Annotated in this window: 58 protein-coding genes and 1 tRNA gene (2 of these 59 cut by a window edge); 23 read left to right on the top strand and 36 right to left on the bottom strand. The window is 65.1% G+C overall.

Translation table 11 applies throughout. The features are described from left to right. On the bottom strand, positions 1-938 hold the 5' portion of the coding sequence (gene gltX, locus SSO01S_RS04885) for a glutamate--tRNA ligase (protein ID WP_066796013.1). Its footprint begins 481 nt before the window's first position; 938 of the gene's 1,419 nt are visible here — the first part of the coding sequence; the start codon lies at positions 936-938; its stop codon lies beyond the left edge, outside the window. A 78-nt stretch (positions 939-1,016) separates the two neighbouring features. On the opposite strand from gltX, the gene SSO01S_RS04880 reads away from it, so the two are divergent. Next, on the top strand, positions 1,017-3,125 hold the full coding sequence (locus SSO01S_RS04880; RefSeq protein ID WP_066796011.1) for a ComEC/Rec2 family competence protein: 2,109 nt from the start codon (positions 1,017-1,019) through the stop codon (positions 3,123-3,125). Beyond that, positions 3,076-3,978 carry a subclass B3 metallo-beta-lactamase gene (gene bla, locus SSO01S_RS04875; RefSeq protein ID WP_245646586.1) on the top strand — a complete coding sequence of 301 codons (903 nt, stop codon included), beginning with the start codon at positions 3,076-3,078 and terminating at the stop codon, positions 3,976-3,978. The genes SSO01S_RS04880 and bla overlap by 50 nt, the downstream gene beginning before the upstream one ends. Before the next feature lie 55 nt (positions 3,979-4,033). On the opposite strand, the gene lexA is transcribed toward bla, so the two are convergent. From lexA to SSO01S_RS04860, 3 genes are all read right to left on the bottom strand, one after another. Beyond that, the gene (lexA, locus tag SSO01S_RS04870; protein ID WP_066796005.1) at positions 4,034-4,714 is read right to left on the bottom strand and encodes a transcriptional repressor LexA; all 681 of its coding nucleotides are present in this window, start codon (positions 4,712-4,714) and stop codon (positions 4,034-4,036) included. Between the two features lie 57 nt (positions 4,715-4,771). Next, positions 4,772-5,956 (bottom strand): molybdopterin molybdotransferase MoeA, encoded by a 1,185-nt coding sequence (locus SSO01S_RS04865; protein WP_083942845.1) that lies wholly within the window; start codon positions 5,954-5,956, stop codon positions 4,772-4,774. 170 nt (positions 5,957-6,126) lie between these two features. Continuing rightward, complete coding sequence (locus SSO01S_RS04860; RefSeq protein WP_066796001.1) at positions 6,127-6,444, bottom strand: hypothetical protein; 318 nt, start codon at positions 6,442-6,444, stop codon at positions 6,127-6,129. Between the two features lie 108 nt (positions 6,445-6,552). On the opposite strand from SSO01S_RS04860, the gene SSO01S_RS04855 reads away from it, so the two are divergent. Further along, the gene (locus SSO01S_RS04855; protein WP_245646585.1) at positions 6,553-8,883 is read left to right on the top strand and encodes a glycoside hydrolase family 31 protein; all 2,331 of its coding nucleotides are present in this window, start codon (positions 6,553-6,555) and stop codon (positions 8,881-8,883) included. A gap of 12 nt (positions 8,884-8,895) precedes the next feature. Here the strand turns inward: SSO01S_RS04855 and SSO01S_RS04850 are convergent, their stop codons facing one another. After that, positions 8,896-9,840, bottom strand: a complete 945-nt coding sequence (locus tag SSO01S_RS04850; RefSeq protein WP_066795987.1) for a PilZ domain-containing protein — start codon at positions 9,838-9,840, stop codon at positions 8,896-8,898. A gap of 73 nt (positions 9,841-9,913) precedes the next feature. Then, positions 9,914-10,564: a glutathione S-transferase family protein gene (locus SSO01S_RS04845; protein WP_066795985.1), complete on the bottom strand. Its 651-nt coding sequence runs from the start codon at positions 10,562-10,564 to the stop codon at positions 9,914-9,916. A gap of 41 nt (positions 10,565-10,605) precedes the next feature. Between SSO01S_RS04845 and SSO01S_RS04840 the strand changes: the two genes are divergently transcribed. After that, on the top strand, positions 10,606-11,157 hold the full coding sequence (locus SSO01S_RS04840; RefSeq protein WP_066795982.1) for a DNA-3-methyladenine glycosylase I: 552 nt from the start codon (positions 10,606-10,608) through the stop codon (positions 11,155-11,157). On the opposite strand, the gene moaC is transcribed toward SSO01S_RS04840, so the two are convergent. The 4 genes from moaC to SSO01S_RS04820 form a co-directional block, all read right to left on the bottom strand. After that, positions 11,154-11,621, bottom strand: coding sequence for a cyclic pyranopterin monophosphate synthase MoaC (gene moaC, locus SSO01S_RS04835; protein ID WP_066795979.1), 468 nt, complete (start codon positions 11,619-11,621; stop codon positions 11,154-11,156). The genes SSO01S_RS04840 and moaC overlap by 4 nt on opposite strands. Positions 11,622-11,762: 141 nt before the next feature. Continuing rightward, positions 11,763-12,548: an indole-3-glycerol phosphate synthase TrpC gene (gene trpC / locus SSO01S_RS04830; RefSeq protein ID WP_066795976.1), complete on the bottom strand. Its 786-nt coding sequence runs from the start codon at positions 12,546-12,548 to the stop codon at positions 11,763-11,765. Further along, complete coding sequence (trpD, locus tag SSO01S_RS04825) at positions 12,548-13,540, bottom strand: anthranilate phosphoribosyltransferase (RefSeq protein ID WP_066795973.1); 993 nt, start codon at positions 13,538-13,540, stop codon at positions 12,548-12,550. Before trpD ends, trpC begins: the two co-directional genes overlap by 1 nt. Positions 13,541-13,585: 45 nt before the next feature. Beyond that, positions 13,586-13,987 (bottom strand): hypothetical protein, encoded by a 402-nt coding sequence (locus SSO01S_RS04820; protein WP_157073640.1) that lies wholly within the window; start codon positions 13,985-13,987, stop codon positions 13,586-13,588. A 165-nt stretch (positions 13,988-14,152) separates the two neighbouring features. Here SSO01S_RS04820 and SSO01S_RS04815 point away from each other — a divergent pair, with 165 nt between their 5' ends. From SSO01S_RS04815 to SSO01S_RS04785, 7 genes are all read left to right on the top strand, one after another. Beyond that, positions 14,153-14,725 carry a hypothetical protein gene (locus tag SSO01S_RS04815; RefSeq protein WP_066795968.1) on the top strand — a complete coding sequence of 191 codons (573 nt, stop codon included), beginning with the start codon at positions 14,153-14,155 and terminating at the stop codon, positions 14,723-14,725. Positions 14,726-14,752: 27 nt separating this feature from the next. After that, the gene (locus SSO01S_RS04810) at positions 14,753-15,484 is read left to right on the top strand and encodes a hypothetical protein (RefSeq protein ID WP_157073639.1); all 732 of its coding nucleotides are present in this window, start codon (positions 14,753-14,755) and stop codon (positions 15,482-15,484) included. Then, positions 15,481-15,936: a hypothetical protein gene (locus tag SSO01S_RS04805; protein WP_066795962.1), complete on the top strand. Its 456-nt coding sequence runs from the start codon at positions 15,481-15,483 to the stop codon at positions 15,934-15,936. The genes SSO01S_RS04810 and SSO01S_RS04805 overlap by 4 nt, the downstream gene beginning before the upstream one ends. Then, positions 15,914-17,302, top strand: a complete 1,389-nt coding sequence (locus tag SSO01S_RS04800) for a serine hydrolase domain-containing protein (protein WP_066795955.1) — start codon at positions 15,914-15,916, stop codon at positions 17,300-17,302. The genes SSO01S_RS04805 and SSO01S_RS04800 overlap by 23 nt, the downstream gene beginning before the upstream one ends. A gap of 93 nt (positions 17,303-17,395) precedes the next feature. After that, positions 17,396-17,947: a GbsR/MarR family transcriptional regulator gene (locus SSO01S_RS04795; RefSeq protein ID WP_066795952.1), complete on the top strand. Its 552-nt coding sequence runs from the start codon at positions 17,396-17,398 to the stop codon at positions 17,945-17,947. Positions 17,948-18,029: 82 nt separating this feature from the next. Next, positions 18,030-18,410: a hypothetical protein gene (locus SSO01S_RS04790; RefSeq protein WP_066795949.1), complete on the top strand. Its 381-nt coding sequence runs from the start codon at positions 18,030-18,032 to the stop codon at positions 18,408-18,410. Positions 18,411-18,566: 156 nt separating this feature from the next. Beyond that, complete coding sequence (locus SSO01S_RS04785; RefSeq protein WP_066795946.1) at positions 18,567-18,905, top strand: hypothetical protein; 339 nt, start codon at positions 18,567-18,569, stop codon at positions 18,903-18,905. A gap of 2 nt (positions 18,906-18,907) precedes the next feature. Here the strand turns inward: SSO01S_RS04785 and SSO01S_RS04780 are convergent, their stop codons facing one another. After that, entirely contained in the window at positions 18,908-19,492 is a 585-nt protein-coding gene (locus SSO01S_RS04780; RefSeq protein WP_066795943.1) for an anthranilate synthase component II, read from the bottom strand. Between the two features lie 9 nt (positions 19,493-19,501). After that, on the bottom strand, positions 19,502-20,257 hold the full coding sequence (locus SSO01S_RS04775; RefSeq protein ID WP_066795941.1) for a phosphodiester glycosidase family protein: 756 nt from the start codon (positions 20,255-20,257) through the stop codon (positions 19,502-19,504). A 122-nt stretch (positions 20,258-20,379) separates the two neighbouring features. On the opposite strand from SSO01S_RS04775, the gene SSO01S_RS04770 reads away from it, so the two are divergent. Beyond that, on the top strand, positions 20,380-20,790 hold the full coding sequence (locus tag SSO01S_RS04770) for a hypothetical protein (protein ID WP_066795938.1): 411 nt from the start codon (positions 20,380-20,382) through the stop codon (positions 20,788-20,790). 51 nt (positions 20,791-20,841) lie between these two features. On the opposite strand, the gene trpE is transcribed toward SSO01S_RS04770, so the two are convergent. Together trpE and SSO01S_RS04760 are read right to left on the bottom strand one after the other, a co-directional pair. Beyond that, complete coding sequence (trpE, locus tag SSO01S_RS04765) at positions 20,842-22,338, bottom strand: anthranilate synthase component I (protein WP_066795935.1); 1,497 nt, start codon at positions 22,336-22,338, stop codon at positions 20,842-20,844. A gap of 63 nt (positions 22,339-22,401) precedes the next feature. Next, positions 22,402-24,336, bottom strand: coding sequence for a peptidylprolyl isomerase (locus SSO01S_RS04760; RefSeq protein WP_066795932.1), 1,935 nt, complete (start codon positions 24,334-24,336; stop codon positions 22,402-22,404). Positions 24,337-24,453: 117 nt separating this feature from the next. Here SSO01S_RS04760 and tpiA point away from each other — a divergent pair, with 117 nt between their 5' ends. Next, positions 24,454-25,200 (top strand): triose-phosphate isomerase, encoded by a 747-nt coding sequence (tpiA, locus tag SSO01S_RS04755; RefSeq protein ID WP_157073638.1) that lies wholly within the window; start codon positions 24,454-24,456, stop codon positions 25,198-25,200. Here tpiA and SSO01S_RS04750 read toward each other — a convergent pair. Then, positions 25,169-26,536 (bottom strand): MFS transporter, encoded by a 1,368-nt coding sequence (locus tag SSO01S_RS04750; RefSeq protein WP_245646584.1) that lies wholly within the window; start codon positions 26,534-26,536, stop codon positions 25,169-25,171. The two genes, tpiA and SSO01S_RS04750, sit on opposite strands and share 32 nt — an antisense overlap. Between SSO01S_RS04750 and SSO01S_RS04745 the strand changes: the two genes are divergently transcribed. Next, positions 26,535-26,981, top strand: a complete 447-nt coding sequence (locus SSO01S_RS04745) for a GFA family protein (RefSeq protein WP_245646583.1) — start codon at positions 26,535-26,537, stop codon at positions 26,979-26,981. The genes SSO01S_RS04750 and SSO01S_RS04745 overlap by 2 nt on opposite strands. 15 nt (positions 26,982-26,996) lie before the next feature. Here SSO01S_RS04745 and SSO01S_RS04740 read toward each other — a convergent pair whose 3' ends face one another. Then, the gene (locus SSO01S_RS04740) at positions 26,997-27,353 is read right to left on the bottom strand and encodes a hypothetical protein (protein WP_066795919.1); all 357 of its coding nucleotides are present in this window, start codon (positions 27,351-27,353) and stop codon (positions 26,997-26,999) included. 76 nt (positions 27,354-27,429) lie between these two features. After that, the gene (locus tag SSO01S_RS04735; RefSeq protein WP_066795916.1) at positions 27,430-28,824 is read right to left on the bottom strand and encodes a leucyl aminopeptidase family protein; all 1,395 of its coding nucleotides are present in this window, start codon (positions 28,822-28,824) and stop codon (positions 27,430-27,432) included. Positions 28,825-28,954: 130 nt separating this feature from the next. Here SSO01S_RS04735 and SSO01S_RS04730 point away from each other — a divergent pair, with 130 nt between their 5' ends. Further along, the gene (locus SSO01S_RS04730; protein ID WP_439646552.1) at positions 28,955-31,399 is read left to right on the top strand and encodes a membrane-bound PQQ-dependent dehydrogenase, glucose/quinate/shikimate family; all 2,445 of its coding nucleotides are present in this window, start codon (positions 28,955-28,957) and stop codon (positions 31,397-31,399) included. On the opposite strand, the gene SSO01S_RS04725 is transcribed toward SSO01S_RS04730, so the two are convergent. Further along, positions 31,377-32,285 (bottom strand): hypothetical protein, encoded by a 909-nt coding sequence (locus SSO01S_RS04725; RefSeq protein WP_066795913.1) that lies wholly within the window; start codon positions 32,283-32,285, stop codon positions 31,377-31,379. The two genes, SSO01S_RS04730 and SSO01S_RS04725, sit on opposite strands and share 23 nt — an antisense overlap. A gap of 127 nt (positions 32,286-32,412) precedes the next feature. On the opposite strand from SSO01S_RS04725, the gene SSO01S_RS04720 reads away from it, so the two are divergent. Further along, a complete protein-coding gene (locus SSO01S_RS04720) occupies positions 32,413-33,495 on the top strand; it encodes a hypothetical protein (protein WP_066795910.1) in 1,083 nt (360 codons plus the stop codon). Between the two features lie 40 nt (positions 33,496-33,535). Here SSO01S_RS04720 and rimO read toward each other — a convergent pair whose 3' ends face one another. The 5 genes from rimO to serS are packed head-to-tail and all read right to left on the bottom strand — an operon-like array spanning position 33,536 to position 38,663. After that, on the bottom strand, positions 33,536-34,864 hold the full coding sequence (rimO, locus tag SSO01S_RS04715; protein WP_066795908.1) for a 30S ribosomal protein S12 methylthiotransferase RimO: 1,329 nt from the start codon (positions 34,862-34,864) through the stop codon (positions 33,536-33,538). Between the two features lie 41 nt (positions 34,865-34,905). After that, complete coding sequence (locus SSO01S_RS04710) at positions 34,906-35,256, bottom strand: DMT family protein (protein WP_066795905.1); 351 nt, start codon at positions 35,254-35,256, stop codon at positions 34,906-34,908. After that, positions 35,253-36,263 carry a potassium channel family protein gene (locus SSO01S_RS04705; RefSeq protein ID WP_066795902.1) on the bottom strand — a complete coding sequence of 337 codons (1,011 nt, stop codon included), beginning with the start codon at positions 36,261-36,263 and terminating at the stop codon, positions 35,253-35,255. Before SSO01S_RS04705 ends, SSO01S_RS04710 begins: the two co-directional genes overlap by 4 nt. Then, the gene (locus tag SSO01S_RS04700) at positions 36,263-37,354 is read right to left on the bottom strand and encodes a peptidoglycan DD-metalloendopeptidase family protein (protein WP_083942844.1); all 1,092 of its coding nucleotides are present in this window, start codon (positions 37,352-37,354) and stop codon (positions 36,263-36,265) included. Before SSO01S_RS04700 ends, SSO01S_RS04705 begins: the two co-directional genes overlap by 1 nt. Positions 37,355-37,385: 31 nt before the next feature. After that, a complete protein-coding gene (gene serS / locus SSO01S_RS04695) occupies positions 37,386-38,663 on the bottom strand; it encodes a serine--tRNA ligase (RefSeq protein ID WP_066795899.1) in 1,278 nt (425 codons plus the stop codon). A gap of 402 nt (positions 38,664-39,065) precedes the next feature. Between serS and SSO01S_RS04690 the strand changes: the two genes are divergently transcribed. From SSO01S_RS04690 to SSO01S_RS04680, 3 genes are all read left to right on the top strand, one after another. Beyond that, positions 39,066-39,716: a hypothetical protein gene (locus SSO01S_RS04690; RefSeq protein WP_066795896.1), complete on the top strand. Its 651-nt coding sequence runs from the start codon at positions 39,066-39,068 to the stop codon at positions 39,714-39,716. Positions 39,717-40,417: 701 nt separating this feature from the next. Then, positions 40,418-40,885: an RNA polymerase-binding protein DksA gene (gene dksA, locus SSO01S_RS04685; protein ID WP_066795893.1), complete on the top strand. Its 468-nt coding sequence runs from the start codon at positions 40,418-40,420 to the stop codon at positions 40,883-40,885. 126 nt (positions 40,886-41,011) lie between these two features. Further along, positions 41,012-41,386 (top strand): PilZ domain-containing protein, encoded by a 375-nt coding sequence (locus tag SSO01S_RS04680; protein ID WP_066795890.1) that lies wholly within the window; start codon positions 41,012-41,014, stop codon positions 41,384-41,386. Between the two features lie 71 nt (positions 41,387-41,457). On the opposite strand, the gene SSO01S_RS17160 is transcribed toward SSO01S_RS04680, so the two are convergent. Next, positions 41,458-41,610: a YdcH family protein gene (locus SSO01S_RS17160; protein WP_083942860.1), complete on the bottom strand. Its 153-nt coding sequence runs from the start codon at positions 41,608-41,610 to the stop codon at positions 41,458-41,460. A 143-nt stretch (positions 41,611-41,753) separates the two neighbouring features. On the opposite strand from SSO01S_RS17160, the gene SSO01S_RS04675 reads away from it, so the two are divergent. Next, positions 41,754-41,951, top strand: coding sequence for a YdcH family protein (locus SSO01S_RS04675; protein ID WP_066795887.1), 198 nt, complete (start codon positions 41,754-41,756; stop codon positions 41,949-41,951). Between the two features lie 83 nt (positions 41,952-42,034). Beyond that, positions 42,035-42,493, top strand: coding sequence for a DUF1465 family protein (locus SSO01S_RS04670; RefSeq protein ID WP_066795885.1), 459 nt, complete (start codon positions 42,035-42,037; stop codon positions 42,491-42,493). A gap of 89 nt (positions 42,494-42,582) precedes the next feature. Here SSO01S_RS04670 and SSO01S_RS04665 read toward each other — a convergent pair whose 3' ends face one another. The 5 genes from SSO01S_RS04665 to SSO01S_RS04645 all read right to left on the bottom strand — a co-directional run bounded on the left by SSO01S_RS04665 (position 42,583) and on the right by SSO01S_RS04645 (position 46,291). Then, positions 42,583-43,524, bottom strand: coding sequence for an NAD(P)H-dependent flavin oxidoreductase (locus SSO01S_RS04665; protein ID WP_066795882.1), 942 nt, complete (start codon positions 43,522-43,524; stop codon positions 42,583-42,585). A gap of 86 nt (positions 43,525-43,610) precedes the next feature. Beyond that, on the bottom strand, positions 43,611-43,850 hold the full coding sequence (locus SSO01S_RS04660) for a DUF6894 family protein (protein ID WP_066795879.1): 240 nt from the start codon (positions 43,848-43,850) through the stop codon (positions 43,611-43,613). Positions 43,851-43,975: 125 nt separating this feature from the next. Further along, a complete protein-coding gene (locus SSO01S_RS04655) occupies positions 43,976-44,500 on the bottom strand; it encodes a gamma carbonic anhydrase family protein (protein ID WP_066795876.1) in 525 nt (174 codons plus the stop codon). A 1-nt stretch (position 44,501) separates the two neighbouring features. Beyond that, positions 44,502-44,732 (bottom strand): hypothetical protein, encoded by a 231-nt coding sequence (locus tag SSO01S_RS04650; protein ID WP_066795872.1) that lies wholly within the window; start codon positions 44,730-44,732, stop codon positions 44,502-44,504. A gap of 101 nt (positions 44,733-44,833) precedes the next feature. Continuing rightward, positions 44,834-46,291: a UxaA family hydrolase gene (locus SSO01S_RS04645; protein WP_245646603.1), complete on the bottom strand. Its 1,458-nt coding sequence runs from the start codon at positions 46,289-46,291 to the stop codon at positions 44,834-44,836. Between the two features lie 134 nt (positions 46,292-46,425). Between SSO01S_RS04645 and SSO01S_RS04640 the strand changes: the two genes are divergently transcribed. Both SSO01S_RS04640 and arsC read left to right on the top strand, forming a co-directional pair. After that, positions 46,426-46,501 (top strand) — tRNA-Lys (locus SSO01S_RS04640). 170 nt (positions 46,502-46,671) lie between these two features. Beyond that, positions 46,672-47,091: an arsenate reductase (glutaredoxin) gene (gene arsC / locus SSO01S_RS04635; RefSeq protein WP_066795859.1), complete on the top strand. Its 420-nt coding sequence runs from the start codon at positions 46,672-46,674 to the stop codon at positions 47,089-47,091. Between the two features lie 65 nt (positions 47,092-47,156). On the opposite strand, the gene SSO01S_RS04630 is transcribed toward arsC, so the two are convergent. The 7 genes in view from SSO01S_RS04630 to mreC are tightly spaced (at most 11 nt apart) and all read right to left on the bottom strand, a layout consistent with a single transcriptional unit that may run on beyond the window. Beyond that, positions 47,157-48,701, bottom strand: a complete 1,545-nt coding sequence (locus SSO01S_RS04630) for a sodium:solute symporter family transporter (RefSeq protein ID WP_066795857.1) — start codon at positions 48,699-48,701, stop codon at positions 47,157-47,159. A gap of 9 nt (positions 48,702-48,710) precedes the next feature. Further along, positions 48,711-49,940, bottom strand: a complete 1,230-nt coding sequence (locus tag SSO01S_RS04625) for an exo-beta-N-acetylmuramidase NamZ family protein (protein WP_169798313.1) — start codon at positions 49,938-49,940, stop codon at positions 48,711-48,713. Continuing rightward, complete coding sequence (locus tag SSO01S_RS04620) at positions 49,940-51,136, bottom strand: serine hydrolase domain-containing protein (protein WP_245646581.1); 1,197 nt, start codon at positions 51,134-51,136, stop codon at positions 49,940-49,942. The genes SSO01S_RS04625 and SSO01S_RS04620 overlap by 1 nt, the downstream gene beginning before the upstream one ends. Then, entirely contained in the window at positions 51,133-52,245 is a 1,113-nt protein-coding gene (gene rodA / locus SSO01S_RS04615) for a rod shape-determining protein RodA (protein WP_066796316.1), read from the bottom strand. The genes SSO01S_RS04620 and rodA overlap by 4 nt, the downstream gene beginning before the upstream one ends. A gap of 11 nt (positions 52,246-52,256) precedes the next feature. After that, positions 52,257-54,266, bottom strand: a complete 2,010-nt coding sequence (mrdA, locus tag SSO01S_RS04610) for a penicillin-binding protein 2 (RefSeq protein ID WP_066795849.1) — start codon at positions 54,264-54,266, stop codon at positions 52,257-52,259. Continuing rightward, complete coding sequence (mreD, locus tag SSO01S_RS04605; RefSeq protein ID WP_245646579.1) at positions 54,266-54,781, bottom strand: rod shape-determining protein MreD; 516 nt, start codon at positions 54,779-54,781, stop codon at positions 54,266-54,268. Before mreD ends, mrdA begins: the two co-directional genes overlap by 1 nt. Beyond that, a protein-coding gene (mreC, locus tag SSO01S_RS04600; protein WP_369404239.1) for a rod shape-determining protein MreC crosses the window boundary here: on the bottom strand, positions 54,778-55,265 show its 3' portion. It continues 334 nt past the right edge of the window; 488 of the gene's 822 nt are visible here — the last part of the coding sequence; its start codon lies off the right edge, out of view; its stop codon occupies positions 54,778-54,780. The genes mreD and mreC overlap by 4 nt, the downstream gene beginning before the upstream one ends.

Here is a 55,265-nt window from a genome sequence, read left to right as displayed (position 1 = left end):
TTCTCCAGCTTCTTCTGATCGAACCGGCTTGGTGATTTGCCCACGCCCTCGATGTCGAACCATTCGATCGCCTGTTCGCGGCTGATGATCTCGTCATCGCCATGTCCCCAGCCCAGGCGGAGCAGATAGTTGGAAACAGCTTCGGGAAGCAGGCCCATCTCGTCGCGATATGCATCCACCCCCAGCGCGCCATGCCGCTTGGAAAGCTTGGCGCCGTCCGATCCGTGGATCAGCGGGATATGGGCATATTTTGGCTCGGGCCAGCCCATCGCGCGATAGATCGGCAATTGGCGGAACGCGTTGTTCAGATGATCGTCGCCGCGAATGACATGGGTCACGCCCATGTCATGATCGTCGACCACTACCGCCAGCATATAGGTGGGCGTCCCGTCGGAGCGGAGCAGCACCAGATCGTCGATCTCGCTGTTCTGCACGGTAACCTCACACTGCACGAGATCGTGGATCGTCGTAGCACCCTCGGTGGGGGCCTTCAGGCGGACCACATAGGGTGCGGTTGCATCTTCGTTGGTCTTGTCGCGCCAGGGCGATCGGATGCGCAGCGGCTTCTTGGCGGCCTGCGCTTCCTCGCGCATCGCGGCCAGCTCGTCCTGCGTCAGATAGCAGCGATAGGCCGCGCCGCTCTCGACCATCGCGTTCGCGACCTCGGCGTGGCGATCGGCGCGGGCGAACTGATAGGTGACGTCGCCGTCCCAATCCAGTTCGAGCCAGCGCATCCCGTCCAGGATCGCGTCGATCGCGGGCTGGGTCGATCGCGCGCGATCGGTATCCTCGATGCGCAGCAGGAACTTGCCGCCGTGATGGCGGGCGAACAGCAGGTTGAACAGCGCGGTGCGCGCGCCGCCGATGTGCAGGAAGCCCGTCGGCGACGGGGCAAAGCGGGTTACGACCGGCGTGGCGGTATCTTCGTTTGCGCTCACGCGCGCGTGCTCCCAGTCTTGAAATCGATGGCCGTCTCAGCCGCCGAGGCCCCTAGCACGGGGTTTTCCTCCCTACAAATGGGGGCGCGACGGCGATTCCGGAAGGGGCGGGAAGGGCTTGAGCGCTGGCTGGAGGCCGAGCGCGAGCAATTATTCCTGTGGCTGCCGGTCATGCTGGGGGTTGGAGTCGCCGCATGGTTCATCCTTCCCGATGTGACGCGGTGGACCGGCTTTATCGCGGCGGCCGGGGCGGTCGCGCTCGGGGCGATCGCGATGTCGGGAAACGGCAGAACAGCGCGGGTTGTGGCGGTCGCAGCTGTGGCGGTGGGCGCCGGGTGCGCATTGATCTGGTGGCGCGCGGACAGCGTTGCGGCACCGGTACTCGCCCGCCCGGTGATGGTGATGCTTCAGGGACAGGTGGAGCGTGTCGAACGCTTGCCCGCGCGCGATATGGTGCGGATCACGCTCGATCTGGACCGCGCGGACCTGCCACCACGGGTACGCGTCAATCTTGCCCAGGGCGATGTGCCTGCGGGGCTCGCGCGGGGAGCGCTGATTCGGCTGAGCGCTCGGCTGATGCCGCCGCCACCGCCTTCGGTTCCCGGCGCATATGATTTCGCGCGGGTCGCGTGGTTCGCGAAGCTGGGCGCGACCGGGAAGGGGTTTGCACCAATAGAGGTGATCCGGCCGGGCGCGGCCCCGGGTGCGGACCTGCGGGCGCGGCTTTCGGCGCATATCCAGGCGCAAATCCCCGGCAGCGCGGGCGGCATCGCAAGTGCGCTGGCGACGGGAGATCGCGGGGCGATCGCGGATGCCGATTCGGAAGCGATGCAGCGATCGGGGCTGGCGCATCTCCTGTCGGTGAGCGGGCTGCACGTCACCGCAGTGACAGCGGCCGCGATGCTGCTGGTGCTGCGTCTGTTGTCGCTCAGCCCGGCGCTCGCGCTGCGCTGGCGGCTGCCGCTGGTCGCGGCGGGAGCGGGGGCGCTCGCCGCGATCGGCTACACCCTGCTCACCGGGGCGGACGTTCCCACCGTGCGATCCTGCGTCGCGTCGCTTCTGGTGCTCCTGGCGCTCAGCGTGGGGCGCGAGGCGCTTACGCTGCGATTGGTCGCGGCCGGGGCGCTGGTCGTGCTCCTGCTCTGGCCGGAATCGCTTGCCGGGCCGAGCTTCCAGTTGAGCTTTGCCGCGGTCACCGTGATCGTCGCGCTGCACGAAAGCCCGCGCGTGCGGCGCTGGTTCTCGCGCCGCGAGGAAGGTTGGGCGAAGCGGCTGGGCCGCGCGATGGGGTCGCTGCTGCTCACCGGCGTTGCGGTCGAATTGGCGCTGATGCCGATTGGCATGTATCATTTTCACAAGCAGGGGCTTTACGGCGCGCTCGCCAATATCGTCGCGATCCCGCTGACGACCTTCGTCACCATGCCGCTGGAGGCGCTGGCGCTGCTGCTTGATCTCGCAGGGCTGGGCGCGCCCTTCTGGTGGCTGACCGCCAAGTCCCTTCAATTCCTGTTGTGGCTCGCGCACCTTGCCGCGTCCGCGCCCGGCGCGGTGGCGTCGCTGCCTGCGATGCCCGATGGTGCCTTCGCGCTGATGCTGGCGGGCGGGCTATGGATTGCTCTGTGGCGGACGCGCCTGCGCTGGGGTGGCGGATTGCCGCTGGCCGCGGGCGCGGTCTGGGCTTTGCTGACACCTCCGCCGGATCTGCTGGTAACCGGCGACGGCCGCCATCTCGCGATCCGCACTGCTGATGGCGGCATGGCGCTGCTGCGCGATCGGGCGGGCGATTACACCCGCTCGATGCTCGGCGAAAATAGCGGCGCAGATGACGAGCTTGCGGCGCTGAGCGAAGCGCCTGACGCGCGTTGCAGCCCTGATCTGTGTGTGATCGAGCATCGCTCGGGCAGGCGGGTCTGGCGTGTGACGGCCACGCGGAGCGGCTATCTGGTGCCCTGGCGCGAGATGATGCAGCTGTGCGCCTCGTCCGATATCGTGGTGAGCGAGCGCAGATTGCCTGCGGGATGCTCCCCGCGCTGGCTCAGGCTCGATCGCGCGGGGCTGGCGCGAACCGGCGGTGTGGCGATCCACTTTGCCAGCGGGCGCGTGGCGACGGTTCGGCGCGGCTCGTCGCATCCATGGATTGACTCGTTACGGGTTCAGCCGTCATTCGCCCCGCCGAAGGAGAGATAGCTATATGGTAAAACGGATTGCGCTTGCTCTGGCGGCCACGGTTCTGACCGCGCCCGTAGCCAATGCACAGGATTGGGACGCGATCCGCGCCGCGTGGAACAAGCCCACCGAGCCGTTCCGGATCATCGGTAACATCTATTATGTCGGCACCGCCAAGCTCTCAGCCTTTCTCATCACCGACCCCAGTGGACATATTCTACTTGACGGAGCGCTAGCTGAAAGCGCGCCGCAGATCGCCGCAAACATCGAAAAGCTGGGATTCCACTTACGCGACGTGAAAGTCCTAATGGTCAACCACGCCCACTGGGACCACAGCGGCGGCCTAGCCCAACTCAAGCAACTGACCGGTGCCCGATTGCTGGCGAGTGCGGCTGACAAGCCTGGGCTGGAAGCCGGAACGCTCGATTATCGCCCGCCGACGCCGCGCCATGCGCCAAAGGTGACGGTTGACGGCATCCTCGAAGAAGGCACGGAGATTCGGATCGGGGACACCGTTCTCACCGCCCATATGACTCCGGGCCATACCAAGGGCTGCACCAGTTGGTCGATGCGCGCTGGTGGGTACAATGTCATGTTCGCTGGCAGCATGACGGTGATGGGGCAGCCCTTGCGGAGGGGCGAGGGGTATGACAATGCGGTCGGCGATTTCCGCGCGACCTTTGCCAAATTGCGGGCGATGCCGGCTGATATTTTCCTGAGCTTTCACGGCGAAGTTTTTGATATGGAAGCAAAGCTGGCGCGACTGAAGGCAGGCGACGCGAATGCGTTTGTCGATCCGGGCGAAATCAAGCGGCGCGTGGACGCAGCCGAAGCTGCGTTCGAAATCGACCTTGCGAAGCAGCTAAGCCAGTAAATTCGCATTTCCAAAGCCGCCGGGCCCCGCCCGGACGGCTTTGGCAAGTTGCAATTCAATAGCGGCGCAGCAGTCCGGCGAGCTTGCCCTGGACGCGGACCTGATCGGGGCGGTAGCGCTGCGGATTATAGTCGCGGTTCGCCGGATCGAGACGGATCATCGCGCCTTCCTTGCGGAAATATTTCAGCGTCGCCTCCGCATCGTCGATCAGCGCGACGACGATCTCGCCGTCCCGCGCCGTCTCGGTGCGGCGGATCAGCGCGTAATCGCCATCCAGAATACCCGCCTCGACCATCGAATCACCGGCGACTTCGAGCGCGTAATGCTCGCCCGAGCCGAGCAGGGCGGCAGGCACGGGGAGCATCGACGCCCCCTCCAGCGCTTCGATCGGCGTACCGGCGGCGATGCGGCCATGCAGCGGAATCTCGATCACATCGTTCGCCGGCTGGGGCAGCGGGGAGGAGGAGGACGAAGCCGGTGCGGCTGCAGGCCCCTTTACCGCAGCGTTCGCGCCGCCACCGCGCTCGGGCATCTTGAGGACTTCAAGCGCGCGGGCGCGATTGGGCAGGCGGCGAATGAATTCGCGCTCCTCAAGCGCGGAGATCAGCCGGTGCACACCCGACTTCGACTTGAGATCGAGCGCCTCCTTCATCTCCTCGAACGACGGCGATACGCCCGTCTCGTTAAGGCGATCAGCAATGAAGCAGATCAGCTCGTGCTGCTTGCGCGTGAGCATACGAATTCTCCTGCCTGGAACAGACTGGGAACGTTTATGCAATGTTCCTCACGCCTGTCAAGACAGGTCAAGGATTTCCACCGCTTCGCCGCTCTGCGCCGACGGGGCATGCGGCGCACGCACGATCAGGCAGCCCGCGCGAGCGAGCGTGCGCAGCATCGAGCTATCCTGAATCGTGGAGGCGAAGGCCCGTCCGCCGCGCAGCTCCGCGCGCAGATAATCGGCGCGGACGCCGTTCGCGGGTAGCGCTTCGCCCAGCGGGACCATGCGCCCGGACGGAAGTGGATCCATGGTGCCGGACAAATGCGCGGCCAACGGGCGCACGAAGAGCAAGGCCGTGACGAAGGCGGAAACGGGATTGCCCGGCAGACCGAGCACGATCGCGCCGCCCAGCCTGCCGGCCATCATCGGCTTCCCCGGCCGGAGCGCGATCCGCCAGAAATCGATCGTACCGCCAGCAGCCTCCAGCGCGGGTCGCACCAGATCGTGATCGCCGACCGATGCGCCGCCGCTGGTGACCAACATATCCGCGCTGACCGAACGGAAGGCGGTTTCGAGTGCGGCCCGGTCATCGGGCAGGATGCCGAGATCGAGGATCTCGACCGGAAGGTCCGCAAGCTGGGCGGCGAGCATCAGCCGGTTGGTTTCGGGCAATTGCGCCCCGGTGAGAGGCGTGCCGGGGGCGACGAGTTCGTCACCGGTGGCGGCGATAGCGACGCGGAGGCGGCGGCAAACCGGGAGCGTGGCGTGACCGGCGATACCCGCCAGCGCGAGCCGGGCGGGAGTCAGCCGCTCGCCAGCCCGGACCAGCACCTCGCCTTCGGTGAAATCGAGACCACGCGGGCGGACGTTGCGGCCGCGCGCGGTGGGCCCCTCTCCCGCAAGGCGCAGCCGGTCGCCATCCCGGGCGGCCTCTTCCTGGACGAGCACCGTATCGCTCCCCGCGGGCATCGCTGCGCCGGTGAAGATGCGAACCGCCTGGCCCGCGCCCAGCGCGCCGGAAAAGCTGCGTCCGGCGGCGCTTTCGCCGATCACTTCCCATGGGCCGGGCAGATCGGCGAAGCGGATCGCATAGCCATCCATCGCGGAGAGATTGGCGGCGGGCTGGGTGCGCAGCGCGGAAATGTCCCGGGCGGCCCAGCGGCCTGCGGCATGCGCGAGCGAGACCTGCTCGACGGGGACTGGCGCGGCGAGCGCGAACAGGCGCGACTGGGCTTCGGCGACGGGGAGAAGCGCGGGCATTATGTGGGGGATAGGGGAGTGGCGGCGCGCGGGAAAGGGGCCGAGCATAACCGCAATCCTAACGAAAGCGGGAACCCGAGCCACGGAGGGTGGTGGAGGAAAACCCGGGGTTCCCGCTTTCGCGGAGATGACGATTCAAGCTAGGATCAGGATCCAGCCCCGGTGGGCGATCAGCGCTTCTGAAAAACTTCCAGACGCTCCTCGACCACCCAATGCTTCTCGCCCTTTGAAAGGCGGACGATCACGAAGTTGCGGCCTGTGCGATAGTGGAAGACGACCTTGCAGGCGACCGAGCGGGGCTCCTCGTTATCGGGGCGCTCGCAATAGATATCGGTGACGTGGCGCACGGCATTCTGGTCGTCGATCAGCGTTCCGGTTTTTTCATCATCGTCACGCTGGATCGCGGAACGAATCTCGGCGAGCGTGGGGCAGAAGGCCGGATCGGCGCAGTGCGGGGGAGCGGCGGCGAGGAGCAGGGCAGTGAGCATCCGCGAATTCTAGCAGATGTTTGTGCGCCGGTCCCACCATCGACCATCACCGGTTCGACTCCGCGGCAGATTTCGCCCCATAACCCTGACAAAATGGGGGAGAGGCTGATGGTTCGCTTTGTGCGCGTGGCCCTTACGGGATTGGCGGTGCTGGTAGCCGCGCCGGTGGCGGCGCAGACCTTGGGTACGGTCGATCGCCACGGCAGCCTGGTAGCGATCGAGCCCTATGGGCCGAATATCGTGCGGGTTACGATCGCGCTGGACGCGGCAGAGATCGCCAAGGGGGTTGGCCCGGAGATCAGCGGCAAGGCGGATGCGCGCGGATGGACGAAGCGGAGCGAAAACGGAGCCGATATCTATTCCTCCCCGGCGTTGAGCGTGACGATCGACGCCAAGCCCTGGCCCAAGGCACCCAGCCTGATGGAGCGCTATTTCGTATCTTCGCTCCCTTCGGTGTCGATCGGGATCGCGCGGGCGAATGGCGGCGGCGAGGTCGTCCGGATGGAAGGGTGGGAAATGACGCCCCACACCGTGAACGGCGAGAAGACGTTCCGCGTGGGCGCACGCTTTGGCGACACGCCGGACACGCATTATTACGGGCTGGGGCAGAATCAGGAGAGCCTGGGGCCGCTCGACCTGCGCGGGCGGGTTATCGATTGCCGACACAATTATGATGCGCCCGCGGGCGAGGCGGTGTGCGTGCCGTTCCTCGTCACCAACAAGGGCTATGGCATCGTCTGGGACAACCCGTCCGCCACCACGGTGACGCCCGGATTGCATGGCGCCACCGGATTCCAATCGCAGGTGGGCGAGCGCGTTTCGTTCTTCGTCATCACCGGCAACAATGCCGACGACCTTTATGCGGGCTATGCCCGGCTGACCGGCGAGACGCCGCTGCCGCCCAAGGCGGCGTTCGGGCTGATCCAGAGCAAGGCGCGATACGAGAGCCAGAAGGAATTGATGGACATTGCCGATGGCTATCGTAGCCGCGGCTATCCGATCGACGTGATGGTGCTCGACTGGTTCTATTGGACGCGAATGGGACAGATTGACATCGATCGCACTTATTTCCCCGATCCGGCGGGGATGAACCGCGAACTGCACGCCCGGGGCATGCGATCGATGATCAGCGTGTGGCCGCGTTTCGAGCGCGAATCGCGCTATTTCGATCTTCTCGCGGCCAAGGGATATTTCCTGCACCACAAGGATGGTGCGCCCGTGGATGGCCTGCCGGTGCGTTCCGATCGTGCGGGAGCCTTGCTCGACAGCACCAATCCGGAAGCGCGGATGTGGTTCTGGGACAAGATCCGCGACAACATCATCAGCGAAGGCTTTGACTGGATCTGGGAGGATGAAACCGAGCCCGATCTGGTGCCCGACGGCTATTTCTTCGCGATCGGATCGGGGGATCGCTATCACAACATCTATCCGCTGGTGCACACGCAGGCGATCGCGGACGGATCGGCGCGCGACCGGCCGGATTTCCGCAACCTGATCCTGGCGCGGGCGGCCTGGCTGGGCGCACAGCGCAACGGCGCGATCTTCTGGTCATCCGATGTGCGGCCAACCTGGGAGGCGCTGAAGCGGCAGGTCCCGACCGGGCTGAACATGACCGCGAGCGGCATCGCCTATTGGAGCAGCGATACGGGCGGATGGCAGTGGCCGAACGGGCCCAAGGCCAAGCGCCCGGTGCTGCTCGATCCCACGGGCGCGACCGCGATGGGCGCGGGCTATCGCGATTATCCGGAGCTGTTCACGCGCTGGTTCGCCTATAACGCCTTTACCCCGACGCTGCGCATCCATGGCCAGCGCCCGGCTACCGCGATCTGGGAATATGGCGCGGCGGCGGAGCCGGTGATCGCGAAGTTCCTGCGGCTGCGCTACACGCTGATGCCCTATATCTATGCGCTGGGGCGGGGGACGTATGAAACCGGCGCGCCGTTTATGCGCGGGCTCTGGATGGATTTCCCGGGCGACCCGGAAGTCGCCAATCTGGGCGATCAATATATGTTCGGCCCCGCATTCCTGGTCGCGCCCGTAACCGAGCAGGGGGCGACGAGCCGCAAGGTTTACCTGCCCGCCGGGAGCGACTGGTATGATTACTGGACCGAACGCAAGCACGCGGGCGGGCAGTGGATCACGGCGGATGCGCCGATCGACCGCATTCCCCTGTTCGTGCGGGCGGGATCGATCGTGCCGATGGGCACAACCGTACAGAACACTGCGACGCGCCAGCCGCTCGAGAGCATCCGCGTCTACCCGGGGCGCGATGCCAGCTTCACGCTTTATGACGACGATGGCGTGACCAATGCCTATCGCAAGAATGGAGGGATGCAGGCGACCTTGCGCTGGGACGAGGCGCGCCGGACGCTGAGCGCATCGGGCAAGCTGCCGACCGGTCAAGCGCTGCAGCCGTTGGTGCGGGTGGTGGGGGAATAGGGTGAGCGAACCCTAGGCGCCGCCACCGCCGGTGATCAGGCTGAGGTCGCTTGGCCGGAGAGGCAGGCGAAACTCGCACAGATAGCGATGATGATCGCGCTCGATCACCGACGCGGGCGCGCCGCCGACCTGCGGAAGCGCGATCCACAAGGGCGTGCCGAGCGCGAGCGGTGCGCGGGTTTCGAACTCGACCAGTTGCGAAGTGAGACCGCGAAGCTGCACGTTCCACCAGCGCACGCCTTCACGGACGCGGGCGGGCGCGTCTAGCAGGATGGCATGCGGGTCGGGGATCAGGCCGGGCGGCGGGAACGCATTGGAGCGAGCCGGACGCGCGTGCGCCTGCTGGACCTGCCGCAGCCAGGGCATCAGCACTTGCCAGGGCAGGGATTCGTCAAAGGCGATCCCGGCGAGACCTTCCTGCGCCCATTTGATCGTGCCCTGGATCGGGCGCAGGCCATCGAAGCTGATCAATATGGGATCGCCGGGAAGCAGCAGGCGGCGGCTCTCGATTGCGGCGCCGCCCTGCGAGAGATTGCGGCTGCGGGTGAATTCCAGAGCGCCCTGATGACATAGGCTCACCGTCTGATGGAGCTCGATGCGTGGCATCTGGCGGCGCTCGGCCGACAGGCTGGCCAGCGTGCGCGCCACCGTGCTTACCACGTCGATCGGTGCATCGAAGACGAAGCCGGCAGCTTCGCCAGCGGTCCAGGCGATCGTGCCGGGGATACCCTGGCCGCTGGCGAGGGTGAGCGACAGGGCGGTGCCCTCGGCCAGGTCGCAATCATGATGGAGTGTGGCGCCGGCGGCGTTTAGCTTGCGGATCGAGCAGGGCAGCGAAACACCTTCTGCGTTCAGCGTTGCGGCGTCGAGATTGCCGGGGCTGGGCGCAAGCGGTTCCGCCGCCGGAAAATCCGACGCGAGACTGACGATCGTAGAGGACGCAAGCCCTTGTCGCATAGCCCTGTTTTCCCCACCCGGCTTGGCATGGGACTCTGTGCGCGCGGAGATAAGACGGCGTTAAACGACTGGGTTAATCACGGTCCGGTGCCCCTAAGGGAAAGAACCTACGAAAGGGGCGGGCTTCCTCTACTGCGCGCGAAACGCTGGGCCGGGCGAGAAGACGGGCACGATAGGATTTGAGAGCAGACATGCCATCCGGAATTGGCCTGACCCAATCGGCATAGAATAGTGAAGGCGCGGCGGCGCAATCGGCGATGGTGAAGGCATCTCCTGCCGCCCATTTCCGCCCCTGCAGCCGGGCCTCCAGCCAGGCATAGACCTTATCTAGCATCTGCATCGACTGCCCGACGCCATAGGGGTCCTTCGCGTCCTCCGGGCGGAGCGCGTTGCCGACCACCTGCTGCATCGGCGTCATCACGTAATTGTCGAAAATGCGATCGAGCATGCGCGCTTCCAGCGCATCCTCGGGGATGAGGTGGACGGGGCCGGGATGGTGAATCTGAAGATATTCGATGATCGTGCTGACCTCCACGATCGTCTTTTCGCCGTCCACCAGGATCGGCATCTTCCGAAGCGGCCAGCGCGCGCTCCACTCCGCGTCATTTTCGGGGTGCTCAGGATCAAGCATCCGGAACACGAAAGGCGTGGCATTCTCATGGAGTGCGATCAGCGCCTTCCTGCAGTAAGAAGAGAAGGGATGGGCGAAGAGCTGCAAGGTCATGCAAGGCACTCTACGCCACTTTCGAGCAGGGGGAAGGCAATATGACCGAGCGGTGCCGTTGGGCTGAGGGCGATCCGGTGATGGAGGCATATCACGATCACGAATGGGGCGTACCGCTCCGCGACTCGCGCACGCTCTGGGAAATGCTGATGCTGGAGGGGTTCCAGGCCGGGCTTTCGTGGCGGACGATCCTCCACCGGCGGGAGGGCTTTCGCGAGGCGTTTGCCGGGTTCGACCCCGCGAAGGTGGCGGCATTCGGGCCGGTCGATGTGGAGCGGCTGATGGGAGACCCGGGCATAATCCGCGCGCGGGCGAAGATCGAGGCGACGATCGGCGCAGCGCGAATCTATTGCGCGATGATGGAAGCTGGCGAGGATTTCTCGGACTGGCTCTGGGCGTTGGTTGGCGGCGAGACGCAGGTGAATGATGGGGTGCACGTGCCCGCGCAGACCCCGGTTTCCGAGGCGATGTCGAAGGCGCTCAAGGCGCGCGGCTTCAAGTTCGTGGGGCCAGTGATCGTCTATGCGTTCATGCAGGCGGTGGGGATGGTCAACGACCATGCTCCGGACTGCTTCCGGCGCGCCGCGGTCTAGCGCGCCCAGTCACCGGATTTGCCGCCGGTCTTGGAGAGCAGCCCGACTTCGCCGATCACCATCGTCTTATCGAGCGCCTTGACCATGTCATAGAGCGTGAGCAGCGCGACGGTGGTTGCGGTGAGGGCCTCCATCTCGACGCCGGTCTGCGCTTCGGTGGCAGCGGTGGCGGTGACGGTCACGCCGCCATCATCCGGGACGAGTTCGATCGCCACGCGGGTGAGCGGGAGCGGGTGGCACAGTGGGATCAGATCGGCGGTTTTCTTCGCGGCCAAGATTCCGGCGATGCGCGCGGTTGCGAGGACGTCGCCTTTCTTGACGCTGCCCGCTCGGATGGCGGCGGCGGCCTCGGCGGACATGGTGATGCGCCCGGTGGCGACTGCTTCGCGGCGGGTAACGGCCTTGCCCGCGACGTCCACCATGCGCGCGGCTCCGGTTTCGTCGAGGTGCGTGAGATCAGCCATTCCCTCTCTCCGCTTGCGGGGAGAGGGAGGGAGCCGATGAAATCGGCGGAAGGGAGAGGGGGAGGAGGTGGGAGCGACCACTGCCCCTCTCCCCAACCCTCTCCCCTGAAGGGGAGAGGGAGAAGAAGTGCGTGTCTCTTGTCATCCCACCAACTCCCGCGTTGCGGCTTCGATGTCGGGCTGGCGCATCAGAGCCTCGCCGATGAGGAAGTTGCGCACGCCGTGCGCGGCCATCGCATCTAGATCGGCCCGGGTGGAAAGCCCACTTTCGGCGACGAAGGTGCAATCGGCGGGGGCGCTTCCGACCAGTTCATAGGTGCGATCGAACGAGACCGAGAAGTCCTTGAGGTTGCGATTGTTCACGCCGATCAGCCGCGAGCGCAGCTTGAGCGCGCGTTCGAGCTCTTCCGCGCCGTGGACTTCAACGAGAACGTCCATGCCGAGGCCAATTGCGGCTTCCTCGATCTCCGCCATCTGGCTGTCTTCCAAAGCCGCGACGATAATCAGGATCGCGTCCGCGCCGATGCTGCGGGCTTCGATCGCCTGCCACGGGTCGACGGTGAAATCCTTACGCAGCACGGGGAGCGAAACGGCTGCGCGCGCGGCGATGAGGTAGTCCTCATGCCCCTGAAACCCCGGCGCATCTGTGAGGACGGAGAGGCACGCCGCACCACCCGCCTCATAGGCGAGGGCATGCGCCACCGGATCGAAATCGGCGCGGATCAGCCCCTTGGACGGGCTGGCCTTCTTGATCTCCGCGATGAGGCCATAGCCAGTGGACGACTTGGCATCGAGCGCGCGGCGAAATCCGCGTGGCGGGGTCTGCCCGAGCGCGCGCGCGGAAAGATCGGCGAGGCTTATGGCGCGCTTGCGGTCCGCAACCTCGACGCGCTTCCGCTCGAGGATCTGATCGAGAATAGTGGTCATCAGTAGGCGATCCAGCAATCAAGCAATGCGTTGGCAAGGCCCTTATCCAGGGCTTCGGCGGCTTCCTCCACTCCTTCGCGAAGATCGGCGGCGTGCCCCGCAATCATCAGCGCAGCGGCGGCATTGAGCAGGACGGCATCGCGATATGGGCCGTGCTCCCCCTGAAGCAGCTTGCGCAGCGCAGCTGCATTTTTGGCGGGATCGCCGCCCCGGATCGCGCTGAGGGGGTGTCGCGGGAGGCCGGCATCCTCGGGCGCAATGCGGGTCGGCAGGGATGCACTGCCAACATTGACCGCAATGCTGGGCACTTCGGTCGAAAGCTCGTCGAGATTATCCTCGCCCGAAATCACCGCAGCGGATTCGGTGCCGAGCTGTTCGAGGGCATCGGCATAGACGGGCGCGTAATCGGCACGAGCGATGCCGATGAGCTGGCGCGTGACATGTGCCGGATTGGCTAGCGGGCCCATCAGGTTGAAGATCGTGCGGCGGCTGATCCGGCGGCGGATAGGCGCGATGCGGGCGAGCGCGGGATGGTGCTTTTGCGCGAAGAGGAATGCGATGCCGAGATCGCCGAGGGTGTCCTCTGCCGATGCCGCCGCGCGATCGAGGTTTAACCCCAGCGCCTCCAGCGTATCGGCTGCGCCTGCTTTGCTGGAGGCGGCACGATTGCCATGCTTGGCGACCGGCACGCCAGCCGCGGCCACCACGAGGCTGACCGCAGTGGAGACGTTGAGCGTATGATGGCCGTCGCCCCCGGTGCCACATACATCGATAGCGCCCACCGGGGCGGAAATCGAAATCACCCGTTGGCGCAGCGCACGCGCGGCTTCGGCGATCTCGATGCTGGTCTCGCCGCGTTCCGAGAGTGCGATCAGGAAAGCCTCGATCTCGGCCTCGGGTGCGGTGCCGTCGAGCATATCGGCGAACGCCTTTGCGGCGGTTTCGCGCGCGAGGGGCGAGACGGGATCGGGGAGGAGGTTGAAGACAGTCACCGCGCCTCTATTCCGGGCCGCCCCGACGGAGTCGAGCCTTTCCTGTTATCCCTTCGGAAAGGCTATGTTGTCGGTCAATGTTTCCGGGGTGAGAAGCGTTGCTTCGAAACGAGCGCCGGTCGGGGGCATCGTCGGGCCTATCGCATAATTGACGATAATCTCGCTCTTGAAATTCAACGGCCAGTTCAAGCGCCACTTCAATTGCCTGGTTGGTGTGGAAATGGCCGAGAGCGGCATGTTCACACTCGATTGGACGTCAGGACCCGGTACGATCAATTGGATAAGGCCGTCGGTCGGCAGATTATCCCAGGTGAGCGCGATATCGAAGTCGCCTTCACCGGGCGATGCCACCGGAGCGCTTCGCGTCACTGTGCGCCCGTCGAATGTCTGGGCTTCACAATGCAGCAGCACAGTCGAGGTCATGCCTGAAGGTTCGACCATGCCCATTCCCTGATGTGTCTCCCGGAGAACCGGGCCAAATTGAGATAGAAATATCGTGGTTTCTATCCCTTTGCGCCAGAGTAACGAAAGGGGCTGCCTTCGCGCGAACGCAAGTTTGCAGGAATGCAGATTGATTCCTGTCAGTTGCACGATATCCCTCTTGCGAGGGGGATGCTCGATGAAGAAGCTGATCTTTTGCCTGGCTGGCCTGCCGGCGCGGGGTTCGCCACACCCGCCATCGCGCAACGCGACGCGGAGCGAGGCGACGAGCAGTTTCCGGCGAGCCTGGCGGCGCTGAAGTCCGAAAAGTGCAACGGCTGGAAGCCCGACAAGGGCTGGACGAACCCGTATAAATCCCGCGCCAACTATGTCGCAGGGCCCAACGGCGCCGAGCCGATGACGGTGACTATCAAGAGCATGGATTGCCGGCCGCGCCCGGATTACCAATATCGCTGGTGGCTGCTTGGCATGCGCAACGCTGCGGGCAAGACGATCGTGCCCGAGGGATATCGCAACATGTATGCGATCTCCCCAACTGTTGCGATCGTCCAGCGGCTCGACAAGAGCTGGGCTATATATGAGGGCGGCAAGGAACGGGCGCTGCCGATCCAGCCGATGAGCGTGCATCCGACGGACGCGCGCGGCCCTTGCACCGAGATATTGAGCAATCCCGACGGAACGCAGGGCGTGCTGGTCTATGGACCAGTGCAGAATGGCGTGCGCGACGTGGCGTATTTTCATTGATCGAGTGAGCCATCGATCTTTCGCGGCGTGCCCTACAACGAGCCGGTGCGACGGTTGGGGGACCTGATCGCGGTCAATTATGGCGAAGGTGCGCGGATATACAATCTGGCAGGCGTGCCGGTCACCGGGACGCTCAACTATATCGGATTCTGCCAACCGAGGATCCAAGAATACAAAACCGACACCTGCCGCACCTCCTATCCAGACATGATGGCCAAGGGGCCGAGCCTGGATCGCGATCCTACGAACCCGGAATATGGACCGATGTGGTTTCCGATTTCTCCGTCGGGCGAGTTCATGCCGCTGCCGGAGGGAGCGATCGGCGTTTTCCCGGTGGCCGTTTCGTTTCGCAACACCGCAAAGGCGGCGCTTCCGGACAAGAATTGGGACTGGCTCTCGGAATGGTGGGGGATGGTCTATCCCGAACCGGGTGGATGGAGCTGGAGCCTGCATTACGGACCATTGCGCGACGTGCTGGTGAAGGCGAGGGACAGCGATCCACGCTATCGTGGCCTTTCGCGCGATCGGACAAGCGGGCTGATCGCGGCGGTGGACGTGCGGACCGGGAAATGGGTGGTCCCGGTGGAGGCGCGGCATTCGACGTTGGGAGCGCCGGCGAACGATCCTGTTACCGCCCGCGCGAATTATGTGGCCGAGAGAGACGCGCGTACCGCCGCGCGGGTGGCGGCAGTCCACAAGGAATCGCAGATCGCAAAGCGAAGGAGCTGGCCAACTATATCGCCTTTCGCGACCAGATGATCAAAGCAGGCAAGCTTTGTATCTACGGTGCGCCGATGAACCGCAGCATCGCGGAAATTTCGGTACATGCCCAACATTGCCCCGGCAGTTTCTCCGCTGAGGATCTGGCCACTGCTATCAAAATGGGGCTTGCCGCCAATCTGGCTGGCAGTGTTCGCGACGCGTGGCAGGAAAAGGCGCGCGCGCAAACGATCGCGATGGCCAAGCGCGTTCGGGAACTCGCGAACCCGGCAACTCGGCCCTACTATCCGGGTGCGTTCGGCGATGCGATCCGCAATGCAGGGAATGTAGCGGTCGCCAATATCAAGGCGTCGTCCGACGCCTGGTTCGATGCGCGGCGCGCTGCCTATCGCGAAGAATGGCAACGCAAGCAGCGGGCTTATAAGGCCAGCGCATTCGGCTTGTTGCGGCGCTTGAGGGGGAGATGGCATGTTCGACGGGAGCAGGCGTGAATTGATTGCGGGGTCGCTGCTGGCTGCGCTGGGCGCGGGGCTGCCCGGGCGCGCGCTAGGTACGAGCCAAGCACCAGCACCGCGCTTTCCGACTGCGCTCGAAGCGACTTTTGCCGCCGCGTTCGACAAGGCGCAGGTGGTGGGTGCGGGGCTAACGCTGCTGCGCGACGGCGAGGTGGCGGGCAGCTACAGCCATGGCCGCGCCTCGATCCCGTTCAACATCCCGGTTTCCGAGGAGACACTCTTCCACACCGGCTCGGTCGGCAAGCATGTGACCGCAATCGGCATTGTCCAGCTGGCGCAGGCAGGGAGACTGGCGATCGACCAGCCCGTGGGCCGCGTGGTCAGCGGCCTGCCAGACTGGCTTGCGGCGATCCCGATCCACAATCTGCTGTGCCATACCGGCGGCGTTCCGGACTATGAGCAGGGGTTCGACTGGGACCGGCCGTTTACCCGCGAGACGCTGCTAAAGTCGGTTACCAAGCCCGACTTCGCACCTGGCGAGGCATGGTCCTATTCGAACAGCGGCTATTTGCTGCTTGGCTATGCGCTGGAGGCGGCTAGCGGGCTCTCTTATGGCGAGTATGTGCGGCAAAAGCTCTTCGAGCCTGCGGGGTTGCCGCTTGCCCGGGTTGATGCCGCGGGATCACCGATCGCCGGGCGGGCCGAACCCTATCAGCTCACCAGCGGCAAATCCGCCCATGCGCTGCGAATGGAAAGCGGAGTTTCCGGCTCGGCCGATGGGGGCCTGCTATTTTCTGCGCGCGACTGGGCACCGTGGGAGCGCGCGGTGACGGGGAATCGGCTGGCGGAGGCGGCGAGCATGGCGGCGATGTACCGCCCCGACGTGCTGCGATCGGGCCGATCGGCGGGCTATGGCTATGGCTGGTTCGTCGATCAGGTGCGCGGCAAGCCGGTCCACAGTCATTCGGGCGGTGTGCCGGGGTTCATTACCTACGTGCTGCGCTATCCAGCGGCGCGGCTGTTTGCGGTGGTTACGATGAATTCGGAACCGAAAGGCCGGATCGCCCCGCTGCTGGAGCAGACTATCGAGGCCTATGCGCCCGGCATGACCTATCTGGGCCTGGCCGCGCGGCCAGACGCCAAGGACCGCGAGCAGCGGCTGCTCGCATTTTTCGGGGGCGATTCGAGCGATCGCATCGTTGCGCCTGAGCTGCTGGCGGGCGACGCCGCGCGCAAGCGCAAACCGGGGCCGAGGCTGGTCGGGGTGTCGGCGATTGGTCTGCTTGAGCGCTACAAGGTGCCTGGCGGCGAAATGGCGCGGTATCGGGTCACCGCAAAGGACGTGGAGTTGACCCTGTTGATCGGCTGGAGCGACGACGGCCGCATCTTCATGGCCCGCTGACGGGCGCGTAGGGCGAATCCGGCCGGGGCGGCATTCGCAACGACATCGCGGGTAGCTTGACATCAGTAATTTCTGAATTTACAGAAATAGCCGATGTCCTTGATCGATCTTCCCGCCGCAAAGGCCTTCATCCTGCATTGGGGGGAGATGGGCACGCAATGGGGAGTCAATCGCTCGGTCGCGCAGGTGCATGGGCTGCTCTATCTGAGCGACCGCCCGTTGCCGGCAGACGATATCGTAGAGCAGCTCTCGTTGGCGCGCTCGAACGTCTCGACCGCGCTCAAGGAATTGCAAGGCTATGGCATCGTCCGGCGGGTCCATGTCGAGGGCGATCGCCGCGATCACTTCGTCGCCGAGACCGATCTGTGGGAGATGCTGATGCGCATCTCCGCCGAGCGCAAACGGCGTGAGATCGACCCGACGATCAAGCTGCTGGCCGAGTTGGCCGAGCAGATGGAAAAGGATGGGACTGCCCCCGCGCATGTCCGCGAGCGGATCACCCGGATGCACGAGTTCATCGGGACGCTGACCAACTGGTATGATCAGGTGCGCGGGCTGCCCAAGTCCACGCTGGTCACGCTGATGAAGCTTGGCGGCAAGGTCGCCCGCTTCGTCGGGCCGGGCAAGAAAACCACCGACAACTGAACGCGGGCTAAGGGAGAAACCAAGGGAGCAGAAGCGCGACCGAGAATTTCAGAAGCTACAGAAATTACGGAAGGATGGAAAAATGGTAGAGACTGCATATGCGCTGTATCTGGTGATCACGCTGGCGATCACGATCTGGGTGGCACGCACGCTGGCCCGGAATGGCGAGGTGTTTCTGATCGAGTGCTTCGGCCATGACGAACGGCTCGCCAAATCGACCAACCATCTGCTCGTCGTCGGCTTCTATCTGGTCAATATCGGCTTCATCACGCTGACGCTGAGCCTGGGCGACGAGCCGCACACCCTTCCCGAAGCGATCCGCTTTCTCAGCAGCAAGGTTGGACTTGCGGTCGTGGTGCTGGGCGGGATGCACTTCTTCAACATGGGTGCGATCGCGCATTTCGGCCGCAAGGTGAATGGCTGGCTGGGCGACCAGCAAACGCGCGAGGCGCATCTCGCCTGAAAGAGCGCGCGGCCGCGATGTGCGGTCGCGCCTCCCTTAACCCGGAGGATAAGCGATGCAGGCAAGCCGTGAAATCTGGCGAGGGACGCAGTTGCTTCGGTCACGTCCGGACCGCTGTTCCTGCTGACCGCAGCGCTTGCTGCGCTTTATCTTCGGTTGCCCGCGCCGATCGTCATCGATCCGCAATCGGTGTGGGTGCTGCTCGTGGCCAGCATCCCAGCGCTGATCATCGGCGCCGTCGTTGCTACTCCGATCAATATCATCGGCACGGTGGCAATGCGGGCGCTGGGCGCCGCTTTCGCACCGGCGCGGACGCGGACCGCATGGGCGCTGGGCGCCGCTTTCGCACCGGCGCGGACGCGGACCGCATGGGCGCTGGCCGGTGCAATGCTGGGTGGCGCGGCGATGCAGATCCTCGATGCCAGCGGTCCGATTGGCTTTGCGCTGGTTGCGACCTCGGTGTTCTGCGGCTGGCGGTGCAGCGCAGGCGACTGACCTCAGGCCAGCGCCTTTGCCTCGATCCCCGCGATTTTGAGGAAGTTCGCCAGCATTGCGTGGCCATGTTCGGTGGCGATGCTTTCCGGGTGGAACTGAACGCTGTGTATCGGCAGCTCGCGGTGGCGGAAGCCCATGACGCTGCCGTCGCTGGCGGTGGCGTTTACCACCAGCTCCTCAGGGATGTCGGTGACGATCAGCGAGTGATAGCGCGTGGCGGTGAAGGGCGAGGGGAGGCCGGCGAAAAGGCCGGTGCCGTCATGTTCGATCGGGCTGGTCTTGCCGTGCATCAGCCCGCCGCGCACCACCTTGCCGCCGAAATGCTGGCCGATCGACTGGTGGCCGAGGCAGACGCCGAGCAGCGGCTTGCCGAGTTCGGCGCAGGCGGCGACCAGATCGAGGCTGATCCCGGCCTCGTTAGGGGTGCAGGGACCGGGCGAGATCAGGAAAGCCTGCGCATTGGTGGCGATCGCGTCGCGCGCGGTGAGCGCGTCGTTGCGGACCACCTGAACGTCCGCGCCCAGTTCCATCAGATAATGGACGAGGTTCCAGGTGAAGCTGTCATAATTGTCGAGGACGAGGATCATGCGGTGCCGCTACCTTTTCTGGAGCGCCACGACAATCGGCCCGATGGGCGCTCCGTTGTCGCGACGCCCGCCGACCGGATCGAACAGCCGCGAGACGGCACCGTCGAAATAGAGCGCGTCGGGGGCGGCGAGCTTGTCGCGGAACAGGCGAGCGAAGCGGCCGAACGAGACGGGTTCGTTGCTGATCGCGAACCAGGCCGAGCCATCGAGCGAGACGCCCACGCCGTTGCGGATCTGGAGCGAGACGCCGTCCTCGCTGATCTGGGGGTGGAGTTTTCCGCCGATGAGCAGCATCGGACCGCTCTGGGTGGCGAAGCGCACATGATCGGGCTTTCGCGCGACGAAATTGTCGGTCGTGTCGACATGCCAGCCGGCGGCATCGCCCCAGAACACGCCGTTGGGCAGCATGTGGAAATTGCCGGGCCCGGGCCTGCGGTTGAGCGGGGTCTGCGCGGCGCCATCCTCGACATAATAGCCGATCGCCGCGCCCTTCGCATCGAACATGCCTGCGTTCATTGCGAAGGCGAGCTTGGGGTAGCGCTCGCCCAGGCGGGACTGGAGACCGGCGAAGTCGCGCATCGGCGTGCCATCCGCGCCGCGATTGACGAGCGTGAGATCATGGGTCTCCGTCGCGGCGCGGCAGGCGGTGAACCGCGATCCTTCGAAAACGATGTCCTGGCATGCTTCCGCCACGCCATTGCCGCGACCGCAGGCGGCGAGCGCGAGCAAGGCAGTTAGCGAGGCAAGGCGGCGGAGCGGGGGCATCGCGCTCGACTTAGCTATGCGCCAGCCGCAAACAAGACGAAGCCTGCCATCGGCTTGCCATGATGAACGCGCAACGATCCCTGCTCAGAGGGCGTTTCACCTCCAGGTTCGAAGGAAATCCGATGCTAGCCAAGCTTGTTGCCGTCGCTGCGCTGTTGGCCACCCCCGCATACGCGCAGGATACGCCGCAAGATCCGCCCAAGCGCGTGCGCAGCATCCTGCTCTATGGGCAAGAGGAATGCCCCAAGCCGGCGAATGACGACGAAATCGTGGTGTGCGCCAATGCCGGCGACTCGCCCTATCGGATTCCCAAGTCCCTGCGCGACCAGCCCGACGAAAGCGCGGCTGCCCAGCCATGGACAAACCGCGTTGAGACGGTCGAGGAAGTGAACCGCGCCGGGCTGCCGAACAGCTGCTCACCGGTGGGTACAGGCGGCCAGACGGGGTGCACCCGCCAGATGATCAAGCAATGGTATCAGGAGCGGCTGAACGCCAAGGTGAAGAACGCGCGGATCCCGGGAGGCGGGAATTGATGGTCTAGTTTCATGTTCATGCCTCCCCTCCGGGGGAGGGTTTCTTAGAGTTTACTGCCCGAAGCCGGCTTCGGATGCGCGTGCTACGGCTTCGCGGGCGGCGGCGAACAGGGCTCCTGCCTTGGCCTCGCATTCGCGCTGTTCGTAGGCAGGGTCGCTGTCCGCGACGATTCCGGCGCCTGCCTGAACGTGCATGACGCCGTCCTTCACCAGCGCGGTGCGCAGGACGATGCACGAATCCATCGAACCATCGGGGGAGAAATAGCCGACGCCGCCAGCATAGGGCCCGCGCGTTTCCGGCTCGAGCTCGGCGATGATCTCGCATGCCCGTACCTTGGGCGCGCCGCTGACGGTGCCCGCCGGGAAGCCTGCGAAGAGTGCGTCGATCGCATCGCTGCCGGGCTTGAGCTTGCCGACCACGTTCGAGACGATGTGCATAACGTGGCTGTAGAACTCGACAGTGTAACTGTCTGTCACGCGGACGCTGCCCGCTTCTGCCGCGCGGCCGACATCGTTGCGGCCCAGATCGAGCAGCATCAGATGCTCGGCGCGTTCCTTCGGATCGGCGAGCAGGCTGTCGCGGTTTTCGGCGTCCTCCGCGGCGGTCTTGCCGCGCGGGCGGGTGCCGGCGATCGGCCGGATCGTGATCTCGCCATCGCGGGCGCGGACCAGAATCTCCGGGCTCGAACCGGTGAGCGCGAAGCCGGGCAGATCGAGATGATAGAGGAAGGGCGAGGGGTTTACCCGGCGCAGCGAACGATAGAGCTCGAACGGTGGAAGCTTGAACGGTGTGGTGAAACGTTGGGCGAGGACGACCTGAAAGATATCGCCCGCCGAGATATATTCCTTCGCCGCCGCGACCATGCCGCCATATACCCCGGGACCCAGCACAGGCTTGAGCGCGATCGCTTCGGGCTCGGCGCGAACCGGAGCGGGCAGCGTGACGGTGGCGAGCCGCGCGGAGACGGCGTCGATCCGCTCGGCGGCAGCGTCCACGTCGCCGCCGGGCCAGACCGGCGCGACAAGGAATAGCGTATCGGCCAGCCGATCGAAGATCAGGATCACGGTGGGGCGCACGAACATCATGTCCGGTACGCCGACCGGGTTTTCGGGCGGACGGTCCAGCCGCTCGACAAGACCCACCGTCTCATAGCTAAAATAGCCGACCAGGCAGGCCAGCGCGCGCGGCAGCTCCGGCGGCATGTCCATGCGGCAATCGCCGACGAGCGCGCGAAGCGCTTCGAGCGCAGGCTGGGCGCAGGGCCGGAAGGCGCTGCGATCGTGCAGCCAATCGGCGTTGACGGCAGCTTCGTTGCCGGTCGCGCGGAAGACGAGATCGGGCGCAAGGCCGATAAAGCTGTGACGCCCGCGGACCGATCCACCCTCGACCGATTCGAGCAGGAAATCGCCGCGGCCCGGCTCGATCAGCTTGAGCGCTGCGGCGACCGGCGTTTCGGTATCCGCGATCTGGCTACGCCAGAGCAATGCGGGGCGGCCAGCGGCGAGCGCCGCGCGGGCCGCCTCCAGCCCCTGGATGGCGCCGGTCATGCTATCGCGCCGGTGCCGAGAAGATGCGCGGCATCATGATACGGCCTTCCGGACACCTCAGCTTCAGCGCGCGCTCGTGCGGTTCAGATCGTCGCGCAGCTTCTTGATCGCGGCCTCGTTGCGCTTGATCTTCACCGATTCGCGGATCGCACGGATGAACTGGCGCGCATATTCAGGAGCGACCTGCGGCACGATGCCGGCCTTAGCCTGCGCCATGGTCGCGGGATCGCCAGCTGCACTGTGCTCCTCAACCGAGTCAAGATAGACGACATAGTAACCGGCGCGGTTCGGCGCTTCGACCAGCTTGGCCTTTTTGGGCGCCATGGAGAAAGCCATCTGGATGAAGTTCTCTTTGCCCTGCGTTTCCGAGCGCTTGAAATCGAACGGCTTGGGCGGCGGACCTTTTTGCACACCGGCCTCTGCCAGCGCCTTTTCCATCGGCACGCCCTTTTCGAGCTTTGCGATGACGCTGGTCGCGGCGGCGCGCGCCTTTTTCAGAGCCTGATCGACCAGATAATCCTTGTTCACCTGATCGCGGATGGCGGCGAGCGGCTTGGGCGCGGCGGGAACGATCTTTTCGAGCGAGATCAGGGCCGCAGCACCGTCCTGCGAAATCGGCACAAGCTGCGGTTCGTCGCCAACAGCCTGGAAGGCGAAGCCTGCGCGGACGATCGGGGCGAGCGCCGGATCGGGCTTCGATTCCGGATTGGCCGGGTCGATACCCTGGGCGGTGAGCTGGCCCGTGCGCTCAGCGCTGAGCTTTGCGTCCTTGACGGATTCGTCGAAGGTCTTGCCCGCGCCTACGCCATCCTCGATTGCCTGGCGGAGATCGGCGAAGGACTGGGCCATCTTGCGGCTGGTGACTTCGCTGGCGATCTCGGCGCGAACCTGATCGAGCGAGCGCGCGGCGATCTTTTCGACCTTGTTCACCCGGAAGACGAGCCATGCCGCGCCGACCTTGGCAGGCCCCGAAAGCTGGCCCTGCTGCGCGGCGAAGGCCGCTTCGGCGAAGGCTGCAGACATGTTGCTCGTCAGCGTGGCCTTGTCTGCGGCGACGAACTTGCGGGCTTCCAGCCCAGCGGCGCGCGCGGCGGCATCCAGCGCGCCCGATTTGGCGGCGTTCGCGATGCTCGTCGCGGTCGCCTGATCGAGCGTGGTGACGACATCGACCGAGCGCTTCTCGGTCGCGGCGTACTTCGCGGCGTCCTTCTTATATTCCTCGGCAATCTCGGCCTCGGTCGCGGTCGACTGCTCCTTCAGCGTCTCAGGGCGGAGGATCGCGTATCGGATCACGCGCTGTTCCGGCACCAGATAGCGATTGCGGTTCGCAGCGTAAAAGGCCGTGAGGGTCTTCTCATCCGGATCGGCGCCGGGATCCATCGCGATGGTGGAGACCAGGCCGACAATGCCCTTGCGACGCTCAAGCAGCAGCGAAGCATAGGGCAGCAGCACGCCATCGGGCATGGTGGGGTTGCCGAGCGCGGCGCGGTTGATCAGCCAGGTGCCGTATTTGTCCTTGGTCATGCCATCGCGGAAGATCGCGGGCGACAGGCGATTCTGCGCCAGAATGTCCTCATAGGTCTTCTGGCTGAACTTGCCGTCGAAGCCGATAAAGCTGGGGTTGCTGGCGATCTCGCCATCGATCAGCCGCTTGCTGACCTGCATCCCCGACTTATTGGCGAACTCCACGATCGCGGCGGAATTGATGATTTCATCCAGCACCATCTCCATCCCACCTTCCGCCAGGAAGCGCTCCATGGTGACGTTCTGCCCTTCACGCTGTGCGTTGCGCAGGAAGCGATCGATCCGGTCGCGTACTTCGGATTCGGTGACGCTGGAGCGGCCGACCTGTGCCAAGGAAGCATTGCTTGCGCCGGTGTTGGTCTGCAGGCCGGTAATGTCACCGGCCGCGAAGGCGAGCGCGATGATGGCGAGAAATACGAAGACCGCGATCAGGCCAAAACGCGACTTGGTGAAATTCCGGAAGGATCTGAGCATCGGGGGCCGTTCGCTGGAGAAATCTTTGGCGAGCTTTAGGGCGCTGTTGCGCGGCCTTCAAGCTTGTGCCGCGCGCAATGGCCGTTATCGGGTGCCGGACACGAATTTAGGGAGAGCGTGATGCGCCGCAAGCTGGTTGCCGGAAACTGGAAGATGCACGGGCTGAAGGCCGATCTGGGCGAAGTGCGCGCGATTGCCGCCGCGGTGCCCGCGGAAGTGGATGCGGCGCTGTGCGTGCCGTTCACGCTGATCGCTGGCGCAGCGGATGCGGCGGGTGCGCTGCCGATCGGCGCACAGGACGTGCATCAGTCCGACAAGGGCGCGCATACCGGCTGCATCTCCGCGGCGATGCTGGTGGAGGCGGGCGCCTTGCTCACTATCGTCGGCCATTCCGAACGTCGCGCGGATCAGCATGAGACCGATGCGCAGGTAAAGGCCAAGGCCGAAGCGGCGCAAAAGGCCGGGCTGCGCGTGATCCTGTGCATCGGCGAGACGCTGGAAGAACGAGACGCCGGACTCGCCGAGCAGGTGGTGACCGGGCAGGTCGCCGCATCGCTCCCCGACGGGGCTTCGGCGGACTGGCTGGCGCTGGCCTATGAGCCGGTATGGGCGATCGGCACCGGCCGCACGCCGACCGAGGCCGATGTCGCGGCGATGCATGGCGCGATCCGGGCGAAGCTGCGCGAATTGATCGGAGACGAGGCCGAGCGGGTGCAGATCCTCTATGGCGGGTCGGTCAATGGCTCGAACGCAGTCGCGCTGCTGGGCTGCGAGGACGTGGACGGCGCGCTGGTCGGCGGAGCGAGCCTGACCGCCGAGAAGTTCGTGCCGATCATCGAGGCGGCGGCTTCGCTGTCCCGCTGAGCGTGAGCCATGCCGTTGCCCCCGAGACGGCGGCAAGAGCGGCACCGACGACCGCACCGATATGGAAGGCAGCGATGAGCGCCGCGCCCGCGGAGGCGATCACCGCGCCGCCTATTGCGGTGGCGATCAGCCCGCCGGTGCGCGCGATGGCGCTGTTGAACCCTGACGCGGTGCCCGAATGGCTTTCGTCCACCGAGGCGAGCACCGCAGTCGTAAGCGGCGCGGCGACCAGCGCCATCCCGATCGCGATCAGGATCATGCCGGGAAACACGCTGGTCCAGTAATCGGCTTCCGCGCCGACGAGCAACAGCCCGGCGAACCCGGCTGCGACAATCAGCGAGCCGAAGGTGAGGGGCAGGCGTGCCCCTGCTTTCGCAGTGAACTTGCCGGTGAAGCGCGAGGCGAGCGCCATGCCGAGCGGCATGGGTAGGAGCGCGAACCCCGCCTGGAGCGCCGAATAGCCGCCTGCCTGGATCAGCACATAGGGCAATAGCAGCAGCACGCCCCCCAATGCGCCATAGAGCAGGAAGGTGAGCACGGTTAGCCCGGCAAAGGCGCTGCTGCCGAACATCGCGACCGGCATCATCGCCCGGGCGCCGCGATGTCGCTCGATCCACAGGAACACGCCGGTGAACAGCAGGCCCGCCGCGATGCCGAGCAGCGCCGGAACGCTCGGCGCATGGTGGCTGGACCAGAGCGTGAGCCCCCAGGCGGTGGCACCGAGGGCTAGCGTCGCGGCGAACGCGCCGGGCAGGTCGAGCGGAAGCACTCCCTCGGCGCTTTCCTCGACATGGAGGGCGGCGATCAGGATCGCGGCTGCGGCAAGCGGCAGGTTCACATAGAAGATCGATCGCCAGCCGATCGTATCGACCAGCCAGCCGCCCAGCGGCGGGCCGATTGCGCCCGCAATCGCACTCGCGGCGGCCCAGGTGCCGATCGCCTTGCCGCGTTCCTCGCCCGCGAAGCTATGCCCCAGCGTCGCGAGACTGTTTGGCAGCAGTACCGCCGCGCCGACACCCTGCACCGCACGGGCGATCAGCAGCAGCGTAAGGTCCGACGCCACCGCGCAGGCGAGGCTGGCGGCGGTGAACAGCGCGATGCCGCCGATCAGCAGCCTCTTTCGGCCGAAATGATCCCCTGCCGCGCCTCCGATCAGCAACAGCGCCGAGAGGGGAAGCAGGTACGCGTTGATCGTCCATTGCAGCTCGGCCGGCGTGGCACCGAGGTCCGCGCCGATGGCGGGCAGCGCGACATTGGTGACCGAGCCATCGATGAACGCGAGGCTGGAGGCGAGGATGCACGCCGTGAGCGTCAGGCGGGGATGGGCGGCGGCCATGCACCATCGTAACATGTCTGGCGGTGAAACGATCCAGCCGGCGGAGATTAGGATGCGGACAGCGCAATGCGGGTGCGGCGCGGTGAAGCTGACGTGCGAGGGCGAGCCGGTGCGTGTTTCGGTATGCCATTGGCTCAATTGCAAGCGGCGCAGCGGCAGCGCCTTCGCTGTGCAGGCGCGATGGCCCGATGCGCAGGTGATTCGGTCCGGCGAGACGCGCCAATGGCAGCTCACGGGCGACGAAGGCGGGGTCGCGACCTTCCATTTCTGCCCGACCTGCGGCGCGACGGCCTGGTACACGCTCGATTCGATGCCGGGGGTGGTCGCAGTGCCGCTCGGCGCGTTCGCCGATCCGGACTTCACGCCCTATCCGTGGATCTCGGTCTATGAAGGGCGGAAGTGCCCGTGGCTCGAGATCAACGGCGATATCGAGCGTTGGGAGTGACGCCGCGACGATTTCTCAACGCGTCGGCGTCTTAGGCGCCGTTAGCCAGCTGATCGTGCAGTCGATCTTGACCTCAGGGCGGAGCTGGAAGGTCTTGCATTCGATCTTGAACGTCGCCGCCTTGCCCGCGGGCCGTGCCGGCAGTTTCACCAAGCCCGTGGCGCACCCCCCGCGGGCCATGATCGCCTTGATGCCTGCGCCGTCACCCGCCGCCGCCAGCGCCTCGATCGCACCCTTGTTGGCATTGAAATGGGCCTGACACTGGGCGGCGCCCTGCTGCAGCGGACGCGGGCCGGGCCCCGCGGGCGCACTGGCGGTAACTGCGGGAGATGAGACCGTGATAAGCGAGGCAAAGATGAGATGCATGCGCATGGCAGTCCCCCTGCAAGGTAGTCGAAACCCAAGCGTAACATCTTAATTACCTGCCGACAAATGCAGGTCTTGGCGGCTATCTCCCGTACCTGTCCTTCAGCACCTTCCACGTCGCCCGAAGGCTAACCGCTTCGGCGCCCTTGGGGCGGCCGGGCTTGGCGCTGCCGTTCCAGCAGAAGATGTCGAAATGCGCCCACTCCGCGCCCTCGGGAGCGAATTCCTTGAGGAACAGCGCCGCCGTGATCGCGCCGCCGAACGCGCCCTCGGCCGCGTTGACCATGTCGGCGACGTCGGACTTCAGCAGTTCCTTGTACGGATCGTAGAGCGGCATCCGCCACATCGGATCGGCCTCGGTCTCCGCTGCTGCGATCAAATCGGCGGCGAGCGTATCGTTGTTCGCGAACAACGCCTGGAGATCGGCGCCCAGCGCGACGCGGGCAGCGCCGGTAAGCGTGGCAAAGTCGAAGACCAGCTCGGGCTTGCCTTCCTCGGCCTTGGTCAGCGCGTCGGCCAGGATCAGCCGGCCTTCGGCATCGGTGTTGCTCTGCTCGACGGTGATGCCCTTGCGCGAGATCATCACGTCGCCGGGGCGGCTGGCCTCGCCGTTGATCGAATTTTCGACCGCGGGAACGAGCATGTGAAGCCGGACCGGCAGGCGATTCTGCATGACGAGTTCGGCCAGCGCGAGCGCGTGCGCCGCGCCGCCCATGTCCTTCTTCATCAGCCGCATGCCGCTGGCCGGCTTGATGTCGAGCCCGCCGCTGTCGAAGCACACGCCCTTGCCGATGATGGCGATGCGCGGATGCTCGGGATTGCCCCATTCGATCTCGATCAGCCGCGGCTCGCGGCCTTTGCCGGCGGCCTTGCCGACGGCGTGGAGCAGGCCATAGCTCTTCTCGACCTCGGCACCCTTCGCCACGCTGAGCGTGCCTCCATAGGCCTTGGCCAGATCGGCGGCGGCGGCCTCAAGATCAGCCGGGCCCATGTCGTTCGCACCGGTATTGATCCGGTCGCGAAGCTTGAAGGCGACGGCGGCCATGCGCACCGCTTCCTCCATCTTGACAGGGTCGCTGCTCAGCAGGACGCGGTCGCCGACCGGCTTTTCGGGCTTCTTCTTGTAGCGGTCATAGACATATTGCGCGGTGATCCAGCCATAGGCGGCCTTGCCCGGATCCTGGCCCTCGACGCGGTAAATGCCCTCGGGCAGCGTCTCGGCGAGCTTGGCGAGGCACCAGGGCGAGAGCTTTTCGGCATTGGCGACCACGCTGACCACCGACCAGTCCTCCGGGCCGTCGCCGGGCAGGATCGCGCTCGAATAGCCCTTGGGGGCGAGCTTCTGCGCCATGGCCGCGGTGCGGTGGCGCGGCGGCTGCGCGGCAAGCCAGGCGTCAAACCCCTTGGCGTCGATGAGATGGATGGAGCGGGCGGCTTGGCCCTTGTCGGGCTGAATCAGCGTTGCGGGATCAGGCATAGGGACGATCTAGGGAGCCGGAGCGCGAAGGGCTAGCCCCGGCGGCAACAGGAAATTTTCGTCATCGAGGAACTGGTTACGACTGTGACCGCTTAGCCAGAATGCTGTCCTGACAGGCGGAGTATCTGCCGTGACCGATTTCCGTGACGATCCCGAGACCGAGCGCGTTCCCTTTCTGGAGCCGATCGAGCCGGGGCCGAAGCGTCGATGGGGAAGTTGGACGGCGATCATCGTGGGCGCATTGCTGGCGCTGATCGGGCTGGTGCTGGCGGCGGGCGGGCTGTGGCTGGCAGTGTTGGGCGGCTCGCTTTACTATCTGGTCGCGGGTGCCGTGATGCTGTGGTCGGGCTTTGCGCTGATCCGCGGGCGCATGCTGGGCGGCTGGGCTTATATCATCCTGGTCGCGCTCACCATGCTCTGGGCGTGGTGGGAAGTCGGGGCGAACGCGTGGGCGCAGGTGCCGCGCGTGATCGCGCCGGTGGTGCTGCTGGTTCCGGTTGTCGCCGCGATGGCGACGTTGAGCCCGCGTGGCGATCGCTGGAAGCTGGCGGGCGGCGGCATGCTGGTCGCGCTGATCCTCACAGTGCTAAACTTCTCCGCGGCGGTTTATGCCAGCCCCGATCCGGTGCAGATGGCGCTGCCCGCGCCGGGCACGGCGGGGATGGCGGATCCGTCCGGCCAGCAGACGGGTGCCGACTGGCCCGCCTATGGCGGCACGACCGCCGCGCGCCGCTATTCCTCGCTCACCCAGATCAACCCCGACAATGTGCGCAAGCTGAAGCGCACCTGGGCAGTCCACACCGGCGATCTGCCGAGTAGCCCGATGATCGCCAAGACCTATGGCGCGGAGACGACTCCGATCAAGGTCGGCGACACGCTGTATCTATGCACGCCCAAGAACATCCTGATCGCGCTCGATCCGGCGAGCGGCGCGACCAAATGGCGCTTCGATCCCAAGGTGCCGGATACGGCGATTCCGTATACCGCCGCCTGTCGCGGCGTGACCTATTATGCCGCGCCGGGCGTTCCCGCCGAGCAGCCCTGCGCCGCGCGCATAATCGAGGGGACGCTCGATGCGCGGCTCATCGCGGTCGACGCCCGCACCGGCCGTCCCTGCGCAGGCTTCGGCACAAGCGGCCAGACCGACATCAAGGTCGGAATGGGCAACACGCCCGACGGCTTCGTCTCGATCACCTCGCCCCCCACCATCGTGCGCGGGGTGATCGTCACCGGACATCAGGTGCTTGATGGGCAGGACCGCTGGGCACCATCGGGCGTGATCCAGGGTTTCGACGCGGTCACCGGCCAGCTGCGCTGGGCGTGGGACATGATGCGCCCGGACCTGACCGGCCTCCCACCTGCTGGCGAGGAATATACCCGTGGCACACCCAATATGTGGACGATCGCATCGGGCGACGAGCAACTCGGTCTGGTCTATCTGCCGATGGGCAACAGTGCCGCGGACTATTATTCGAGCCTGCGCCGCCCCGAAGAGGATCGTTTCGCCACCTCGCTGGTCGCGCTCGATGTGACTACGGGCAAGCCGCGCTGGCGGTTCCAGGCGGTGCGCAAGGATGTGTGGGACTATGATTTCGGCGCCCAGGCGACGCTGGCCGATTACAAGGGCGTGCCCGCGCTGGTGCTGCCAAGCAAGCAGGGGGACATCTATGTGCTCGATCGGCGCACCGGCCAGCCGCTGACCCCGATCGGCGCGATCCGTGCGCCCGGCGGCGGGGTAGAGCCCGAGCAGCGCGCGACAAGCCAGCCGGTGTCGCTGTGGCACACGCTGCGCAAGCCCGACCTGACCGAGCATGACATGTGGGGCATGTCGCCGATCGATCAGATGATCTGCCGCATCCAGTTTCGCAGCGCGAGCTACAAGGGCTTCTTCACCCCGCCGGAGGCGAACCGTCACTCGATCCAGTATCCCGGCTATAATGGCGGCACCGATTGGGGCGGGATAACGATCGATCCGCAGCGAGGCGTGATCTTTGCCAATTACAACGACATGCCCAATTATCTGCGGCTGGTTCCGCGCGAGGAAGCCAACAAGCTGGGCTGGGCGCCACGCGACCAGAGCCGCGGCCAGATTGGCGGCGCGGAAGGCGCGGGTGATCCACAGGCGAACACGCCCTACGCGATCAACGTCAATGCCGGATGGCGGATGCCGCTCACCGGCTTGTTGTGCAAGCAGCCTCCCTATGGCGGGATCCGCGCGATCGACATGGCGAGCGGCAAGACGATCTGGGATCGCGCGTTCGGCGAGGCGCGCACCAACGGGCCGTTCGGGATTCCGTCGATGCTGCCGATCACGATCGGCACGCCCAATAATGGCGGATCGGTAGTGACCGCGGGCGGCGTAATGTTCGTCGCGGCGGCGACCGACAACCTCATCCGCGCGATCGATCTTCGGACGGGAGAGACCTTGTGGAAGGACGTGCTGCCCGGCGGCGGACAGGCGACGCCGATGACCTATGAGATGGGCGGCAAGCAATATCTCGTCATCATGGCCGGCGGGCACCATTTCATGGAAACCCCGGTCAGCGACGAGCTTATCGCCTACGCACTTCCATGATCCCCGGCGCGCAGGCGGCCAGCGCGCGATCGATCATCGCCATCAGCCGGTCGCGCATCTCGGCCAGCCCCTCGGGCGAGAGGCCGCGATCCTGCGTCTCGAAGTTCAGATAATCCACGCCGCGCAGCACCGAATAATTGGAGAGCGAGCCGTCGCTGGTGATGACGCGTTCCTGCACCACGTTGAAATCCATCGCGACCATCTGATCGCGGCAATAAGCGGCGCTGGGCGACTGGCCGGTGCGATAGGTGGCAAAGGCGACGCTATCATCATCGTCCCAGGGCCAGGCGCGATTGACCGAGGGGCTCGGCGTAAGCGTGTCGTCGCAAAAGCGGATGGAGATTACGCCGCGGCCTACCGGATCGGACCGGTTGCAGAGCGATTCATTCGAGGCGAAGCCCGGCGAATTGGTGTGAAGCGCGATGATCGGATCGCCGCGTCCAGCCAGCACGGTGCGCGCATAGAAGGGCAGGGCGTCGTCGAAATTGCGGTTGGGGTCGATCGGCCGACCGTAGTCGACAGCGTGGTTCATGCGAACGCCGTCTGCGCCGGGTTTTACCCCCGAATCGACGGCGACGATCGTGCCGCCATATTTGCGGATCGCGGCGAAGGCGGCTTCGAACCCCCCATTCTCATTGTCATGCGGCACGAACCAAAGCGGGCCGGGGCGTTTCGATTCGATCCGCCACAGTCGCCAGTGCGCGCGCTCCTCGCGGAACTCGATACGGCTGACCTTCAGCCCCTTCCACTCGGCGGGATCGCGGTGGCGCGCGAAATCATCGTCCTGCACGGTGAGCGGATCGACCGGCGTAACGATCGCGCGGGGCTCGCTGGGAGCCGACAGGCCGAACCAGGCGGTAGCTGCGAGGAAAGCGGTGCGGAGCATGAAGCGACCCTATGGGCGGCACCCGCGCGAGTCACCATCGCCATAGCCAGCGGCCATACCGCTCGCGCAACTAAATCTCGACAAGTGGCCTCGGTCGGTTAGCGTGACGTGCGCGGGGAGGGCGCGGATGGGGTTCTGGAAAGCAACGCGAAACGAGACACGGGACGGCGCGGCGGTCGCCGGCGAGCAGCCGGCCTTTCCCGAACATGCCTTTAACAGGCGCGAGCAGCTCGATGCCGATATAAAGTTCGGCTGGATGGAGATGTGGGTCGGCGTCGGGAGCAACCAGCCATGGCCATGGCTCGATGTCGCGGTCCGTATCGGCAAGGGCTGGGGAACGTTCGTCGATCATTATGGCGGGCTGATCAAACGGCCCGACTTCATCGCTTTCCTTCCCGAGCTCAAGGCGTTTGCCGAGGAACGGCAGGACGTAGCGGAGCTTCGCTCCCTCGGCGGGTCGATGCGGCTGCGCCTGACGCGCGAATTCGGCGATCTGCGCGGCGAGGCGCGGTTCGACCATGGCCCCAATTCGCAGATAGCCCGCTTCAGGCTGTGGAAGGATTCGCTGCGCGACGCGGTCCCGGCCTATGAGAATGCGGTGCGGCGGGTCGAAGCGGTCAATCGCGGGTGGATACCGCGGCTCGGCCGGCACGATGCGACTCCGCGCGCCGCCTTGCTGGAGGGCCGGGCGGGGCCATCCAGCTTCAAGGGGTGGGTATCCGGGTATGGCGAAGGCGGCGACGTCCGCTTCGATTATGAGGTCGACGGCTATGGCTGGTACGGCGTCACGGTGCAGGTCGGCGATAACGTTTGCGAATTCGGCGGCGGCTGGCTGACCGACTGCCTGGGCGATCTGCTGCGCGCGGCACTCCTGCTGCTCGCGGGACGCAAGCAAGTCGAGGTGCTGGCCAATGCCGAGCCGGGCCAGACATGTATCGAGTTCGAGGTGGCTACGCTGCGCTGCGAGCCGGAGCCGGAGCCGGGTGTGCCCGGCAAAGCGCAGGAGGGGTGCTGGATACGGGTAACAGAGCTCTACTACGTTGATGGCAAGGAGAACGGGCTGCGGTTTGAGCAGCTCGCCCGCTCGCCCTTTGCGGTGGCTGAGGCGATCTACGCGATGGCGCTGCCCCATTTTGCGGATGGCGCCGGCCCGTGGTCCGCTCCGATGGCCGCGCTGGAAGGGGCGCTCGCGACGGTTCCGCGCGAATAGAGTCGTTTCAGCAAAGCCGGATCGACACAGAGCTGCCTGACTAGGCCAGCGGCACGCCGAACAGATCGTGCTCGTCGGCATCCTCGATCTCGACGTTCAGGATATCGCCCTGCTTCAGATGCCCGGCATCGCGCAGATGGACTTCGCCGTCGATCTCGGGCGCGTCAGCCTGGCTACGCCCGGTCGCGCCTTCGCCGTCGACCATGTCGATGATGACTTCCAGCGTGCGGCCGATCTTGCGCTGCAGCTTGGCAGCCGAGATCGCCGCGGTCTTCTCCATCACGCGGGCATAGCGCTCTTCCTTCAGCTCCTCGGGAACCTGTCCTTCGAAGCTGTTGGCCTGCGCGCCCTCGACGGTTTCGAAGCGGAACGCGCCGACGCGGTCGAGCTGCGCCTCGTCTAGCCAGTCGAGCAGATACTGGAAGTCCTCTTCGGTCTCGCCGGGAAAGCCGACGACGAACGAGCTGCGGATCGCGATATCGGGGCAAATCGAGCGCCAGTTCTTGAGCCGCTCGAGCACCTTGGCCTCATTGGCCGGGCGCTTCATCGTACGCAGCACCTTGGGGCTGGCATGCTGGAACGGGATGTCGAGATAAGGGAGCACCAGCCCCTCGGCCATCAGCGGAATGACCTGGTCTACGTGCGGGTAGGGATAGACGTAATGCAGCCGGACCCAGGGCGCGATCCTGCCGAGTTCGCGGGCGAGATCGGTCATGTGGGGCACTACTTCGGCGCCCTTCCACATGCGGGGTTCCTTGCGGATATCGACGCCATAAGCCGAGGTATCCTGGCTGATGACCAGCAATTCCTTGGTGCCGTTCTCGACCAGCTTCTCGGCTTCGCGCAGGATCGCATCGGGTCGGCGGCTGACCAGGTCGCCGCGGATCGAGGGGATGATGCAGAAGGCGCAGCGATGGTTGCAGCCCTCCGAGATCTTCAGATAGCTGTAATGGCGCGGCGTCAGTTTGAGCCCGCTTTCGGGCACCAGGTTGAGGAACGCGTTCGCCGGCATCGGCGCGGCCTCATGCACCGCGCCGACGACTTCCTCATACTGGTGCGCGCCGGTGACGGCGAGGACGTTGGGGAATTTGGCGCGGATGACATCGGCTTCCTTGCCGAAGCAGCCGGTGACGATGACGCGGCCATTCTCGGCAATCGCTTCGCCGATCGCTTCCAGCGATTCTTCCTTGGCACTGTCCAGAAAGCCGCAGGTGTTGACCAGCACGACGTCCGCGCCCGCATAGTCCGGGGACATCGCATAGCCGTCGCTGCGCAGCTTGGTGAGGATCCGTTCGCTGTCGACAAGATTCTTCGGACAGCCGAGCGAGACCATCCCCACGCGGGGGGCTTCAGGAAGTTTGGTTGCCATGATTGGGGGCGCACATAGGCTCTTTTCGCGAAAAAGCTAGTTCAGGCGCTGACCGGAGCCTTGAACACGAACCACGCGCCCAATGCGATGAAGCCGAAGCCGATCAGATGGTTGATCGTGATCTTCTGGCCCAGATAGAGAATCGAGAAGCCTGCAAACACCGTCAGCGTCACGACTTCCTGGATCGCTTTCAATTGCGCCGCCGAATAAACGTTGCTGCCCCAGCGATTGGCGGGCACGGCGAGCATATATTCGGGAAGCGCGATCAGCCAGCTCGCGAGGATCACCAGCACAAGCGGCGCCGCCTTGTACTTGAGATGGCCATACCAGGCGAAGGTCATGAAGACGTTCGATGCGACCAGCAGCGCGATTGGCAGGATGCGTTCGATCATGGCTGCGTGACGATTTCGACGATCACGTCACCCGCAACAAGCTTCGCGGCTTCAGCATCCTTGTGGCTGTGGGGCTTACCATCACGGTAGATACGTACGCCCAGGCCGGTTTCGATCGCGGATAGCGGCTTGCCGATTTCATCGAGCGCGACGGGACGTTCGGAAAGCTCGACCTGGCCGTGATAGGAGGCGAGATCGGTGAGATATTCGGCGAGATGGGGGCCCTTGCACGAGCTGGCGAGGAGTAGCCCCGAGAAGCTGACCGGATTGACCACGGTGGTGCCCCCCGCCGCGCGGGCGGGGAATTCATTGTCTTCGTTGCGAACGGTAACGCTGATCGGAAGCTCGGGCGCGAGGTGGCGCGCGGTGAGGGTGATCAGGATCGAAGTGTCGTCGCGCCCCGCGGTGACCACAAGCGAGCGGGCACGCTCGATCCGGACATCCTTCAGCACCTGATCGCGGGTGGCATCCGCCTGCAGCACGATGCATCCGCATGCCTCGGCGCGCGCGAGCCTGTCTTCATCCGCGTCGATCACGACGATCTCCCCCGGCGGCGTGCCGCGCGCGATCAGTTCGTCAACCGTCTCCGAGCCGGTACTGCCATAGCCGGCGATCACGATGTGACCGGACAGGTTCTTCTGGATCGCTGCCATGCGCCATTTTTCCCAGGTTCGCTTGAGGACGAAATTATACGCCGTGCCGAGGAACAGCAGCACCACGAAAACGCGGATCGGCGTGACGACGAACGCATCGAACATCCGCGCCGAATCGCTGACCGGCACGATATCGCCATAGCCGGTGGTGGTGACCGAGATGGACGTGAAATATAGGATGTCGAGGAAGGAAACGACGCCATCGGCAGTATCTTTCAGCCCGTCCCGCTCGATCCAGTGGACCCCCACCGCAAGGCCAAGCAATCCTACCACGACGCCGACCCGCCAGCCGATTTCGGCCCAGATCGGAAGGCTCGATTTCCGTTTGAGGGTCGCTGGCGGAAGAATGCGCATCAGCGCGCGGGCAGTCGCTGCACCGGATCGATCGCGCTGCGTCCCTTGCGCATTTCGAAATGCAGTTGCGCGCGATCTGCGAAGCCCGAATTGCCGGAGAGCGCGATGGTCTGGCCGCGCTTCACCGATTGGCCACGCTGCACGAGCAACTGGCCGGCATGGCCATAGACCGTGGTCCAGCCATCGCCATGGCTGAGGATGACGAGTCCGCCCAGCGCGGGCACATCGCTGCCGACATAGGCGACCACCCCGTCTGCCGAGGCGAGAACGGGCGTGTTGAGCGGAACCGCGATCTTGATGCCATCGTTGCGCTCGCCCGAGGCGCCGGGGCCGAAGCGCTTGACGATCGTGCCGGTGACTGGCCAGCGGAACGCGCCCGCAAGATGTGAGGGAACCGCGACCGGCGTGGTCGAGGGAAGCACGCGCGCCGAAGATGCCGTGGGCTTGGCAGGCTTTGCACCCTCGCGCGCGGCGGGGCTGCTGCCGGTCAGGAGATCGTCGATATCAAGGCGGAAGCGCGCGGCGCGCTCCTCGATCGTTTCCGGCCCCGCATTGGGGATCAGCAGCCGCTGGCCGGTGCGCAGGATATAGGGATCCTCGAGATAATTCACCGCGATCACCCGTGCCCAGTCCACGCCATACGCGCGGGCGATGGCGATCCCTGTCTCCCCGTCGCGCACGGCGTGATAGCGGCCGGCAGGGATGGCGAGCTTCTGCCCGGGAAAGATCGTGTAGGGCTGGGCGAGATTATTGGCGCGGGCGATTGCCTCCGACCCCGCGCCTGTCTTTACCGAGATCGAGCGGAGGGAATCACCTGAAAGGACAATATAGGTGCTGGCCTCGATCTGCCGGGCATCGGGCGTGACCGGGCGCATTTCCCATGCGGGGCGTTGCGCCGGCAAAGCGGGCACGTTCTGATCCAGCGAGGGGCGCTCGTAACGTTCCTGCGGCGGCTGTTCCGGCTGATACCGTGGCGCAGGCGGATCGTAACGCGGCTCTCGATATGCCCCGCCGGGCTGCGGGATGCACCCCGCTAGCGCCAGCGTCCCCAGCGCGCCGGCCCCCCAGCGCTTCAAGCTTTCCCCAACCATCCGCTAACCATATCGCGGATTTACGCCCGCGTCAGCGGCTGACTGACTCAAAACGGCTAAGACCGCCCAGATATGGCTGGAGCACTTCCGGCACCGCGACCGATCCGTCCTCTAGCTGATAGTTTTCGATCACCGCGACCAGCGTGCGACCAACCGCAAGGCCGGAGCCGTTGAGCGTGTGGACGAACTTCGTGCCCTTCTCGCCTTCGGGCCGGTAGCGCGCGTTCATACGGCGCGCCTGGAAATCGGTGCAAGTCGAGCAGGAGCTGATCTCGCGGTAGCGCGCCTGGCCGGGCAGCCAGACTTCGAGATCATAGGTGCGCGCGGCGGAGAAGCCCATGTCGCCCGTGCACAATTTCATGCGGCGGAAATGCAGGCCCAGCCGGGTCAGGATATCCTCGGCGCAGGCGGTCATCCGCTCATGCTCGGCTTCGGATGCCTCGGGCGTGGTGATCGAGACCATCTCGACCTTTTCGAACTGATGCTGGCGGATATAGCCGCGCGTGTCGCGCCCGGCCGAGCCCGCTTCGGACCGGAAGCAGGGGCTGAGCGCGGTGAAACGCAGCGGCAATTCGCTCTCGGCGAGGATATTGCCATGAACGCTGTTGGTCAGGCTGACTTCGGAAGTGGGGATCAGCCAGCGGCCATCGGTGGTCTTGAAGCTGTCCTCGGCGAACTTCGGAAGCTGGCCCGTGCCGAACATGATCTCGTCGCGCACCATTAGCGGCACCACGGCTTCCTCATAGCCATGCTTGCCGGTGAGCGTATCGAGCATGAACTGGCCCAGCGCGCGGTGGAGCCGGGCGGCGCTGCCGCGCACGAAGGTGAAGCGCGAGCCGGCGAGCTTCGCCCCGGTCTCGAAATCCAGGCCGAGCGCCGGGCCGATCGCGTCATGCTCCTTCGCTTCGAAGGCGAAGCTCGGCGCGGTTCCGCGCGCATGGACTAGGAAATTGTCCTCTTCATCGGCCCCCTGCGGCACGTCTGCGAGCGGCAGATTGGGGATCCCGGCGAGGGCGGTGGCGAGCTGGCCGCCCAATTCCTTTTCCTCGGCCTCGATCGCAGGCATCCGTTCCTTGAGCGCTGCGACTTCCGCCATCAGATCGGTAGGATCGTCGCGGCGCGCCTTTGCGGCGCCGATCGCCTTGGATGCTTCATTCCGGCGAGCGAGGGTAGTCTGCAACTCGGTCTGCAACGCGCGGCGTTTCTCATCGAGCGCGAGTAGTTCGGTCGAACGCGGCTCCAACCCGCGCTTGGCCAGGCCGGCGTCGAACGCTGCGGGGTTTTCGCGGATGAAGCGGATGTCGTGCATGGGTCGGGCGTATGGCGGGCGGCGATCGGGCGCGCAACCCTGCCGCTCTCCGTGTCGCGCAGACTCGCATCGGAAAGGATGCCGTCACCCCGGCTTCCACCGGGATAACGATAGTGTCAGGAGTCCGCGGTTTCCGCCGGGGCCTTTTTGGCGAAACGCTTGCGCGCGACGAGCGCTGCCGCTGCGCCGCCGAACAGGAGGATCATCGGGGGCGCCGGGACTGGTGCGGGGCCGCCCGAGGAGCCGCCGCTGGATCCGTGATGACCGCTCGATCCACCCCGGCTGCTCGATCCATGCCCGTTCGAGCTCCAGCCGCTGCTGTTGCTCCAGCCGCTCGAACCGTGGCTCGACGAGCCCTTGCTGCTCGAACCATAGCTGGAAGAGCCGCTGGACCCGCTCGAATTGCTAGACGAGGTCGAGGAAGAGGACGAGGTGGATCCGCTGGTAGAGCTGGAGTTCGACGACGAAGTCGAGGACGAAATGCCGCTCGACGTGGAGCTCGATGTCGAGACGCCGCTCGAGGTGGAGGAAGAGGAGCCGCCGGTGGAGGTGCTGGTCGAAGAACCGCCCGTCGACGTGCTGGTCGAGGACCCGCCGGTCGAGGTCGACGAACCGCCCGTTGATGTCGACGAGGAGACGTCGCCGCTGCTGCCGCCGCTCGAAGTGGAGGATGACGAGCCACCGGTAGAGGACGACACATCGCCCGAGCTTCCGCCCGTCGACGACGTGCTGCTGACGCTGCCGCTCGACGTGGACGAGGAAACGCCGCTCGAGGTGGAAACGCCCGACGATGTTGAGACCGAACCGCTCGACGTGGAAACCGAACCGCTAGATGTTGAGACCGAACCGCTAGAAGTGCTGGTCGACGAAATCTCGATATTGATGCCGCTGGATGTGCCCGAGCTGCCGCTGCTGCCCGAAGATCCGCTGCCCGAGCTGCCGAAGAAGCCGCCCGCGAAGAAACCGCCGATAAAGCCGCCGCCGCTGGATCCACCGATCACGCCCGACGAGCTACTGGAGCCGCTCGCGCTCGACGAGACGACGGGATACTGATTGCCTTGGCCGTATAGCGGCGGGGGAAGGGGGATCGGCGCGCCCTGGGGCGTCATGATCACCTGGGCCGCGCCCTGGCTCGTGGTGGTGGTGACAGTACGGCGGACGACTCGCTGCTGCGGGCGGCGGACGACGCGACGTACGACCCGCTTCTTCACAACCGTCTGCTGCTTCACGACGCGGGGCTTCGACACGCGTTCGGTGACGTAAACGCCGCTTCCGCCAATAATGGCTCCCCCGCAGGCGCAGGCGCAGAGTTTGGCAAGGGCCATGCGAACCGACATTATTGTCCCACTCTTCCGTTGCTGGCGTGGCCGCTCCCCACGGGATCGTCAGCAGCTTTCCACGCCATCAATGCCCGAAAGTGCAAAACAAACTATTAAGCGCAAGCGAGATGGGCGGTGTTTACCATGTTCTTGGAGGATTTATCCAAACCACATCCGGCATTTGATGGTTAATGTACTGTTTCGGAACGTGCCACGTTAATGCTTGATAACGACCTGTGAACGAAATCGGTTAACATGGGGCCGATCCAGAAGCGGTTCATGCATGGCTAATTTCCCCCATTCTAAAGGGAGATGGACGCGATCTTGCCGTAATAGCGCGCTTGTTAACTGGTTCGCGCGAAAGTATAGGGCACGCGGGCAAAGGCAGTCGTCGGCGGCTTCAGCCACCGGGAGACTGGTGTGGAGAGTATGGGGATGGCGACAGTTTTCGAGAGCTACGACGAGCCGGGTAAATTTATGCCACCAGCTGCGAATGATGGCACGGATGGGTATCGCCCGAGCGCCGACGAGCCCTTTATGGGACCCCGGCAGCTTGAATATTTCAGAGAGAAGCTGCTGGCCTGGAAGGATGCGATCTATCGCGAGGCGGCCGGCACGCTGAACCAGCTCCAGGCCGACTCGCTGCGCGAGGCGGACCTTACCGACCGTGCCTCGAGCGAGACCGACTGGTCGATCGAGCTGCGGACCCGCGATCGTCAGCGCAAGCTGATCGCCAAGATCGACGCGGCGCTGCGCCGGATCGACGAGGGCGAATATGGATATTGCGAAGTAACCGGCGAGCCGATTTCGCTCGGCCGGCTTGAAGCGCGCCCGATCGCCACGATGACCGTCGAGGCCCAGGAGCGCCATGAGCGCAACGAGAAGGTCAGCCGCGAGGAATAGGGCCCGCCGCCCGCGTAGCCGCTCCCGCCCGAAATCGCGGTCGTGGTGCGCGCCGGTTAACGGTTTCGACAGGGATTGATGCTCTTATTCGCGCGTAACCCCAATTTACGTTCGAGCTGAGCAGTGATGGAACAGTTTTCCCCCGATTCCCTGACGGCCCTTTCGGCAGAGGACTTCACCGGCCAGCGCGCGGGTGCGCGCGACAGCCTGATGCTCTCGGCAAATTTCCGAATCGCGGGCCAGCCGGATGAAAATGTGCGCGTTCGGAATCTCTCGTCTGGCGGAATGATGGCCGAATATGCCGCTCCGATTGCACGCGGCACGGTTGTCCAGGTCGAAGTGCGCGGTGTGGGTTGGGTGTCGGGAAAGATCGCCTGGGCCACCGATGGCCGCGTCGGCGTGGCGTTCGATAACGAGATCGATCCGATGCTTGCGCGCAAGCCAGTCGGCAAGGGCACACATACGCCAGTCTATGTGAAGCCGATTCTCACACGCCGCTGAATAAGCGCGGAGGGGACTAAAAGCCCCTTTCGGGGTGCAGCCTTTCGCCACACCCCATCGGAACGCGCCCGCTATCGGGCCATCTGTTCCTTGATGCGAAGCTTCTGCTTCTTGAGCGCCGCCAGGATAGCCTGATCGGGCAATGGCCGTTGCGTTTCTGCGGCGATTCGCTGGTCGAGCACATTGTGCTTGGCCGAAAGCGCCGAGAGATGCGTGTTCTGCATGGCAGTCTCCTTCATCGTGGCCGGAAAGCCCAGTAAAACACTGTTCGATGCGCTTGTCTCGCCTCATTCGCTCGGGCAATCGACAGGGTGCCGAAAAGACGGGATAGAGCGATTGGGTTGTGCAGTTGCGTGAGGGGGGCGGAATGGACGAAAGCGAGATTCGGACGAGGCTCACCATGCTGCGGACCGAGCATCGCGATCTGGATGCCGCGATCGAGGCGCTGCGCGGCGCCGGCGCGCCAGACCAGCTCCAGATCGCCCGGCTCAAGAAACGCAAGCTGAAGATGCGCGACGAGATCCAGTTGCTGGAAGATCAACTCATTCCTGATATTATCGCCTGAGCCGCAGACCTTCCCGCAACGGGACGGAAGTTTACCTCGATTAAGCATTTCGTTACCATAAATGCTGTGGCAGCTTTCGGTTCATGGGGCAGCAGGGCACATCGCAGATCCACCGCAAGCTGATCGACTCGCTTTATGTCGAGGCGATGCTGCTGGCGGATGAGGCGCGCGGCTATTTCGACGAATTGGGCCGCGATGAGCGCGAGACGCTTGAAGCGCTCAACCGCGTCGCCTTTTCATGCGAATCGCTGAAAGTGACGACCCGGCTGATGCACATCATCGCTTGGCTGTTAACCCAGCGCGCCGTGGATGCGGGTGAATTGTCCATGGGAGACGCATTGTCTCCCTCTCGCCGGCTGGGCGAAGCTCCGGACACGGATCAGCAATTGCTGCTGGCGATGCCGCCCCAGGCAGTTGCGATCATCCAGACCAGCATCGAGCTGTACCGCCGCGTCGCGCGGCTGGATCAGTCGCTGGATCTTCCGGTGATCATGGTCAGTCCGGCGCGCAGCATGATGGACCGCCTCGCCGCGGCATTTTGAGTTTCCCTCCCCGTAACGACGCGGGAGGGGCAGGGGAGGGCTAGCTCGCTTTGGGGGGAGCTTGAGCAGCCCTCCTCACTTCCAGCGCCCTACCGGATGGCGGCCTTCGCCGCGGCATATTCCGCCTTCAGCCGATCGATCAGCGCTGCGGCCGACTCGACAGCCTTGACCGCGCCGATGCCCTGGCCGGAGCCCCAGATTTCCTTCCACGCCTTGGCTCCGCCAAAGTTCATCGCGCTCGGATCGCTCTCGGGAAGCTTGTCCGGGTCGAGCCCCGCCGCCACGATCGAGCTACGCAGATAATTGCCGTGCACGCCGGTGAACAGGCTGGAATAGACGATGTCCGCCGCTCGCCCTTCGACGATGCCCTGCTTGTACGCCGGCACTGCATTGGCTTCCTCGGTCGCGATAAAGGGCGAGCCGATATAAGCGAGGTCGGCACCAAGCACCTGAGCCGCCAGGATCGAGCGTCCGGTCGAGATCGCGCCCGACAATATCACCGGCCCGTCAAACCATTCGCGCACTTCCTGAACGAACGGGAAGGGGTTGAGCCTGCCCGCATGCCCGCCCGCGCCGGTGGCGACCAGGATCAGCCCATCGGCACCCTTCTCGATCGCCTTGTGCGCAAAGCGGTCATCGATCACGTCGTGGAGCGTGATGCCGCCCCAGCCATGCACCGCGTCGTTCAGCTCGGGCCGCGCGCCAAGCGAAGTGATCACGATCGGCACCTTCCACTTGGCGCAGGTCGCGACGTCTTCCTCCAGCCGCACATTCGATTTGTGGACGATCTGGTTCACCGCATAGGGTGCGGACGGGCTCTCCGGGTGATCGCGATCCCAGGCAGCCAGTTCCTCTGTGATCCGGTGCAGCCATTCGTCGAGCTGGGACTGGGGCCGCGCATTCAGCGCGGGGAACGAACCGACGATCCCAGCCTTGCACTGCGCGATGACCAGGTCGGGAACAGAGATGATGAAGAGCGGCGAGCCGATTACGGGCAAGGCCAGACGATCGAAGAGCGGAGGAAGAGCCATGCAGAATTGATAGCGTAACGAGAGGGGCTGTCTAGGCAGGTCCCACGGACGCTACGGCATGGCGAGGTGCGGCTGCGCGACTCGCGTCAGGAAATCTGCTGTGCAACATCGGCCAGCAGGATGCGGGCGATCGGCCGACCCTTTTCATCCTCGATCTCCAGCGTCCCGCTCGGGGCGCTGCACATCTTGCGCATCCGGCTGCGGATCATGTCGCGCGCCGCGTGCTGCGCCTCGGCGAGCGCGGCAGCGAGATTGGGGAGCATTCGGCTATGCGTGGGATGGCATGCTTCGTCGCGGGTGCGCAGGTGGAAATGATAGAGCGGCATGCGAGGAAAATGCGCAACAAGTCAGCAAGTTGCGCCGGTTGATGCAGATCAGCGCGAAATTCATGCTGCGCAGCATATGCCGCCTTTCGGAGCAACTTCCCTCAGCCGCCGCGGCGCCGCTCGCCTCAGTCGATGCGCTTCAGATCCCGCGCATATTCGCGCTGCTTGGCGGCATAGAGCGCAGCGCTGCCCTTGAGCTGTGCCTTTTGCATCTCGTCGAGCGTGCGCACCGGGCGGGCCGGGCTGCCTACGATCAGCGAGCCGGCGGGAAACTCCTTGCCTTCGGTCACGAGCGCGCCCGCGCCGACCAGGCAGCCTTCCCCGATCACCGCGCGATTGAGGATCGTTGCGCCCATGCCGATCAGCGCACCATTGCCGATCGTGCAGCCATGCAGGATCGCCTTGTGGCCAACCGTCACATCCTCGCCGATCGTCAGCGGCGCGCCGGGATCGGAATGGCAGACCGCGCCTTCCTGGATATTGGAGCGCGCCCCGATCAGGATCGGCGTGTTGTCCGCGCGGATCACCGCGCCGAACCAGACGCTCGCCAGTTCCCCCAGATGCACGTCGCCGATCAGGTCGGCGCTCGGCGCAATCCAGGCGTTCTCGGCGATCCGGGGCTTGTGCCCGCCAATTTCGTAGAGCGGCATCTCAGAACAGCGGCGCGCTGAAATGGTCGGGCAGCGGAACCTGCAGGCCCAGCGCCAGCGCCAGCGCGACCGCGCCGAGCAGCACCGCGAGCGTCGAGGAGAGCGAGAAAAGCCCCCAGCCGACCAAAGTCACCATCTGCGGATTGGGTCGCTCGGCGCGCCGGTTGATGTGCATTGCCTGGATCACGAACATCGCAAGCATCGCGTATATGAAAATAAAGAATTCAGCCATTTAACCCCATCCCGGAAATCCCCGCCGCCCGTTTAGCGGGGGCGCGCTGAGGCTTCAATGCCGCGCCGCACCATTTGCCGCAGCAGGAACAGCTTTCGCCGTCAGAGCGTCACGCCGCGCTTCCAGATCGCAATCTCGCGCTCGCCGTTGCGCTCGGCTGCCGTCCGCGCGCCCGATGCGATGTCCACGATGCGATTGAGAAGGGCGCGCGCGCTATCCTCCATGCCGTCCTCAAGCACCCGTCCTGCGTCGAAATCGATCCAGCCAGGCTTGCGCGCGGCGAGGTCGCTATTCGACGCGATCTTGATCGTCGGGACCGGAAAGCCGAGCGGCGTGCCACGCCCGGTGGTGAACAGGATCGCGGTCGCGCCCGCCGCCGCGAGCGCGGTAGAGGATACGGCGTCGTTGCCCGGGGCCTCCAGCAACGCCAGTCCGCTTCTGCGCACGCGTTGGCCATAGCGCAGCACGTCCGTCACCGTCGCATGACCCGCCTTTTGCACCGCTCCGAGCGACTTTTCCTCAAGCGTGGTTATTCCCCCCGCGATGTTCCCCGGCGATGGGTTTTCCGAGACCGGCTCGCCATGATCGGTGAAATAGCGTTTGAAGCCGTTGACCAGTTCGACGATGCCACCGAACAACGCCTGATCGTCGGCGCGCGCCATCAGCAGTTGCTCCGCGCCGAATATCTCAGGGATCTCGGTAAGGATCGCGGTGCCGCCCGCGCCGGTGACCACATCGCTCATCCGTCCGACCAGCGGATTGGCGGTGAGCCCCGAAAAGCCGTCCGATCCCCCGCATTTCACGCCCAATACGAGGTCGCAAAGCGGGGCAGGGGTGCGCTCTGCCTGGGCGCCGTTGATTAGCTCGCTGATCAGCGCCAGCCCTTCCTCCACTTCGTCACCCGCCATCTGCGCACCCATCGTGCGGATATTGGGATGCGTAATGCCCGCCAGCATCCCGCTCATCTGGTTGGATTCGCAGCCCAATCCCACGATCAGCACGCCGCCTGCATTGGGATGGTTCGCCAACGCCGTCAGGATCGCGCGCGTCCCGTCCAGATCGTCGCCCAGCTGCGAGCAGCCAAAAGGGTGCGCAAAGGCATGCACGCCATCGATCTGCCCTTCGTGGCGCCGTGCGGCGTGCTCCGCGATCTTCTGCGCGGTCCGGCTTACGCAGCCGACCGTCGGGATCACCCAGATCTCGTTGCGCGTGCCCACCCGGCCATCGGCGCGGCGATAGCCCAGGAAGCCAGGCCCCTCGAACGCGCGCCCGGTTTCGCGTGCGGGTTCGTAGCGATAGCTGCCACTGCCTTCGAGCGCGGTGCGCACGTTATGCGTATGCACACGATCGCCCGGTTCGATCGCCTGAGTCGCCCGCCCGATCGGGAATCCGAACTTGTACACCGATTCGCCCGCAGCAACCGCTTTGAGTGCAACCTTGTGCCCCTTCTGCACGTCGCCATGCAGCATCACCCCCAGCGCGCTCTCTCCGGCAGCCATATCGCGCAGCGCGGTGGCGACGCTGTCGCGCGGATCGATCTGGAAGAGCGGCGTGTCCATCGGTGTCATATAGTCTCGAACCAACAGTTTTCGCGAAGGCGAATTTTAGGGTTTGCAAATCCCCGGCGCGATGCTAACCGCGCCCCTCCAATCGGCGGCGCTCCTCCAAAAGCGCCACTTCAGGCCGACGGAATGGACGCATAGCTCAGTTGGTAGAGCAGCTGACTCTTAATCAGCGGGTCCTAGGTTCGAGCCCTAGTGCGTCCACCATCCCCTTTCCGATGAAAACTCGTAGAAGCCGATAGCCTTGCGGTCGCCCATGCGTTCGTTAGCGGGCGCGAAAAGCAGGTGCCTCGGGCATCGGGATCAAGGTACCCCCTCCACTGATGGTGTCTGGCCATTCTCATCTTCGGCTGGCTATTGAAAGAGGAGCGCCGCGTGTGACCGATCTCTTCCCCATCACCATCTACCATAATCCTGACTGCGCCACCTCGCGCAACGCATTGGCGATGATCCAGGCCGCCGGCTACGCTCCACGCATAGTGGAGTACCGCGAGGCGGGCTGGACGCGGGAGCTGCTGACCGAGCTGTTAGCCGGGATCGGCGCTCACCCCCGCGATCTGCTCCGGGAGAAGGGCACGCCTGCCGCCGGCCTCGGTCTGCTGGAAGCAGGAGTGTCAGACGAGAGGGTGCTGGCGGCGATGCTGGAGCACCCGATCCTCGTCAACCGTCCCATCGTGGTGACGCCTATGGGGACCAAGCTGTGCAGGCCCTCGGAAGTGGCGCTCTCGCTTCTGGAAAATCCGCCGGAGAGCTTCACCAAGGAGGATGGCGAGTTGGTGGGCCGTAATCCAATGTAAACGCTGGGTCGGTCAAGATCCGTTCGCGCTCTCTGAGGAAGCGTCATCGCGCCGATATGCCCATATCATGCGCTTCGCCCTCTCGGCGCGGCCGCAACCACGAACGCCACCACGCTCCCCGCGCATAGCTGGAACGGGAAGGCCAGATGCCGCATCGCTTCGGGCAGGCCGAGCGCGGCGGCGATGGCGGGTTGGAGGAGAAGGACGGTGACGAAGCCCGCGATCAGCGATGCGATTACCGAGCCGACGGTGCCTCGCGAGGTGAAGATCGCGGTGGAATAGACGCCGATCAGCCCGGCATAGGCGAACACCATCACGCTCAGCGCGAATTCGAGCAGGCCCATCTTCGCATAATGCTGCCAGTAGAAGGAGAGGACCGCGACGATCAGCATGGCCACGCCGATCACGCCCATGCCAGCGCGCCCGGCCTGGACGTAATGATGCTCCTCCGCCGGGCTGCGCTTCTCGCGCCAGGGGCGGTAGAAATCCTCGATCAGCACCGATGACATCGCATTGAGCGCGGAGTTGGTGGTCGCGACCGCCGCGGCGATGATCCCGGCGGTCACCAGCCCGCGCAGCCCGGGCGGCAATTGCGTCAGGATATAGTGCATGAAGATGCTGATCTTCTCGCCATCGAAGCTGTGTGCCGCCGCCGCGCTCGCGCCGCCCATCAGCTCGGGGCGGTCGTAGAAGATGTGGAGCAGCAGCCCGATCGTGATGAATATCGCCACCACCGGCACAGTCGCCATCACGGATACGTAGAGGCTGCGCGCGCCTGTCTTCGCGTCCTTGCATGCCAGCAGCCGCTGCGTGGTGTCCTGATCCAGCCCTGAGGAGGCGATGTAGAGCAAAGCGATCCCGGTCACGATTGCGAGCAGCGAGAAGGGTTTGGAAAGGTCGGTGGAGAAGTCGAACAGGCGCAGTTTGTCCACGCCGCCTGGCGCATTGGCCAGGCCGTGCAGGATCTCGGCATTTGTCGCGGGAATGGATAGGCGCAGGAAGATCAGCACGGTGATCGCCGATCCCACCATGATCACGAACTGGACGAGATCGATCCACAGCACCGAGCGCAGCCCGCCGATAAAGGTGGAGAAGAAGGCGGCGGCGACGAGCAGCGTCGCGGCGATCAGGATCCCCTGCGCGCTCACCGTGGAGGCCATCACCATCGATACGGCGATCGCCGCCAGATAGATCCTCGCGCCGCCTGCAAGCACGCGTCCGAACAGGAACATGCCACCGGTCCAGCGCGTCGCCAGCGTGCCGAAACGCACCGTGAGCAGTTCGTACACGGTGGTCACGCGTGCGGCATAGAAACGGGGGATCAGCACATGCGCGACAAAGACCGCGCCGATCAGCCCGCCCAGATTGGTGCCGAGATAGGTGAAGTCGCCCTTATAGCCGAAGTCCGGCCCGCCCAGGAATGTGGCGGCGGATTGGGTGGCGGAGAGGACGGAAACTGCGGCCAGCCATACGGGCACGGTCCCGCCCGCGAGGAAATAGTCCTTCGCGGTGTCGGTGCGCTTGGGGGTGAACAGCCATGCTCCGGCGCCGAGCAGCACCAGATAGCCGAGGATCACCACCCAATCGAGCGAGCTGAACGGCAGCGACATGGAACCCCCTCAGTATAAAAGGTAGCGGGCACGCCGAATACGGAACGCCTTCAGGTCCGCCTGCCAGCCCCTGGCGATGATACGCGGATCGGCGCCTGCCTTGATCTGGTCGAGCACGATGCGGTTTCGGAGCAGCCGGTCTACCTTTTCGATCTGGAAAGTGTCGCCATAGAGCTTCCACAGCGCCGCGACGGCCTCGATCCCCAGCGCGGGCGCGTCGAGCTTTTCGCGGTCGTGGATGATCACTTCCACGCCCTGGATGCGCTGTCCGGCAAAGGGGTAGAGCTTGTCGCTGGCGGCGACATAGGTGACCGGCAGGAAACTGACCCCGGGGATCCCCCGCGCGTTGAGATAGGCGGCGAGCTGCGTGCCTTTGATCCATGGCGCGCCGAAGCGGAGGAAGGGTGTGCCTTCCGGCCCCTTGATATTGATATTGGTGCCTTCGAGCAGCGCGGTGCCCGCATAGGCGGTGGCTTGAGTCAGGCTGCGCAGATTGGGCGAGGGATTGATCCACAACAGCCCCGTCTGGTCATACCAGTGGCTGCGCTTCCATCCCGTCATGCGGATCACGGTGAGTTTTGCGCCGATCCGGTCCTCCGCGTTGAACAGGGTGGCCAGTTCCCCCATCGTCATCCCCGGCCGCATCGGCTCGGAATGGACATTGGTGTAATCCTCGCGGCCGGGGGTAGAGACCGGGCCCTGCACGGCGATGCCTCCCAATGGGTTCGGTCGGTCGAGGACGATGATCTCGACCTTGTTGGCCGCTGCGGCCTGCAGGAAATATTTGGTCAGCGTCTGGAACGTCCAATAGCGCACCCCCGCGTCCTGCAGGTCGATCACCACCGCATCCACATCGGCCAGCTGCGCGGCGCTGGGTCGCTTTTCGGCGTCGGTCCTGCCGTAGAGGCTGATGATCGGCAGGCCGGTCTTGGTGTCGATCTTGTCGTCGATATCCATGTCGTCGGTCGCGGCATTGATGCCGTGCTCGCCGCTGAACAATTTGACGACCTCCACGCCCTGGATCGCGGCTTCGCGTAACACGTCAATGGTGCGTCGGCCATTGCCGTCCACGCTGATCGGGTTGGCGAGGATCGCCACTCGCAGCCGCCCGCCATGCCGCGCGGCGATCTCGCGCAACGGGGCGAAGCTCTGGTCCTGGAGTACGTCGATCCCCGTGCGAACCTGGGCGAGGGCGGGGCTGCCGGCAAACAGCGCCAGCATGATGAGAAGCCAGCGCATCATAGTTCCTTGTCCAGCGCTTCGAGCACGGCGCCGTAAATCGCCGGGCGTGCCTGATTCATCAGCATATTGTTGCGCGTCGGGTTCACCCGGTTGGTCAGCAGGATGACGTAAGCGTCACGATCGGGATCGATATAGATCGACGTGCCAGTGAAGCCGGTGTGCATGATCGCGGCAGGGCTGGCGAGGGGGCTTGCCCAGCTACCGGACGACGGCATGTCCCAGCCCAGCGCCCGCGCGCTTCCCGGTGGAATGCCCTGCGCGGTGCGAAACAGTCTCAGCGTTTCCGCACGGACGATGCGCTTGCCGCCATAGGTCCCGCCATCGAGATAGAGCTGCGCAAGCCGCGCAAGATCGCGCGCCGTGGAAAACAGGCCCGCATGGCCGGCCACGCCGCCCATCAGATAGGCGTTCTCGTCATGCACCACGCTGCGCACGAGCATGTGCCGCAGAATATCGTCCTGCTCTGTCGGGACGATGCGCGGGGAGGGGCGGGGGTTGAACCCGGTGTCCCGCATGCCCAGCGGCGCGAACAAGTGCTTTTGCAGGAATTGGTCGAGCGGCTGGCGAGAAATACGCTCTACGATCTCGCCGAGCAGGATCAGGTTGAAGTCCTGATATCTGGCAACCGTGCCGGGCGGATCGCCCAGGGGGAGGGTGTGGACCTGCTGCAATATGCCCGCACGGTCCTTCGCCTTCCGCCAGAATAGCCCCGTCGGCTTCAGGCCCGAGCTGTGGGTGAGCAGATGCCGCACGGTGATCGCGTCATGTCCCTCCGTCCCGCCGAATTCGGGAAGGTAGCGCACCACCGGTGCGTCCAGATCGAGCCGGCCCCGGTCATACAGGATCGCCGCAGCCGTGGTGGTCCCCACCACCTTGGTGAGCGAGGCAAGGTCGAAGATCGCATCCACCGGCATCGGCGGCGCGCCTTCCGCCGCCTCCATGCGCCCAAAGGCTCTTTCGGTGAGGACGGCGCCGTGCCGCCCCACGAGCAGCACCGCACCTGGAAACGCTCCTTGCGCGACCCATTTGTCGACCTCCGCAAAGGCCGCAGGAAACCGGCTGTCCGCAACAATGTTGGGGGCGGAGATCTGGAAGTCCGGCTCCGGTCGCTCGGGCTGCGCGCAGGACGCGAGCAACAGTCCGGCGGCGGCCAGCGCCCAGCGCCGGGCTGCGGCGCCGCGCGGGTGCGTCACCAGCGGGCGACCTTGCGGTTCTGGCGGTCGATCGACATCAGGATGCCCAGGCAGATCATGAAGGTCATCGTCGCGGTGCCGCCAAAGCTGATCAGCGGCAGCGGCACGCCGACGACGGGCGCCAGGCCCATCACCATCGCCATGTTGATCGCGCAATAATAGAAGATCGTCGCCGATAGCGCCGCCGCCGTCAGCCGCGAGAAGCGGCTGTTCGATCGGACGCTCACGCCGATGCCCCATTTGATCAGCATCCCGAATGCCACGATCAGGAACAGGCCGCCCATAAAGCCCCATTCCTCCATCATCGTCGCCAGCGCGAAATCGGTATGCCCCTCGGGCAGGTAGTCGAGGTGGCTCTGCGTGCCCTGGAGGAAGCCCTTGCCGAACCATCCCCCCGATCCGATCGCGATCTTGGACTGGCTGATGTGATAGCCCGTGCCCAGCGGATCGCTCTCCGGGTAGAGGAAGGTCAGCACGCGTTTTCGCTGATAATCGTGCAGCACGTAGTTGACGATAATCGGGATCGAGACCGCCAGCGCCAGCGCCCCGCCGATGAACAGGCGCAGCGGGATGCCCGCCAGGAACATCACGGTGATGCCCCCCGCGGTGATCATCAGCGCGGTGCCCAGATCCGGCTGCAGCATGACCAGGCCGGCGGGCAGGCCGATCAGCACGGCTGCCGGCCAGATCGCGCCAAAGCGGCGTATCTCCGCTGCGGGCAGCAGTTCGTAGAAGCGGGCGCACGCCAGCACGATCACGGGCTTCATCAATTCTGATGGCTGGAGGCGTATGAACCCCAGATCCAGCCAGCGCTGGCTCCCTCCCGCCACCGCGCCGAGCAGCTCGACGAAGATCAGCATCAGCAGCACGGCGATATAGAGCGGGAACGCGCCCATCGCCCAGAAGGATTCCGGAATGCGCGAAAGCACGATCGCCATGGCGAGGAAGATGAAGAAGCGCGTGCCCTGGTTCAGCGCCCAGGGGCGGATATTCCCGCTGGCCGCCGAATAGAGCACGAGAAGGCCGAACACCCCGATCGCGATGACCAGGAAGATGATCCGCCAGGGAAGCTGGGCAAGCTGTGCTGGGACGACTCCTGCGGGCCCGATATCGCCGCCCCTCACTCCAGCGGTCCCGTTGGCTTCAGGTTCGCGGCGTCGGGATCGAGCGCCTCGACCGATGCGTTCGATGCGGCGGCGGCGACGCCCCGCGCGGCCTCGGCGGGATCTTCCGGCACGGGCGCGGCGGTGGGCGGCTGCGGTGCCTGGCCGGCCTTCCAAGCCGCAGCGCGCGCAGCCATCCGCTGATTGATATTGCCACCCCAGCCCGCCTCGAGCGCGTGAAGCCGCTTCATCGCCTGGGGCCGGTCAAACAGGAAGGTCAGCACATCCTTTGCGATCGGCGCAGCCGCGCGCGCCCCGCCCATGCCGTGCTCGATCACCACCGAAGCGGCGTAGCGCGGATTATCCACGGGCGCGAAGCAGATGAACAGGCCGTGGTCGCGATACTTCCATGCACCCCCCTGGCCGCGCGTGGCGTCCATGATCCGCCGGACCTGCGCAGTGCCGGTCTTGCCGCCCATCCGCACGCCTTCGATCTGCAGCTTCGATGCGCCGGCGGTGCCATGGCCGTTCACCACCTCGTCCATCCCGGCGCGCACGATCGCGACATGCTCGGGCGGGAAGGGCAGGGCAGGAAAGTTCTTCCCGGGCTCCAGCAGCAGCGACGGCTCGACCAGCTTGCCCGACGCCAGCCTTGCCGCGGAGAGCGCGAGCTGAAACGGGCTGACCAGCACATAGCCCTGGCCGATCGACGCGTTGAGCGTGTCTGACTGCGTCCATTGCTGCTTGTAGCGCCTGAGCTTCCACGCCTCGTCCGGAATCGTTCCGTAGCGCTGGGATGGCAGGGGCAATTCATATTCCGCGCCAAAGCCCAGCGCCCGCGCCGCGGCAGCGATGTTATTGATGCCGATCTCGCGCCCGACGGTGTAGAAATAGGTATTGCAGCTTCGCGCGATCGCGGTGTGCATCGTCATCGGGCCGTGGCGGCCAAGACAGCCATAGCGCCGGTTGCCGAGCTGATAGCCGCCATTGCAATAGATCACCCGGCTTGGGTCGACCCCTGCGCCCAGCGCGGCAAGCGCCGTGGCCGGCTTGAAGGTCGATCCCGGCGGATACAGGCCCTGCAGCGTCTTGTTCATCAGCGGGATGTGGTCGTCCTCTGCCAGCATCTTCCATTCGGAGCGGCTGATGCCGTCGGAAAAGGCATTGGGATCATAGGCCGGCATCGAGACCATCGCGAGGATCTGTCCCGTCATGCAATCGAAGACGGTAACCGATCCTGACTCATCGCCCATGCGCCGGGCGGTATATTCCTGGAGCCCGGCATCGATCGTCAGCTTCACCGTTTCGCCAGGCGAGTCGGGGCGCGTGGCGAGTTCGCGAACCAGTCGGCCGTGAGCCGTCACCTCGACGCGCTTGGCACCCGGGGTGCCGCGCAGCCGGTCTTCCATCTGCTTTTCGATCCCGTCCTTGCCCAGCTTGAAGCCGGGCGTGACGAGCAGCGGATCCTTTTCCTTCTTGAATTGCTCGGCATTGGCGGTGCCGACATAGCCGACAAGATGGCCCACGCCCGCGCCCAGTGGATAGTTGCGGGCAAAGCCGCGCGTCGGCGCGACGCCCGGCAATTCGGGCAGGCGGACGCTGACTGCGGCGAAGCGCTCCCAATCCAGATTTTCCAGCACCTGCACCGGCTGGAACCCGGCGGCGCGCTTCAGATCGGTTTCGATCCGGGCGCGATCCTCCTGCGAGAAGCCCAGGATGTTCTGTAGCGCGTCCAGCGTCTTGGGCTTGTCCTGCATCCGGTCAGGGATAAGGTCGACGCGAAAATCGGTCCGGTTGTTGGCAAGCGGGGCGCCGTTCCTGTCGACGATCCAGCCCCGGCGCGGCGGCGTCAGCGTCAGGTTGATGCGGTTGCTGTCGGCCAGCAGCCGGTAGCGCTCATTCTCGAACACCGAGAGATAGGCCATGCGCCCCGCCAGCACGAGCGCGACGCCACCCTGCAACCCGCCCAGCACGAGCGCGCGGCGCGAGAAGCTATAGGCCTGGGTTGCTTCGGTGATCCGTACCATTACCTTCGCTTACTATCGCGATCGAGCCACGTGCAGAAGCGTGCAATCACCGGAAAAAGCGCGGCGGAAATAACGATCTGGACGAGCAGCGCGGTATCGACATGCGCATATAATGGCGTGGCGATCAGGCGGCCGATGATCAGGCAGAATGCGATCGCGCCGGTTGCGATCAGCCAGTCCTGCCAGAAATCGCGCCACACCAGCCGCGTGTCGATCACCTCGATCGCGAGCACGCACACCGTCCAGAAGAACATCGCATTGCCCAGCGGCTGGCCGCTCATCATGTCGTCGAAGAAGCCGAGCGGGACGGGAGCCCAGACCCGCATCGAATCGGTGCGCACCAGCCGCCAGCCGAGCAGCATCATCAGCCCGAACGGCGGCAGGAACGGGATGGTCGCGACGAACGGCAGCAGCGTCACCATCGATCCGAGCATGACCGAGAGCGGTGCCAGCCATCGCGCGCGCGGCTTTTTCTCGCTGCGGCCGAGCGGGACCCACTCGATCGGGCTGTTCACGGCTTCGCCTTGGGCTTTGGCGTGGGCGTCGGGGCAGGGGGCGGTTCGGGCAGGAAGCTCTGCTGCACCAGCGCGAAATCGAGCGCGTCGGGATTGGCGGCGGGCTCGGCAACGGCGATGTCGCGCGCGGTGCGGATCACCCGGGCGACGGGGATGTTGGGTGAGAAGATGCCGCCGGTGCCGGAAGTGACGAAGGTGTCGCCCGGCTGGAAGATCATCGTCGCTATGCTGGCGGAGCGGATGTCCATCAATCCGTCGCCACGCCCGGCCGCGATCGCGGGCAGTCCGTCGCGCGTGCGGCGCACGGGGACGATGCTCTCGGGATCGACGATCAGGAGGACGCGCGACGTGTTCGGGCTTGTCTCGATCACCTGGCCGATCAGTCCCGCCGCCTCGCGCACGGGCATGCCGGGCTTCACATGCTGCCAACTGCCTGCATTGAGCGTGGCGTAGCGCCGCGTGCTGGAGGCGGAGCTGGCGACCA

It is taken from the genome of Sphingomonas soli NBRC 100801 (assembly GCF_001591025.1).
In the GTDB taxonomy this organism is placed as follows: domain Bacteria; phylum Pseudomonadota; class Alphaproteobacteria; order Sphingomonadales; family Sphingomonadaceae; genus Sphingomonas; species Sphingomonas soli.
Note: the sequence above shows the minus strand (reverse complement) of the source record. Positions and strands in the feature narration are given on the sequence as shown.

Bases quoted from the DNA above. Each gene is read 5' to 3' on its own strand.
- SSO01S_RS04880 (WP_066796011.1), top strand. From the start codon at position 1,017: ATGGGGGCGCGACGGCGATTCCGGAAGGGGCGGGAAGGGCTTGAGCGC.
- lexA (WP_066796005.1), bottom strand. From the start codon at position 4,714: ATGCTCACGCGCAAGCAGCACGAGCTGATCTGCTTCATTGCTGATCGC.
- SSO01S_RS04865 (WP_083942845.1), bottom strand. From the start codon at position 5,956: ATGCCCGCGCTTCTCCCCGTCGCCGAAGCCCAGTCGCGCCTGTTCGCG.
- SSO01S_RS04860 (WP_066796001.1), bottom strand. From the start codon at position 6,444: ATGCTCACTGCCCTGCTCCTCGCCGCCGCTCCCCCGCACTGCGCCGAT.
- SSO01S_RS04855 (WP_245646585.1), top strand. From the start codon at position 6,553: ATGGTTCGCTTTGTGCGCGTGGCCCTTACGGGATTGGCGGTGCTGGTA.
- SSO01S_RS04850 (WP_066795987.1), bottom strand. From the start codon at position 9,840: ATGCGACAAGGGCTTGCGTCCTCTACGATCGTCAGTCTCGCGTCGGAT.
- SSO01S_RS04845 (WP_066795985.1), bottom strand. From the start codon at position 10,564: ATGACCTTGCAGCTCTTCGCCCATCCCTTCTCTTCTTACTGCAGGAAG.
- SSO01S_RS04840 (WP_066795982.1), top strand. From the start codon at position 10,606: ATGACCGAGCGGTGCCGTTGGGCTGAGGGCGATCCGGTGATGGAGGCA.
- moaC (WP_066795979.1), bottom strand. From the start codon at position 11,621: ATGGCTGATCTCACGCACCTCGACGAAACCGGAGCCGCGCGCATGGTG.
- trpC (WP_066795976.1), bottom strand. From the start codon at position 12,548: ATGACCACTATTCTCGATCAGATCCTCGAGCGGAAGCGCGTCGAGGTT.
- SSO01S_RS04820 (WP_157073640.1), bottom strand. From the start codon at position 13,987: ATGGGCATGGTCGAACCTTCAGGCATGACCTCGACTGTGCTGCTGCAT.
- SSO01S_RS04815 (WP_066795968.1), top strand. From the start codon at position 14,153: ATGCTCGATGAAGAAGCTGATCTTTTGCCTGGCTGGCCTGCCGGCGCG.
- SSO01S_RS04805 (WP_066795962.1), top strand. From the start codon at position 15,481: ATGATCAAAGCAGGCAAGCTTTGTATCTACGGTGCGCCGATGAACCGC.
- SSO01S_RS04800 (WP_066795955.1), top strand. From the start codon at position 15,914: ATGTTCGACGGGAGCAGGCGTGAATTGATTGCGGGGTCGCTGCTGGCT.
- SSO01S_RS04795 (WP_066795952.1), top strand. From the start codon at position 17,396: ATGTCCTTGATCGATCTTCCCGCCGCAAAGGCCTTCATCCTGCATTGG.
- SSO01S_RS04790 (WP_066795949.1), top strand. From the start codon at position 18,030: ATGGTAGAGACTGCATATGCGCTGTATCTGGTGATCACGCTGGCGATC.
- SSO01S_RS04780 (WP_066795943.1), bottom strand. From the start codon at position 19,492: ATGATCCTCGTCCTCGACAATTATGACAGCTTCACCTGGAACCTCGTC.
- SSO01S_RS04775 (WP_066795941.1), bottom strand. From the start codon at position 20,257: ATGCCCCCGCTCCGCCGCCTTGCCTCGCTAACTGCCTTGCTCGCGCTC.
- SSO01S_RS04770 (WP_066795938.1), top strand. From the start codon at position 20,380: ATGCTAGCCAAGCTTGTTGCCGTCGCTGCGCTGTTGGCCACCCCCGCA.
- trpE (WP_066795935.1), bottom strand. From the start codon at position 22,338: ATGACCGGCGCCATCCAGGGGCTGGAGGCGGCCCGCGCGGCGCTCGCC.
- SSO01S_RS04760 (WP_066795932.1), bottom strand. From the start codon at position 24,336: ATGCTCAGATCCTTCCGGAATTTCACCAAGTCGCGTTTTGGCCTGATC.
- SSO01S_RS04745 (WP_245646583.1), top strand. From the start codon at position 26,535: ATGCACCATCGTAACATGTCTGGCGGTGAAACGATCCAGCCGGCGGAG.
- SSO01S_RS04750 (WP_245646584.1), bottom strand. From the start codon at position 26,536: ATGGCCGCCGCCCATCCCCGCCTGACGCTCACGGCGTGCATCCTCGCC.
- SSO01S_RS04740 (WP_066795919.1), bottom strand. From the start codon at position 27,353: ATGCGCATGCATCTCATCTTTGCCTCGCTTATCACGGTCTCATCTCCC.
- SSO01S_RS04735 (WP_066795916.1), bottom strand. From the start codon at position 28,824: ATGCCTGATCCCGCAACGCTGATTCAGCCCGACAAGGGCCAAGCCGCC.
- SSO01S_RS04725 (WP_066795913.1), bottom strand. From the start codon at position 32,285: ATGCTCCGCACCGCTTTCCTCGCAGCTACCGCCTGGTTCGGCCTGTCG.
- SSO01S_RS04720 (WP_066795910.1), top strand. From the start codon at position 32,413: ATGGGGTTCTGGAAAGCAACGCGAAACGAGACACGGGACGGCGCGGCG.
- rimO (WP_066795908.1), bottom strand. From the start codon at position 34,864: ATGGCAACCAAACTTCCTGAAGCCCCCCGCGTGGGGATGGTCTCGCTC.
- SSO01S_RS04710 (WP_066795905.1), bottom strand. From the start codon at position 35,256: ATGATCGAACGCATCCTGCCAATCGCGCTGCTGGTCGCATCGAACGTC.
- SSO01S_RS04705 (WP_066795902.1), bottom strand. From the start codon at position 36,263: ATGCGCATTCTTCCGCCAGCGACCCTCAAACGGAAATCGAGCCTTCCG.
- SSO01S_RS04700 (WP_083942844.1), bottom strand. From the start codon at position 37,354: ATGGTTGGGGAAAGCTTGAAGCGCTGGGGGGCCGGCGCGCTGGGGACG.
- serS (WP_066795899.1), bottom strand. From the start codon at position 38,663: ATGCACGACATCCGCTTCATCCGCGAAAACCCCGCAGCGTTCGACGCC.
- dksA (WP_066795893.1), top strand. From the start codon at position 40,418: ATGGCGACAGTTTTCGAGAGCTACGACGAGCCGGGTAAATTTATGCCA.
- SSO01S_RS04680 (WP_066795890.1), top strand. From the start codon at position 41,012: ATGGAACAGTTTTCCCCCGATTCCCTGACGGCCCTTTCGGCAGAGGAC.
- SSO01S_RS17160 (WP_083942860.1), bottom strand. From the start codon at position 41,610: ATGCAGAACACGCATCTCTCGGCGCTTTCGGCCAAGCACAATGTGCTC.
- SSO01S_RS04675 (WP_066795887.1), top strand. From the start codon at position 41,754: ATGGACGAAAGCGAGATTCGGACGAGGCTCACCATGCTGCGGACCGAG.
- SSO01S_RS04670 (WP_066795885.1), top strand. From the start codon at position 42,035: ATGGGGCAGCAGGGCACATCGCAGATCCACCGCAAGCTGATCGACTCG.
- SSO01S_RS04665 (WP_066795882.1), bottom strand. From the start codon at position 43,524: ATGGCTCTTCCTCCGCTCTTCGATCGTCTGGCCTTGCCCGTAATCGGC.
- SSO01S_RS04660 (WP_066795879.1), bottom strand. From the start codon at position 43,850: ATGCCGCTCTATCATTTCCACCTGCGCACCCGCGACGAAGCATGCCAT.
- SSO01S_RS04655 (WP_066795876.1), bottom strand. From the start codon at position 44,500: ATGCCGCTCTACGAAATTGGCGGGCACAAGCCCCGGATCGCCGAGAAC.
- SSO01S_RS04650 (WP_066795872.1), bottom strand. From the start codon at position 44,732: ATGGCTGAATTCTTTATTTTCATATACGCGATGCTTGCGATGTTCGTG.
- SSO01S_RS04645 (WP_245646603.1), bottom strand. From the start codon at position 46,291: ATGGACACGCCGCTCTTCCAGATCGATCCGCGCGACAGCGTCGCCACC.
- SSO01S_RS04630 (WP_066795857.1), bottom strand. From the start codon at position 48,701: ATGTCGCTGCCGTTCAGCTCGCTCGATTGGGTGGTGATCCTCGGCTAT.
- SSO01S_RS04625 (WP_169798313.1), bottom strand. From the start codon at position 49,940: ATGCGCTGGCTTCTCATCATGCTGGCGCTGTTTGCCGGCAGCCCCGCC.
- mrdA (WP_066795849.1), bottom strand. From the start codon at position 54,266: ATGGTACGGATCACCGAAGCAACCCAGGCCTATAGCTTCTCGCGCCGC.